The organism is Streptomyces sp. NPDC102270 (assembly GCF_044766405.1).
Taxonomy (GTDB): domain Bacteria; phylum Actinomycetota; class Actinomycetes; order Streptomycetales; family Streptomycetaceae; genus Streptomyces.
The window spans coordinates 286,612-344,282 of the sequence record NZ_JBIWLX010000011.1; the positions used below are offsets into that span (position 1 = coordinate 286,612).

The following is a 57,671-nucleotide window of genomic DNA, read 5'->3' on the forward strand; positions in this document are numbered from 1 at the left end:
CGCGACCTGCTCTGAGCCGGTCGCAGCCCGGCGTCCGCACATGGCTCGTATCTGTTCGTGTCATGGCGTGTTCAGTGCGTCACTTGATCGGCACTGTTTCAGCACCTGCCCCGCCGTACGCTCGACCGCCCGTCAAGTGACCGTCGAAAGGCAAGAGCCCCCGGCATGGCGTACACAGCTCAAGAGCAACAAACCGCGTCCCTGGCAGATCTGTCGTTCGAGGCTTTCGGTGTGATGACGGCTCGGCGCGGGGCCGAGCAGGTGCCTCTCGGTCCACCACGGCACCGGGCCGTGCTGGGACTGCTGCTGATCCGGCTGGGCCAGGTGGTGCCCGCCGATCAGCTCGTCGACGAACTGTGGGGCGACAGCCTCCCCAGACGCCCGCAGGCCACCCTGCAGACGTACCTGTCCCACCTGCGGCGGGTGCTTACGGGGCGGCACGGGCCGATCGCCCCGCTGCGCTACCAGGCCCCCGGGTACGTCCTGACGGTGGAGCCGGGCACGTTCGACCTGTCCCGGTTCGAGAGCCTCGTCTCCCAGGGGCAGCGCCATGTGGCCGACAGCCGGCTCCAGGACGCCCGCGCCGTGTTCGACAAGGCGCTGCGGTTATGGCGGGCCGATCCCTTCCTGGACCTCGCGGCCTACACCCCGCTCGCGGAGGAGGCCGCCCGCCTGAGCCTCCTGCGGACCACCGCCGTCGCGGCCCACGCCGATACCCTCCTCGCGCTCGGCGAGGCCGGTGACGCCGTCGCGCTGCTGCGCCGCGAGGTGTCCCTCCAGCCCACCGACGAACGCCTGGTCGGCAGCCTCATGACGGGTCTGTACCGCCTGGGCCGGCAGGCCGAGGCGCTCCAGCTGTACGACCGGACGCGCGCCTACCTCTCCGAGGAACTCGGGGTCGCCCCGGCCCGCGAGCTCCAGCGCGTCCACCTCGCCCTGCTGCGCCACGAACTCGACGACCAGACGCCCGCCCCGGCCGCCGTCGAGGTACGCGTCCGGCCCGGCACCGTGGCCGAGCGGGAGGCGGAGGGGCCCGCGCCGGCGGACGGTCAGGCGGCCGTCCCCGAGGCCGGACAGCGGGGTACGGCACCGGCGGCCTGGTTCGCCTTCCCCTGCCGCGACGACGCCCTCGACGCTCTGCGGTCGTCCATCACCGGCGCCCTGCGCGGCAGCGGGCACATCACCGCCGTCGTCGGCGAGGCGGGCGTCGGCAAGACCGAACTGGTGGCGCGAGCCACGGATCAGGCGCAGCCGCCGTACCCGCAGGCGGAGGTGATCCGCGTCAACTGCCGCGGCAGCGAGGGGATGCCCGTCGGATGGGTGTGGCAGCAGGTGTTGCGCCGGCTCGAAATCCTGTACGGGGTGTCCGTGGACGACCTGCGCCAGCAGTGCGCCGAACGGCATCCGATGACAACGCTGTCGGGACACCCCTCGGACCAGATGGACTTCCTCGCCCAGGACGTGCTGTGCGAGGCGATCCTCCAGTGCGTCGACGACAGCCCGCTCCTGCTCGTCCTCGAAGACGTGCACCGGGCGGACCGGCTCACGCTCGACGTGCTGGGACTGTTCAGCAGCCGTACACAGGGTCGGCCCGTCAGCGTGGTGATCACGGTCCGCGAACCCGGTCTCGGGGCCGGGCCCGACGCCGACGGCCCCCTCGTCGACCTCCTGGCCGACTCCCGCACCAAGGTCGTGCACCTGGACAACCTCACCGAGGACGACGTCCGGGCCGCGGTCACGGCCCAGGCCGGACCCGGCGTCGACGCGTCCGTCGTACGGGCGCTGTACGAGCGCAGCGCCGGCAACCCCTACCTCCTCGACCAGTTGCTCGCCGACGCCGGCGGGGCGCGGCGCCTGCGCGACCCCCGTGCCGCCGACGTCGTCCGCGCCGGGATCCCGACGGGCGTGCGCAGCATGCTGCGCCGGCGGTTCGCCGAGCTGCTCCCGCGCGTCCTGCACCTCCTCCAGTGCTGCGCCGTGCTCGGCGGCGAGGCGGCGCTGGCCTCGCTGACCGCCATGCTGGACGACGGCGGGGCCGGCCACGACGTCCTGGAAGAGGTCCTGGGGACCGGGCTCATGCGCAGCGACCCCGACGACCCGCACCGGCTCGTCTTCCGCTACGGCCTCATCCGCGATGTCCTCCTGGCGGAGCTGCGCTGCCAGGAGCGGGCGGCCCTGCACGCGCGCGCCGTCGGCGTGCTCGGTGCCCGTCACGGCGGTTCCTCCGAGGCGAGCGAGCAAATGGCCGAGCACGCCTGGCAGGCCGTGCTGGCCCTGCCGGCCGAGGACGTGCTGCCGCACCTCAGGCGCGCCGGCGAACAGGCCATCGGCGACGGCGACTACCGGCGTGCGCAGACCTGGTTCGAACACGCGCGCACCTTGCTCCGCGCCTCGCCCCGGGACGGTGACGCGGCATCCGAGCAGACGCTGGACCTGCGCACCACGCTTCTCTACACAGCGAGCATCACCCGCGGTTACGGCGACCGGCAGGTGGAGGCGGAGGCCGGGCGCATCCGGAAGCTGTCCGCCGCCACGGCGGGCCGGACCACCGAGGAGGGCGCCATGCTGCTGCAGCAGTTCACGGCCGAACTGGTCACCGGCCGGCACGCCGAGGGCGCCCGGCACGTGGAGCAGCTGCGCGCCCTCGCCGAGCGGTCCGGCGCCCCGGAGATCCGGTTCTACGAGCGGTTCGCGCGCGGGCTGCTCCAGCTGCCCAGCGAGACCGCCGACGCGCTCACCTCCCTGACCGAGGCGGAGCGAATGGCCGAGAAGCTGACCCCCGAACAGCGGGAGGTCATGATCCGCCGGTCCCAGCACGACCCCCGGTTCCTGGCCAGGAACCATCGCGTCCTCACCCTGTGGCTGCTCGGCGCCATCGACGAGGCGGGGGCGCTGTGCGAGGAGGTGCTCGTGGCCACCGGCCGGGACGGCACGCCGGTCGACCAGGCGAGCGCGTACTACTTCCACTCCCTGATAGCGGCCCTGGGCGAGGACCCCCACGGGGCGGCGGCCTCCAGTGGCCGGGGCCTGGACATCGCCCGCGCCCACGGGCTGAGCCACTGGACCGCCATGCTCCAGGTGTGCCGGAGCTGGGCGCTCCAGCAGACCGGCGAGGCCGCCGCGCTCGACAGCCTGGAGTCGGCGGTCGCCGAGCTGCGCGAGCGGCGGCTGCTCATCCGGCTGCCGCTCCACCTGGGCCTGCTGGCCCACGCCCAGCACAGCAGCGGGGCGGTCGAGGACGCCAGGCGGACGCTGCGGTCGTCGGCCGCGGAGGTCAGGTCCCGCGGGGAGTTCGCCTATGTGAGCCGCGCTCTGCCGTTCACCCGGCTGTGTCCCCTGACGTCCGTTTCGTAGCGGCAGGGTCGTCGGCTCCCTCGCCTCTCAGCCGGGCGCGGGCCTGTCCGGCCTCGGGGTGGCCGAGTCCGTCGAGGATCCGCACCGCCTCCCGCCACAGGGGCAGGGCGGCGGCGCGGTTTCCCCGGGCCTCGTGGGTGTCTCCCATGTGCAGGAGGGTGTCGGCCTCCAGGTAGCGGTCGTTCATGAGCTGGTAGAGCTTCAGGGCGCGCTCGTAACAGCGGAGGGCTTCCTCGTGGTGGCCCAGGTGGTGGTGGGCGTAGCCGAGGCTGTCCCAGGCCGCGGCCTCGCCGGTGGTGTCGCCACTCCCCTGGTGCAGGGCCACCGCCTGGGCGCACACGGCCACGGCCTGCTGGTGGGCGCCGTTCAGGATGTGGGTCCAACCCGTCTCGTTGAGGACGAGCGCCTGTCCGGTGAGGTCGCCGACCGCCCGGTACAGGTCGAGGGCCTGCGCGTAGTGGCGCAGGGCCGCGCCGTGGTCGTCGCGGCAGTTGACCAGGAAGGCCAGCGACCGGTGCGTGCGGGCCTGGCCGCCCTGATCACCGAGTCCGGTGAAGAGGGCCATCGCTTCCTGGAGTTCGGTGTGGGCCCGGTCGTCCTGGGCGAGGCGCCCGTACGCGAATCCCAGGGCCCGGCGGGCCTTCGCCTCGCGGCGCCGGTCCTGGAGCGCGAGGGCGGCGTCCACGGCGATGGACTGGATGTCGATCTGGTCCTGCCAGCGGCCCCTGCGGTCCAGGTACAGCTCCAGGGTCTGGGCCAGCAGCCAGGCGCGGTCCGGGTAGCCCGTGCTCCCGGCCCGCTCCACGGTGGCCAGCAGCACGGGCAGTTCCCGCTCCAGCCAGGCGGCGGCCGAGGCCGGGTCGGTGAGGGGCTCCAGTTCGGCGCCCGGTTCGGCGGGGGAGTCGGGGGCGGCGTCGATGCGGTCGGGGGTCAGCGCGGTCGTGGCGGCGTGGGCGCCGTGGACGTAGTGGTCGAGCAGCCGCCGTACGGCTGCTGCGCGTGTGTCGGCGTCGTCGTGGTCCTGGAGCTGCTCGGACGCATAGATCTTGAGCATGTCGTGGAAGACGAAACGGTTCGGCAGCGGCCGGATCAGCAGGTGGGCGTCGGCGAGCCTGGCCAGCAGCGTCGTGGTCCGGCGCGGCGGCAGCGCGGCAAGGCTCGCCGCGGCCGAGGCGGACAGGTCGGGTCCGGGGTGCAGGGACAGCAGCCGCAAGAGCCTGGCCGCCTCGGGGCCGAGGCCGTCGAGGGACCAGGAGAAGACGGTGCGCAGGTCGGTGTAGGGATCGTCGTCGGCGAAGGCGTCGAGGCTGTCGTGGTCGGCCCGGAGTTCGGCGGCGATGGAGGCGAGGGAGAAGCCGGGCAGGGTGGCCGCGCGCGCCGCGATGACCGCGAGGGCGAGGGGCAGGCGGTGGCAGAACTCCAGGATCGTGTCGACGGCCTCGGGTTCGGCGGCGGTGCGGTCCTGGCCCAGGTGGCGCGCGAGGACCTCACGGGACTCCGCCTCGCTGAGCGGGCCGAGGATCAGGGGGGCGGCTCCGTGGGTGGCGACGAGGCCGCGCAGCTGGGTGCGGCTGGTGATGACGACGAGGCACGTACAGCTGCCCGGCAGCAGGGGGCGTACGTGCTGCGAGTCGCGCGCGTTGTCGAGGACGATCAAAACCTGGCGGTCCGCGAGGATGCTCCGGTAGAGGGCCGTCTGGGAGTCCAGGTCGGCGGGCAGGTGGTGGGCGGAGACGCCGAGGGCGATGAGGAACGAGCGCAGGGCCTCGGCGGCGGTGACGCAGGGTCCGCTCGCGTCGAAGCCGCGGAGGTTGACGTAGAGCTGGCCGTCGGGGAACCGGGGCGCGAGGCGGTGGGCGAGGTGCACGGCGAGGGCCGTCTTGCCCACGCCTGCCATTCCCTCGATGGTGTTGATCACCGCCGAGCTGGTAGCGGAGGCTTCGTCGAGCCTGTCGAGGGCGCTGGTGATCCGGGCCAGTTCGTCCCGGCGGCCGACGAAGGTGCGTAGGTCCAGCGGGAGTTGGGTGGGACGGACCGTAGCCGGCGCGTTCGGCGGCACGGGGTTCTCCGCCGGCGGGGCTTCCCGGCGCTCGTCCTTGGGTGTCGCGGCCTGTGCCGAGCTGCGCAGTAGGCTCGCGTGGGCGAGGCGGAGCTCGCGGCCCGGCTCGATGCCGAGCTCGTTCTGCAGTCGCAGGCTCATCTCCTGGAACAGGCCGAACGCCTCCGCCTGACGCCCCGTCCGGGCGAGCGCCTGGATCAGCCGGGCGTGCACCGCCTCGTCCAGCGGGTACTGCGCGATCGCCCGGTGCAGCAGGGGCAGGACCGGGGCGGGTGAGCCCAGCGCCAGCATCAGGTCGGCGCCCTCGCGCAGGGCCGCCAGGTGTTCGCTGTCGACGGCGGAGAACAGGGGGTGCACCCGGATGTCCGGGGAGACTCCCTGCGCTGCTTCTCCGCGCCAGAGGGAGAGGGCCTGGGTGTAGAGCTCGGCGGCGGCGCCCACCTCGCCGTCGTCGGCGGCGTCGCGGGCGCGGGCGCGAAGTTCACGGAAGCGCACCAGGTCGAGGGTGGTGGCGTCGGCGTCGATGCCGTACCCCCCGGCGCGGCGCACCAGCACGGCACCCGGGGCGCGGGGCGGGAGGTCGGGCTCCAGCAGTTTCCGTAAGGAGCCGATGTGGCGGTGGACGACGTTCACGGCGCTGTTCGGAGGGTCGCCGTGCCACAGGACGTCGACGATCTGGCTCAGGCCGACGGTCTCTCCGGCGTGCAGCAGGAGCAACGCCAGTAAGGCGCGCTGCTTCGGTGGCCCGAGGGGTAACTCGGCGCCTCTCCGCCACACTTTGACCGACCCCAGGACCGCGAACCGCACGTGATGATCCTGGTCTTCTCTCATCTTCACTGGTCCCGGTAGGAGGATCTTGAACGCTCCAACCCTAGTTCGTGATCTTCCTCGCCGTGCGGCCCGTCAACGAGGGTGGCTGGTCCGGGACGGGTGGTCGTAGCGCCGTTCGTTGTAACTGAGCATGTCGAGGAGGCCCCGGGCGGTGAGCCGCTGCCGGTTCCTGGCCAGATCGCGCGCCCGGGGAATCGGCACCCCTGCGGGGTCGGCCCAGGTGAGCCGGCCACGGTCGTCGATGCGGGCCCGGCAGCGGTTCGCGTTGTCCTGGTGCAGGCAGTACGGGATGTCGAGGTGCCCGAGGGCGAACGCGCGGACGAGCGCCCTTCCGACATCGCTGCCGAGGGTCAGCGTGTGCGTGATGATCGCCTGGGCCTCCTCGTAGATCCCGGAGTCCGGAATTCCGGCCGGTTCGGCCACCGCCTCCCGCTCGGCCGCCCTCGCGGCGCGTTCCAGGGCTTCGACGTTCTCCGTGATCGACGGGATTCTGCTGGCCTCCACCGCGGTCTTGACGATCAGCCGCTCGGTCCCGGATCTGGCGGCGAGCCTCGCACTCGCTTCGAGCAGCCCGTACGCCCCCTGTCGGCTGCGGGGATAAACGCCCATGTAGGTGTACAGGACGGCGTGCCAGTCGGTGTCGCCGAGCCATTCCTTCGCCAGGGCGCGCAGGGCGTGGATCGCCTCCATGTCCTGTTGCTGATTCGTCTGCTGGGCGTAGCTGACGGAAATGTCCCGCAGTCCGTGTTCGCGGAAGAACAAGCCTTCCAGAATGCTCAGGGAGATCAGCAGGCTCGGCGGGCACAACTGTCCCAGCATGCAGCCGCCGAAACTCTCCAGATGCACCGGTTCGCTGATTCCCGCGAGCATCTCGCAGCATTCCGCCCAGGCGTCGACGGCTTGTGCCAGAGGGACGCGGCTGTACGGCAGACAGTAGGAGACGGGGCCGCCTTCGGTGGCGTCGGCGCCGGCCGCCACCAGTGACTCGAACAACTCGCGGGGCAACGCCGAGCCGTGCCTCACCTGCACCGGGAAGTCGTCGCCCGCGATGCCGGCGAGCACCTCGCCGGTCACCGCCGCGCCGTGGGCCACCAGCGGGAACCCGTTGAGGTCCGCGCCGTTCTCCAGAGCGAGAAGGGCCGAGGCGTGATCGTTGACCCGTGTGTAGCTGTCGACGGTGATGGTGCCCACCGTGGCCGCGTCGACGTTCCTGACCGCATCGAGTCCCGCGCGCATCTGCTCGACCGTGCCGAACCCCATGCGCGGCTGGACGACCAGTTTCCCTTCGCTCGACGCCCGCCGGACGAACCGGGTGAAGCGTCCGGGTCCGGTAGGAGGTGCCATCAGGTACTCCGGATTTCCGTAGAGGCGACGCGTTTCGGCGCGGGCGTGCCCAGTCCGAGGCAGTCGAGGAACCGGTCGAGATCGGCGTCCGCCTCGAACACCGCGTCGAAGCCGTTCGCGACCAGTTCCGCCCGGGACCCCGCGTGCCCGGAACCGTGGACGCCGAGCTTCCCCCCGATGACGACTTTCATGGAGGCGAGCCCCGAATGCCCGCGAATTTTTCTGATCAGCCGTAGGCCGTCGATATGGCCGTGCCCGTTGACCGTGCTGATCACCAAGGCGTCCGGACGAATTCTGAGGCATTCGGACATGACCAGTTCGTCCGGAGTGCACGCGCCGAGGTTGACCACCTGTCCGCCGTTCTCCTCAAGCAGTAACTGGAGAAAAACGAGGTTCCACATGTGGGAATCCGACGAAACGCTGGTCACGACGAATGTCGTTCCGTTTCCACGGGAAACAGAATTCACGGGCGGTTCATCTCGGCCGCTGCCAGGAACGCGTCATTGTCCTCCGCGGTTCCTGTCGTCACGCGCACGCCGTCACCCGGATAGAGCCGTACGTCGACTCCGGCCGAGGCGCACGCGGCGGCGAACTCCTGGGCACGAGCGCCGAGCGGCAGCCAGAGGAAGTTCGCCTCCGAGGGCGGCACGTCGAATCCCAGGGAGAGCAGCGCGGCGCGGACGCGGTCCCGTTCGGCGGCCGTGTCCTGGACCCGGCCGAGGAGCTCCTTCTCCGCCGCCAGCGACGCGACGGCGGCGGCCTGGGCGATGTCGCTGACGCTCAACGGCATGACCATGCGCTGGACGCGGGAGATCAGGCCGGGCTCCGCGAGCAGGTAGCCGACGCGCAGGCCGGCGAGACCGTACGCCTTGGAGAAGGTGCGGGCGACGATCAAGTTCGGCCACGAGGGGATCAGGCGGGCGCCGAGGCCGGGGTCCCGCGCGTATTCGCAGTACGCCTCGTCGAGCACGACCAGGCACGTGCGCGGGACGGCGTCGCGGAACCGCAGGAGCTCGGCCTCGCCCGACGCGGTGCCGGTGGGGTTGTTGGGGTTGCAGAGCAGCACCAGGCGGGTGTGCTCGTCGACCGCCGCGGCCAGGGCGTCGAGGTCGTGCCCGTCCTCGGCCAGCGGGACGCGTGCCGTGCGGAATCCGGCGAGGTCCGCGAGCACCTCGTAGCCGTCGAAGGACGGCCACGAGTAGGCGACGGCTGCTCCCGGTTCGGCGGTCACCGTGAGCAGTGCCTGGAGGAGCGTGATCGATCCGGCGCCCACCGCGACGCGGTCCCGGGAGAGGCCGTAGTGCCGGGCGAGTGCGGCGCGCAGCGCTCCGCAGGCCGGGTCCGGGTATCGGTTGGCCTCAGCGGCGGCGCGGGTGATCGCGTCCAGCACGGACTCGGGAGGCTGGAACGGGGTTTCGTTGCGGGCGAGTTGGTGGGCGGGGGCGGGGTGGTCGGGGTGGAAGCCGTCCTCGCCGCCGAGCAGCCGGGCGAGCCCGGCGTCCTGGGGAGCTTCCCCTCCGGTGCGCTTCTCCAGGAACTCGGCGATGTCCGCCAGCGTCTTGAGGCCGAACAGGTCCTCGTCGGCGATGGTGACGCCGAGGCGCTGGCTGAGCGCCAGGGAGAGTTCGAAGGTGGCGAGGGAGTCCAGGCCCGCGTCCTCGCGGCTCGCGTCCGGGGACACATGGTCGGCCTCCACCTCCAGCTCCTCGATCATGATCGTCTTCAGCAGTTCGTACACGGGTCCTCCGGTCCGATCGCCGGGCCGCTACGCGTCGGCCGGCTTCCTTCGGGGCGTCTTCCAGCGCTCGGGCACCGCGTTGGTCCGGTGCTCCCAGACGACGTTGTCGTCCCACCACTCCTCGATCCGCCGCAGCTCCGCCCCGGTGTCCGGCTCGGTGAGCCGGAAGACCATCTCGGCGACGGGCCGGCCGAGTCCGGGGGAGCTGCCGTAGAGGCGTCCGACGTCGCCGCAGGGCCGGTAGCTCACCGTCCCCGGCAGCGGGCACGTGTCGGGCAGCGCACGCAGGACTCCCTTCGCCGGTGGGAACCAGACGAAGCCGAGTCGTTCGCCGGTCGGGCGGATCTCGACATGATCACCACGTCCGGCCTGGCCGAGCAGGCTCGCGCCGTAGAAGTTCATACCCAGCACGGCTTCGTGGACGTCGGTGACGAGGGCCGCGCCCGCCCGGCAGGCGATCTCGCAGACGACCACGCGGTCGTCCGCGGTGTGGAACAGTTCGAGGTGGAAGGCGCACAGGTCGGGTACGGCGGGCAGTGCGGCCACGACCTGCCGCGCGGTGCTGCGCAGCCGCTCGGACAGGGGGTGCTCGTCGGGCATCATCCCCGTCATGGTCGGGGCGTCGTAGGCGACCGAGAACCAGTCGGAGTACAGGTTGCGGGAGGGCACCGCCAGCACCACCTCGCCGTCCTTCATGAGGCCGTTGACGTGGTAGAAGTCGCCCTCGACCCAGGCTTCGGCCAGCCGGGGGGTTCCGGTGGCACGCTCCGGGAGGGCGCGCAGGTCCTCTTCGTCCATCAGGACCACGGTGCCGTTCGACGCGCCGGAGTCGAGTTCCTTGACGACGATCGGGAAGCCGACCTTCCACGTGAACTCGGCGAGTTCGTCCTTGGACCGGAACTTGCGCATGGGGGCGACGTCGATGCCCGCCGCCGCCAGGGTCGACTTCATGACGTGCTTGTCCCGGTACGCCGTGGCCGAGGCGAGGCTCTGGCCGGGCAGGCCGAGTTCGGCCCGCATGCGCGCCGCGCGCAGCACCTCGCGCTCGCCGAGCGACAGGATCCGGCGTACGCCGAACCGCCGGGCGAGGTCCAGGAGTTCGTCGTCCGGCAGCTCCCAGAGATTGGGCACCACCTCCAGGTGGAGGAAGCGCTGTGCGTACGCGGCGATGTCGGCGGAGGGGATGTCCGCTCTCGTGGTCACCACGACCAGCTCCCGCGCGGCGTCGGGGAACCACTCGTGCAGGCGCGAGACGATCTCCTTGGTGTTCAGCAGGAGAAACGGCCCCTGTTCGGCCTTCATGTGCATCCTTCGATCAGTCGTCGTGTCACGGTCTTCCAGGCCGGTCGGGGAAGCCGGCCGCGTACGCGTCAGGCGTCCGTGCCGAAGTAGCGGTCCCCGAAGTCCCCGATGCCGGGCAGCATCCACGCGTCCTCGGTCAGCCGCTCCTCGATGGCGGAGGTCACGATCCGCACCCGCGGGTACTGCTCGCTGACGGCGCTGATGCCCTCGGGGACGGTGATGAAGTTGACGAAGACGATGTTCTCCTCGGGCACGCCGAGGTCCGTCAGCACCCGCAGCGCCGCCAGCGCGGTCCCGCCGGTCGCCATGACCGGGTCGAGCAGCAGGACGTGCCGCCGGGCGATGTCGGCGGGGAGGGCGGTGTAGTAGAGGCGGGCCTCTTTGGTCGTCTCGTCCCGCTGGATGAGGATCTTCCCGATCCTGATCCCCGGGCAGACGTCCCGCAGTTCGCCCTCCATGCTCTCCCCGGCGCGCACCACGGTGACCCCGCACAGCCCGGTGGCGAAGCGCAGCCCCTGGTAGGCGGCGCCGGTCGGGGTGCGGATCTCGTGCGGTTCGAAGGGCAGCAGGTCCATGCCCGCCTCGATCAGCAGGCGGATGATCCGGCGCGCGTAGCGGACGAAGTCCTCGCGAGGAGCGTCCCGGTCGCGGATCGCGGTGTGCAGGGCGCGCAGTTGGTCGGTCTGGGGCAGCACACGGACGTTGGTGCCGGGGTACTTGTCGATCGAGGGGGCGGTCGGCGCGGTCATGGGGCAGCTCTCCTCAGGCCCTCGGAACGAATTTCACGGGAAGCGAGTCGAACCCCCACAGCAGGTTCGAGCGCAGACGGCGGACCTGGCCGGCGAGTTCGGCGACCTCGACCCGCGCCAGGAGTTCCTCGAACATCACCGTGAGTTCGAGCTTGGCGAGTGAGGAGCCGATGCAGTAGTGGTTGCCCTGGATGAAGCTCAGATGGCGGTTGGGTTCGCGCTCGATGTCGAAGCGGTCGGGGTCGTCGAAGACCTTCTCGTCGCGGTTGGCCGAGGGCAGCCACGCGACGACGTGGTCCCCGGCGCTGATCAGTTCGCCGCCGAACTCGACGTCCTCGGTCGCGGTGCGCAGCGCGTGCATGACGGGCGAGGTGTAGCGCACGATCTCCTGGATCGCAGAGGGCATGAGGGCGGGCTCGTCGCGCAGGCGGTGCCACTGGTCCGGGTTGTCGATGAGGGCGAGCAGTCCGCCGACAGTGGCGTGCCGGGTCGTCTCGTTGCCGCCGGAGACCAGGGCGTCGCAGTTGTAGAGGATCTCCTGGTCGGTCAGCGGGGCGCCGTCGATCTCGCCGCACACCAGGGCGCTCATGAGGTCGTCCTTCGGCTCCCGCCTGCGCTGCGCGGCGAGGTCCTGGAAGTGGAGCAGGATCTCGGTGTGGGCCTGGATCTTGCGCGCCTCCTCGGCCTCGTCGAGGGCGGTGGAGCTCCAGGCGAAGCGGGTGCGCTCGACCATGAAGTCCCAGTCGGCGGGCGCGACGCCGAGCATGTCGCAGATGACCGAGACCGGCAGTTTCTGGGCGACGCGCGTGAACTCGCACTCTCCTGCGGCCAGCGCATCGTCGATGGCCTTGGCGGCCGTCTTGCGCATGGTGGCCTCCAGCCGGCTCACCATGCGCGGGGTGAACGCCGAGCTGACGACCTTGCGGATCTTGTCGTGCCGGGGCGGGTCGGTGATGTTGAGCATCTTGCCGGCCGCGGCGGCGAGGACCTGCGGGTCGGAGTCGAGGCGCATCCCGTTCTGGGAGCTGAACACGCCGGGGTCGGTCAGCATGTCCGTGCACAGGCCGTGGGTCATCACCGCCCAGAAGTGCTCCCCGTTGGCCCGCTCGTTGCGGTAGACGGGGTGTTCGGCGCGCAACCGCGACCAGACCGGTCCGGGGTCGGAGTCCCGATACAGGAGCGGATCGGACAGGTCAACGTTCATCAGCTCTCCCGGTGTCGATCGTGGTGGCGGGACGGAGGACCTCGCGCAGGGCGTGCAGGACGTCGTCCGGGTGTTCTCCCAGGTAGAAGTGGCCTCCGGGGAAGGTGCGGAGCGTGAAGCGGCCCCGGGTCGCGCCGGCCCAGGCGCCCGCGTCACCGAGGCCGACCGCCTCGTCCTGGCGGCCCACGAACGCGGTGACGTCGGTCCGCAGGGGCTGGCCGCCGGCGCGCGGGACGTAGGACTGGACGATGCGGTAGTCGTCGCGGACCGCCGGCAGGAAGGCCGAGCGCATGTCCGGGTCGTCCAGCAGGCCCGCGTTGCCGGAGCCCAGCTCCTTGAGGAGGGCCACGAGCCGGTCGTCGTCCAGGAGGTGGGCGCCTTCCTGTCCGGCGAAGGGGCGCACCCGGTGGGGGGCGCCGCACCCCGAGACCACGAGGTGGCGTACGGCGCCCCCCCGGCCGCCGGACGTGAGGCGGCGCAGGACCTCGTAGCCGACGACGGCGCCCATGCTGTGCCCGAAGAAGACGGCGGGGCGGTCGAGGAGTCCGCGCAGCTCCTCGGTGAGCTGGTCGGCGAGGGTGTGCAGGTCGGGCGGGAACTCCTCCCGGATCCGGTTCTCGCGGCCCGGGTACTGGACGGCCCACACCTCGGCCCCGGCGAGGTCCCGGCCGCCCCAGTTCCGGAAGTAGCTGGCCGCGCCCCCGGCGTGCGGGAAGCACACGAGCCGGGCCGGGGCCGAAGACTCCGGCGGCCCGAAGGTGCGCAGCCAGGGGCTGTCGGGCCGCGCGGCGGCGATCTGTCGCGGTGCCACCGCCGGTCAGCTCCGCCCGGCGCGGTCCGCCGCGCCGTCGCCGGTCGCCCGGGTGACGGCTTCGGCGAGCCCGGCGATGGTCGGGGACTCGAACAGCACGCGGGCCGTCATGGCGATGTCGAACCGGGCGCGGATGCGGGCGATGAGGCTCGCGGCGAGCAGGGAGTGTCCGCCCACCTGGAAGAAGTCGGCGTCGACGCTGATGCCGCGGCGGCCGAGGATGTCGTCCCAGATGTCCGCCAGGGCCGCTTCCACGGGGGTGCGCGGCGCGATGTGGTCGGCCTCGCCGTTGTCGTCGGGTTCGAGGGCGAGCAGGGCGGTCCGGTCGATCTTCCCGTTGGGGGTCATGGGGAAGGCGTCCAGGACGCGGATGGCCGTCGGGATCATGTACCAGGGCAGCCGGCTCCGCAGGTGGGCGATCAGTTCGGCGGCCTGCAGTGCGGTCCGCTCGTCGGCGGTCACGAAGCACACGAGGGTGCTGTCGGGGCCGTCGCCGGTCACCTGGGCGACGCACGACCGGACGTCCTGGTGCTCGGCGAGCACGGTCTCGATCTCGCCGAGTTCGATGCGGTAGCCGCGCAGTTTCACCTGGTGGTCCCGGCGGCCGAGGAACTCCAGTAGGCCGTCGGCGTCCGCGCGCACCAGGTCCCCGGTGCGGTAGAGCCGGCTGCCGGGCACGCCGGAGAAGGGGTCGGGCAGGAACCGCTCGGCGGTGGTCTGCGGCGCGTTGAGGTAGCCGACGGCCACTCCCGCCCCGCCGATGAACAGCTCGCCCGGCGTTCCCGCCGGGACCGGCCGCAGGGCGTCGTCGAGGACGTACGTGCGGACGTTGTCGATGGGGCGGCCGATCGGGACGGAGCCGTGCTCGCCGGCCTCCCAGGCGGCGCCCGGCTCGTGGACCGTCGTGGTGATGGTGCCCTCGGTGGGGCCGTAGACGTTGAGCCAGCGGATGTCCTCGCCGACCCGTTTCTTCCAGGTCAGCAGCGCCTGGCGGGCCGCCTTCTCGCCGGCCACGATCATTGTGCGCAGCGCGGACTCGGTGGCCAGCCGCAGCAGACAGTCCTCCTCCGCGACCCAGCTGTGCCAGAAGGCCGTGGGCACGCTCAGGAAGGTCGTGCCGGTGTCGATGACTTGCTGGGTCAGGGCCCGGAACGTCTGGCGCAGGGGGTCGCTGCCGAGGACGAGGGCCGCGCCGTGCAGGAGCGGCGGGAAGATTTCCTCGGCGGCGGCGTCGAAGCTCAGCGGCCTGCACTGCAGGACGCGGTCGCCGGGGGCGAACGCGAAGTGCCGGTTCACGGCGGAGCTGTGGTTCGCCAGGGAGCGGTGCGTCACCAGGACGCCCTTGGGGCGGCCCGTGGAGCCGGAGGTGTGGATGACGTAGGCGGCGTCCGCAGGAACGGGGACGGGGCTGTCCGGCGCGGGCGCGGTGGGCAGGGCGTCGATGTCCTGCCGGTGCTGGTCGAGGCAGACGATCTCGCCGTCGTAGTCCGGGAAGAGATGGCGAAGCGGCTCCTGGGTCAGGAGCAGGCGTGCGCCCGTGTCGGACAGGACGTACCGCAGCCGCTCGACCGGGTACTCGGGGTCGAGGGGCACGTAGGCGGCGCCGGTCTTCAGGACTCCGAGCAGGGCCGTGATCATCTGCGGCGACCGCTCGACGCACAGGCCCACGAACGCGCCGGGCCCTACGCCGCGCTGCCGCAGGTGTGCGGCCAACCTGCTGGAAGAGTCGTCGAGTTGACGGTACGTCAGTTCCTGGTCCCGCCAGATCAGGGCCGGCGCCTCGGGGGTGCGCGCGGCCTGGGCGGCGAACAGGTCGTGCAGGCAGGCGCCCGCGTCCTTCCCGGCGTCCGGGAGTCTCGCGGGCCGGATGTCCGGCCAGTGGGCGCCGATGTACTCCAGGCACTCCTGGCGGCTCGCCGCCCGGTGCGCGACGCGCCAGCCCGGCGGTACGTCGAGGCCGCCGGCCCACAGAGCGTGCCGGTTCTCGCTGTTCACCAGGACCAGAGAGACACCGTTGTCGTCATGAATCGGGTTGACCACGGCTCGCAGTCCCCTTCGGATGCTAAAGGTGCGGCGTACGGACTGGCGTTGTAGCGGGGGAAGCCCCCCGGGGTGGTGCCCGCACAGCATGTCCATGCGTCCCTGCAAGGACCTCGCCGCCTCGCTTGCCCCGCCCGCGGCGGCGACCGGTCAGCGCGACGGCGAGCCGTCGGCAAGGCCCCGGTTCCAGGCTGGGCCGCGTAGGGACCACCGCGGCCGGCCTCCGCGGGCGGTCCCAGGGCGGATCACGCCGCACCTTGAGGGAAAGGCGACCGTACATGCAAGCAACTGGACGGCTGTCCGTATCGGTCCTCGGCGCCGGACTCATCGGTATGGACCTGGCGACCAAGATCATGCGCTCAGACTGTCTCGACCTGCGGCTCGTCGCGGGGCGGCACGACGCCGCCGAGCTGCGGCGGGCGGCCCGGCGCGGACTGCCGGTGGCGACCGGGGGCATCCAGTCCCTCGTCGACGCCGAGGAGGACTTCGACGTGGTGTTCGACGCCACCAACGCGTCGTTCCACGCCGAGCACGCGGAGAAGCTCGCGGCGTCCGGGGCGATGATCGTCGACCTGACGCCCAGCAGAGTCGGGCAGATGATCGTCCCGACCGTCAACCGGAAGGACATCGGCTCCCACCGCGACATCAGCATGGTGACCTGCGGCGGGCAGGCGTGCGTACCGATCCTGCACGCGATCGCGAGAGTGCACGAGATCGACTGCGTCGAGGTCGTGACCACGGCCGCCACCCTGAGCGTGGGCCGCGCCTCGCGCCTGAACCTCGACGAGTACGTGCAGACCACGCAGGACGCGATCCGCTGGTTCACCGGCGTCGAGGACGTGAAGGCGCTCGTCAACATCAGTCCCGCCCGGCCCGCGGCCACCTTCAGGGTCGCCATGTACCTGCGGGGCCGGGACCTCACCACCGACTCGGTGCGCGCGCTGGTGACGAGAGCGGCTGACGAGATCCGTACGTACGTCAAGGGATTCGGCGTCAGCGTGTGCACCGTCAACGACTCCACGGCCTTCGTCTCCGTGGAGGTCACCGCGTCCGGCGACCGGCTGCCGCACTACGCCGGGAATCTCGACATCATCAATTCCGCCGCGATCCAGGCCGCCGAGTGTTACGCGGCGGACCGGCTCGCACGGGCAGGCAGGGAGACGGCATGAGCCAGGAAGCGGGCAGGCCGGTCCAGATCCACGACCCGACGCTGCGCGACGGCCAGCACGCCGTACGGCACAGCCTCGGCGCGGAGCAGTTCCGCTCCTATCTGAAGGCCGCGGACGCCGCGGCAGTCCCGGTCGTCGAGGTCGGCCACGGCAACGGGCTGGCCGCCTCGTCCCTCCAGGTCGGCCGGGCCCGGCTGAGCGACGACGAGATGATGTCGATCGCCCGGGAGACCCTGACGACCAGCAAGCTCGGGGTCCTCATGTTCCCGGGCTGGGCCACCACCCAGGACATCAAGAACGCCCTCGCGTACGAGGTCGACCTGGTGCGCATCGCGACGCACTGCACCGAGGCCAGCGTCGCCGAGCGGCACCTCGGCTTCCTGCGCGACGAGGGCGTGGAGGCGCACGGCATCCTCCTGATGACGCACATGGCGAGCCCCGACCAGCTCGCCGAGGAGTGCGCGCGCCTGGTCGGGTACGGCGCCACCGGCGTGGGCATCCTCGACTCCTCGGGGCACTTCCTGCCCTCGGACGTCACGGCCCGCATCGGGGCCATCTGCGCCGCCGTCGACGTGCCGGTGATGTTCCACGGGCACAACAACCTCGGCATGGCCGTGGCGAACTCGATCGCGGCGGCTCAGGCAGGGGCCGGCATCCTCGACGCGTGTGCCCGGGGCTTCGGCGCCGGCGCCGGCAACACCCAGCTGGAGGTCCTGGTGCCGGTGCTGGAACGGCTGGGGTTCCGGACGGGCATCGACCTGTACCGGCTCCTGGACGCCGCGGACATCGCCGGGCGGGAGCTGATGCCGGCGCCGCCCACCATCGACTCCGTCTCCATCGTCAGCGGGCTGGCCGGCGTGTTCTCCGGGTTCAAGAAACCGGTGCTCGACATCGCAGCGCGGGAAGGGGTCGACCCGCGCGACGTCTTCTTCGAACTCGGCAGGCGTCAGGTGGTCGCGGGCCAGGAGGACCTGATCGTGGAGGTGGCGCTGGCCCTGCGCGCCGCCCGGGACGGGGGAAGCCCGGCGGGGCGTGGGACCGGCTCATGCTGACCGTGAACGAGAACTCCCGGTACTTCGTGCCGGCCCCCGCTGTGGGAAGCATCCTCGGGGAGGCCGAGCTGGCCGCGCTCGGCGAGCTCGTCCGCTCCGGCGAGAGCCTCTCGCAAGGGCGGTGGCGGGACGCGTTCGAGCAGGCGATGCGCGAGCACGTCGGCAGCCGGTACGCGATGACCGTCACCAGCGGAACCGTCGCCGTCGCGCTCGCCGTACACCTGCTGGACCTCGTCCCCGGTGACGAGGTGATCGTGACCCCGCAGACCTTCAAGGCCACCGCCGACCCCTTGCTGGCGCACGACGTGACGGTCCGCTTCTGCGACGTGGAGCCGGACACCCTGAACGTGGACGTCGACTCGTTCGAGTCGCTGATCACCCCGCGGACCCGGGCCCTGATCCTGGTCCACTACGGCGGCCGGCCGGCCCGCATGGACGAGATCATGCGGGTGGCCCGCCGGCACGGCGTCCGGGTGATCGAGGACTGCGCACACGCGCTGGGCGCCCTCTACCGCGGCCGGCGGCCGGGCGTGCTCGGCGACATCGGGTGCTTCAGCTTCCACTCCAGCAAGAACATCACGACGCTCGGCGAGGGCGGCATGCTCACCTTCGACGACCCCGAGTGGGCCGAGCGCGTCGACCGCATCCGGTCCAACGCCGCCGACGGGGTCCTCGTGCCGTCACCGCTGCTGGCCGGGCCGTACGACCGTTCGGAGCCCTGGATGATGTGGGCGGGGGACTCGTACGAGAAGGAGTGCCCGCGTATCCGGCACCCCGGGAGCAACGCCACGCTGAGCGAGGCCGGGGCGGCCGTGGGTCTCGTCCAGCTGGAGCGTCTCGGGGAGCTGGCCGGGCGGCGGCGGTGGATCGCCGGGCGCCTGGCCCAGACGCTGGCGGAGTTCCCGCAGGTGCGGCTGGCCGACGTGCCCGAGGACATCCACCACCCCTACCACCTGTTCACCTTCTTCGTCCGGCCGGGGCAAGGGGTGAGCCGCGACGAGGTGATCCACGCCCTCGAAGACGCCGGGGTCCAGGTGCAGGTGCGCTATTTCCCCCTGCACCTGCGCCCCGAGTGGCGGGGCCGGGGCCACCGGCTCGGCGAGTGTCCGGTCACCGAGCGGCTCTGGTTCCACGAGCAGGTCAACCTGCCCTGCTACCCGTCGATGACCGACGGCCAGGTCGAGCACTTGGTGCTGGCCCTGAAGTCCGCGCTCACCGGACGGCGGGACACCGGCAAGGGCGGCACGTCGAGTTACGAGGAGGCCCGGGCATGACGGAGTCCTATGACGTGGTGGTCGTGGGAGGCGGGCCCGTGGGCCTGGCCACCGCCTGGCAGGTCGCCGAGCGCGGCCACCGGGTGCTGGTCCTGGAGCGGCACACGTTCTTCAACGAGAGCGGGGGCACCAGCGGCGCCGAGCGGCACTGGCGGCTCCAGTACACCGAGGAGGACCTGTTCCGCCTGACGCTGGAGACCCTTCCGCTGTGGCGCACGCTGGAGAGCCGCTGCGAGCGCCGCCTCATCCACGAGATCGGCAGCCTCTGGTTCGGGGACACCGACGTGGTCACCAACGAGGGCCAGATCTCGGGGACCGCCGCGATGATGGACAAGCTCTCGGTGCGCTACGAGTGGCTCAAAGCCACCGACATCGAGCGGCGGTTCGGGTTCCGCGGCCTGCCCCGGGACTACGAGGGGTTCCTCCAGCCCGACGGCGGGACGATCGACGTCAGGGGGACGCTGGCGGCGCTCTTCACCCTCGCCCAGGCGGCCGGCAGCACCCTGCGCGCCGGTGAGACGGTGACGGAACTCGTGCCGGACACGGACGGGGTGAGTGTCACCACCGACCGGGGCACCTACCGGGCCGGCAAGGTGGTGCTGGCCTGCGGCCCCTACACCAACGACCTGCTGGAACCGCTGGGCGCGCGCCTCGCGTACTCGGTGTACGAGATGGCCATCGCGGCCTACCGGCAGGCCCAGCCGGTGGACGAGGCGCCGTTCTGGTTCGCCTTCCAGCAGCCGACGCGGGAGGACACCAACCTGTTCTACGGGTTCGGCCACAACCCGTGGGCGCCCGGGGAGTTCGTGCGCTGCGGGCCGATCTTCGAGGTGGACCCGCTCGACCACCCGTCGGCGGCCACCGGCGTCGCCGACCGGCGCCAGATGGACCGGCTCTCGGGCTGGCTGAGGAACCACCTGCCCACGGTCGACCCCGACCCGGTGCGGACCTCGACCTGCCTGGCCGTACTGCCCACTGACCCCGAACGGCAGTTCTTCCTCGGCACCGCGCGGGACCTGATGACGCACGGGGAGAAGCTCGTCGTCTACGGGGCGGGCTGGGCCTTCAAGTTCGTCCCGCTGTTCGGCCGGATCTGCGCCGACCTGGCCGTGGAGGACTCCACCGCGTACGACATCTCACGGCTCGCCCCGCAGTCGGCTCTCTGACGTGGCCGCGAGAAAGGAAGGTGACAGGACGTGAGTTCATTCCGTCCCGAGGATCCCGGCCTCCCGAGGATTCCGCCGGATCGCGCGCGGGAGTACCGCGACCGCGGGTGGTGGCGTCCCGAGCGGGTCGACCGGCTGGTGCTGCGGCACATGGACGAGGATCCCGAGAAGGAGGCCGTCCGCGGTCCCGGCGGCCGGCTGACCCGGCGCGAGCTGGCGGACGCGGTCGCCGGCGCCGCCGCCCGGCTGGCAGGGCTCGGGATCGCGCGCGGGGACCGGGTCCTGGTCCAGCTCCCGAACGACCTGGAGCTCATCGTCCTGCCGCTGGCGCTGATGCGGCTGGGCGCCCACCCGGTGATGGCGGTGCCCACGCTGCGCCGCCGCGAGCTGCTGGCGGTCGTGGCGGCCACCCGGCCCACGGCCGTGGCCGTACCGGGCCGCTGGCAGCGCTTCGACCATGTCGCGCTGGCGAGGGAACTGCGGGAGAGCTGCCCGAGTATCCGGCGCATCCTGGTCGCCGACCGCACGTCGGACGCCGTTCCCGAAGGCACCGAGGACCTGGTCGAGCTGTGCCGTCCCGATCCCGGGGCGAGGCCCCTGCCCGATCTGGGGCCGCCGCTGGCCGACGAACCCGCCGTCTTCCTGCTGTCCAGCGGGACCACCGGCCCACCGAAGGCGATCGCGCGCGCCCACGAGGGCTACGGCTACATGATCCGGACGGCCGCCCGGTGGGCCGGGCTGTCGCCGGACACGGTGTACCTCGCCGTCATGTCGGGGGCGCACGGGTTCGTCCTCAACTGCCCCGGCATGTTCGGCGTCCTGGCCTTCGGCGGCCGGGTGGTCCTGGGCTCGCCGGGAGATCCCGGGGCGGCGCTCGACCTCATCGACCAGGAGGGGGTGACGCACACGACGCTGGTGCCCGCGCTGGTCACCCAGTGGCTCAGCGAGGTCGGGCAGCGGGGCCGCGGGCCGACGTCGCTGCGCGTGCTCCAGGCCGGCGGCGCCCGTCTGGAGCCCGCCCCGGCGGCCGAGGCGCACAAGCTGCTCGGCTGCACGGTGCAGCAGTGCTACGGCATGAGCGAAGGGCTGCTGACCTACACCGCGCTGGACGACCCCGGTGACGTCATCGCCCACACCCAGGGGCGGCCGGCCTCACCCGGCGACGAGATCCGCATCGTGAACGAGGACGGCACCGTGGTGGCACCCGGCGCGACGGGAGAGCTGCTGACCAGGGGCCCGTACACGGTCGCCGGGTACTACGCGGCCCCGGAGGCCGACGCGCGCGCCTTCACCGACGACGGCTTCTACCGCACCGGCGACCTGGCACGCCTCCACCCGTCGGGCGGGCTGGTGGTGGAGGGCCGGACCGGCGACGTCATCAACCGCGGCGGGGAGAAGATCTCCGCCGGGGAGATCGAATCGCTGCTCGCCGAGCACCCCTTGCTGCGGGCGGTCGCGGCGGTCGCGATGCCGCACCCGGTGTGGGGGCAGACGGTCTGCGTCTTCGCCGTCCCCTGCGATCCGGAGAAGCGGCCGACGCTGCTCGGCCTGCGCCGCTTCCTTACCGAGCACGGAGTCGCCACGTACAAACTGCCCGAGGAATTAAGGGTGGTGGACGCCCTCCCGATGATCGGCGTCGGCAAGATCGACCGGGTCGCCCTCCGCGCGGCGGCAGCGGACCGGCAGGCCCGAGAGGAACGGAAACCCATCCCATGACCGAGACGCTCGACCACGACATTCCGTCGTTCCCGATGGCCCGCGCGTGCCCCATGCACCCGCCCGCCGAGTACCGGGAGCTGCGCGGGCGGGAGCCGGTCAGCCGGGTCCGGATGCCCGACGGCCAGGTGGCCTGGCTGGTCACCAAGCACGAGCTGGCCCGCAAGCTGCTCGCCGACCCGCGGGTCAGCGCCGACCGCCTGCACCCGGCGTTCCCGGGACGGCTGACCGCCGAGCAGCGCGCGGCAACCGAGCGCGTCCGCCGGCTCAGCACCCGGCGGTCCATGATCCACCTGGACGGGGCCGAGCACGGGGCCCACCGCAAGATCCTGACCGGCGAGTTCTCGCTGCGCCGGATCGCCGCGCTGCGCCCGCGTGTCCAGGAGATCGTCGACCGGAGCATCGACGAGATGCTGGCCGCGCCACAGCCGGCCGACCTCGTCGAGCACGTGTCGCAGGCGGTGCCGTCGCTGGTGATCTGCGAGCTGCTGGGCGTGCCCCACGAGCAGCGCCGCGACTTCCACGAGTGGGCGGGCATGCTGGTCAGCCGGTCCGTCTCGATACGGGAGCGCGCCGCGGCCTCCGACGCGCTCAACGACTTCCTGGAGGACCTCGTCACCGAGAAGGAGCGGGGCGAGCCCACCGACGACCTGATCGGCCGGCTCATCGCGCGCAACCGGCAGACGCCGGTGATGACGCACGACGAGATCGTCGGCACCGCCGTCATGCTGCTGATCGCCGGGCACCAGACCACCGCGAACATGATCTCGCTGGGCGTGGTCGCGCTGCTGGAGAACCCGGAGCACAAGGCGCGGATCGCAGCCGACCCCGCGCTGCTGTCCCCGGCGATCGAGGAGATGCTTCGCTACTTCAGCGTCGTGGAGAACGCGCCCGCCCGGGTCGCCACCGAGGACATCGAGATCGGCGGCGTCACGATCCGCAAGGACGAGGGCATCGTCGTGTCCGGGCTCGCCGCCGACTGGGACGAAGAGGTCTTCGAGCACCCCGACCGGCTCGACTTCGAGCGCGGCGCGCGCCACCACGTCGCCTTCGGGTACGGGGTCCACCAGTGCCTCGGGCAGAACCTGGCCCGGGTGGAACTGGAGGTCGTGTTCGAGACGCTGCTGCGCCGGGTGCCGGGCCTGTCGCTGGCCGTGCCGGCCGAGGAGCTGCCGTACAAGGACGACGCCGGGATCTACGGCATCTACCGGGTGCCGGTGAACGGCTGAGGAGAGGGGCACGCCCGTGCACATCACCGCGGACAGGGAGCGGTGCGTCGGCGCCGCCCAGTGCGTCCTGGCGGCGCCCGCCGTCTTCGACCAGGACGAGGAGGGGCTGGTCGCGCCGCTGACGGTGGATCCGGCCGGGGCGGACGGGCCGGCCGTCCGTCAGGCGGTCCACCTGTGCCCGTCGTCGGCCCTCCGGATCGACGAGGAGTGACCGGGAGGAGCGAGGGGCTCCACCGACGGAAGCCGCCGTCCGAGACAGCTCGGGCGGCGGCTTCCGTCGGTGTTCGGCTGTCGGTGTACGGCCGGGGTTCGTCGGCTACTCGAAGAAGCTCATGGTGACCGACTGCCGCACCAGGCCCCGCCCCGCGGTGACCGGCGCCATCTGGTGCCAGGACGAGGGCGACGCCGAGTAGAACCAGGCGGTGCCTCCCGTCGGGGCCATCGTCGAGGCGGGGCCGGCCGACCTGTCCGGGCCGGACCAGTACTCCTGTTCTCCGCCGCCGTCGGCCGGCCAGTGCTCGTTGGTGTGCAGTTCGAAGGCGAGTCTCTTGTGCTGTTTGCCGGTGTTGAGGTCCTCGAAGTCGCCGTCGACGTGGCGGTACATCTCGGCCCGGCGGTGGAGCCCGATGGTGTCCACCCCGGTCTCGCGGCGGAGCCAGTCGGCGAACTCCTCGGACAGCAGGTCGGTGACCAGTTCGCGCCACGGCGCCGCCAGGGGGATGTCATCGGGGGTGAGGCCGGTCTTGTTGTCGGAGAACGGCAGGACGGACGAGCGGTAGCGGCGCCGTACGTCACCCGTCGAGGTGTCGATCCGCTGGAACAGGCCCGCGTCCGGCGCGGTGGCGCCGAGGTCGGCCAGGTCGCGCGCGGAGAGCAGACCGGCGCCGCGGAAGTGCCGGAAGGGGCGGTCCCACGTTTCGAGCCGGACGTCCAGGTTGATCAAGACTCGCACCTCTCAGCGGCCGGCGTGTGCACCGGCGGTTCGGGTATCAGGGCTGCCCCGCCAGTGTCACCGTCCCGCTTGCCGTGCGATGGCGTGCCGGTTTGCGAAGACCTTGCCGATCCCCGGCAACGGCCGGGCAGCGAACCGACAAGGGGTCGGCAGGGGTCCGCGGACAGGCTGTGACCAGGTCGGGTCCCGGCCGTCCGGGGACCCCCGCATCGACCCCAAGGAGGCACCGTGGTGCTGACGTTCGACTCGGCGCTGGAGGAACGTACCCAGCCGTTCCAGCTCTTCCGCGGCCGTGACCTGCTCGACGACGGGCAACTGAAGGAGTTGCTCGCCACCATGCCGACCGCCGACGTCGCGAAGATCGCGGTCGAGGACCCGAAGCACGAGAAGCAGTACCGGATGAACCTCGTGGACCTCGTCGTCCTCGAAGAGGAAGCCCCGGTCTTCCCTCGGCTGCCCGCGATCTGGCGCGACCTCGTGGAGGACCTGCGCGGCACCGAGTTCACCGCCTGGCTGGAGAAGTCGACCGGGATCGAACTGGCCGGCCTGCAGCGCAGCATCGGCCTCTACACCCACCGCAACGGCGACTACCTGTCGGTGCACAAGGACAAGCCGACCAAGGCGATCACCGTGATCCTCTACCTGAACCGTGACTGGCCCATCGAGGCGGGCGGGCAGTTCCAGATCTTCGCGTCCCCCAAGGCGGGCCCGACGGAGGAGATCAGCCCGGTCGGCGGCCAGCTGCTTGCCTTCCCGCCCACCGACAAGTCGTGGCACGCGGTCTCGAAGATCGAGCACCCGGAGGGGACCGAGCGGATCACGGTCCAGATCGAGTACTGGCTGACCACCGGGCTCGCCGGCTCCGCGTACCGGCCGCAGAACTGACCGTCCGGCGCCCGGCGCCCACCGTGCCGGTACCGAAAGGACCCCCCATGGGAAAGATCGTGGACGAACCCGGGAAGATCCTCGTGATCTGGCCCCCGCAGGTGCTCAGCTACTTCAACGCGGGGCACCACCTCGCGCTCTACCAGGTCGCCGGTCACCTGCGCGCCGCCTACCCGGGTGCCCAGGTCACCGCGATCGACGCCAGCGTCGAGCGGCTGACGTGGAAGGACCTCGGCAGCAGGCTCTTCCAGGAGCGGTACGACGTGATCGCCGTGATGAACGAGTTCGACGGCATCGACGGATTCCGCCGGTTCGTCTCCTACGCGCGGGCGCTGGACCCGGACGCCCCGATCGTCACGTTCGGCCGCCTGTCCGGGGTCAACCCCCGTTTCTTCGAGCGCTTCGACATCGACGCGATCGTGGAGAACGGCGACTTCGAGACCGGCGTCGGCGCCGCGATCGAGACCTTCCGCGGTCGTGCGGCCGACGCGGCGGGGGTGCACCTGCGACGCGACGGCTCCTGGGCCGCCCCGAAGCGCCGCGGTGATCTGCTCCCGGCGGAGGACTGGTACCTGCCGACGCCCGACGAGATCCCGTACGCGCACTACGACGCCCTCTACTTCGACGACGCGAACAAGTTCTGCGGCATCCCGCGCCGCCGCGAACTGGTCGTACCGGCGGCTCGCGGGTGCCCGGTCGGCTGCTCCTACTGCGAGGTGCCGCTGATCTACACGCGGAAGGAACGGCGGCTCACGGTCGAGCGGACGCTCCAGTACATCGATGAGTCGTTCGCCGCGGCGCCGTTCGAGTACGTGGCGTTCTACGCACCGACCTTCACGCTGGACAAGAAGTGGATGGAGGAGCTCTGCCGGGAGCTGACCGGCCGGGGGTCCCCGTACCCGTGGAAGTGCGCGACGACGATCCACCACCTCAGCGAGGGGATGATCCGGTCGATGGGGGCGGCCGGCTGCGTCCGGATCAGCGTCGGTCTGGAGACGCTCGACCCAGAGGAAGGCGCGTTGCTGCCCCGGCCGAAGCAGAAGACCGCGATGGATCTCGACCGGCTCTCGGCCTGGTGCAAGGAATCGGGCATCGAGCTGAACTGCTTCGTCATCGTCGGGCTGCCCGGCACCACGATCGAGGGTGCCGAGCGGACCATCGAGGCCGTCCAGGAGCGCGGCGGCCGGGCCCGGCCGACCGTGTACGCCCCCTGGGAGCTCGCGGGCCCCGACCTCCTCGACCACGAGATGGCCGCGTTCAACCGGCAGTTGTTCGTGCCGGGCACCCACGCGCTGACCGACGACGAGCTGGCCCGCGGCTACGACATCGTCTTCGGCGGCCAGCCGGACGTCACGCAGGTGTTCGAGAACATCCCCGCCCGCGCCGCCGGCCCGGCCCTGCGCCCGGTATGAGGGACGAGACGCTCGTGACGGGGCGGGAAGGGACGGGCTCCCCCTTCCTGCGGGAGAGCGCCGGCCGGTTCCGCAACCGGCGTGTCCGGGTCCCCGACGAGATCAACCTCAAGAACTGCGGGCTGCTCGACAGCCGGGCGGCGGCGGTGCACCGGGCCACGCTGGCCGAGTTCGACCCGGACGACGTGCTGACCTACCCCGTCCTGGGGCCGGTCTACGGGATGCTGGCCGACCGGTTCGGCGTCGACGTCGACTCCCTCGTCCTCACCGCGGGCAGCGATCCCGGGCTGAACCTGCTGACCCGGGCGTTCCCTGAGGTGTCGCGGATCGTCCTGCACCAGCCGAACTTCGACGGCTGGGCGAAGTTCGCGGCGATCTCGGGCTGTGTCCTCGACCCGGTCGCCCCGGACCCGGGGACGGGGCTGTTCGACCTCCGTGACCTGGCGCGGCGGCTGCGGGCGGGAGCGCCGGCATTCGTCGTCGTCACCACCCCGCACAGCTTCACCGGGCAGGTGCACGGGGCACAGGAGCTGGCCGAGCTGGCGGACGCCGTGGCGGAGCACGGCAGTCTCCTGGTCGTGGACACCGCCTACCTGGCGTTCACCGAGGGCGGCGAGGAGCTGGTACGTGGGCTCGCCGGTCTGCGGCACGTCGTCCGCGTCAACACGTTCTCCAAGTGCTACGGCCTGTCGGGCGCCCGGATCGCGGTGACGGTCGCGCACCCGGCGACCGCCCGCCACCTGTTCGACCTGGACCCGGAGGGCTCGGTCTCCGCTCTGGCGATCGCGCTGTTGCGGCGGTCGTTGGAGGAGCAGGCCGTCTTCACCGGGATCTGGGCCGATGTCCGGCGGCTGCGGGAGCGGTTCGCGGCCGAGGTCGAGCGCGCGGTGCCCGGCTGGCACCCCCGGCCGAGCGGCGGGAACTTCGTGACCTGGGACGTCCCCGGCCCGGCTGCCGCCGAGGCCGCGAGCCGGCACCTCCTGGAGCGGGGGATCGTCGTACGAGACCTGTCGGGTGCGCCGGGGCTGCCGGCCGCCGTCCGTATCGCGGTCGCGAACGAGGCCGTCGTCCGTCAGGTCGTCGCCGCCCTGAGCGACCGGTACCGCGAAGGGGTGGCATGAACACCCGGAGGATCATGGTCCCGGGCCTGCCCAACGTGCGCGACCTGGGCGGGCTGCGCGGTCCCGGCGGGGGGTACCTGCGGCGGGGACTCCTCGTCCGGGGGCCGGCGCCGTCACCGGATACGGCGCCGGCGCTCGGCGGCCTGGGCATCCGGACCATCGTCGACCTGCGCCTGGAGGACGAACGCCGGCAGTACCGGGGGCCCGAGTGCACCGGCGCGAGGGTGCTGCCCCGGCCCGTGGCCGGCGACATGAGCCGCATCCGGGGCAACGTGCGGCCCCTGCCCAGCGACTACCTCGCGAACTACCGCGACATGCTGGCCAGGGCGGCGCCGGTCGCAGCGGAGATCGTGGACCTGCTCGCCGACGGGGCGGAGGTCCCCGTCTACATCTGCTGCGCGATGGGCAAGGACCGCACCGGCGTCGTCAGCGCCTTGGTCCTGCGGGCGCTAGGGGTGCGGACGGCGGACGTCGCCCGGGACTACGCCCTGACCGCCCGCGCCTACCGCGCCCTGCGCAGCGGTGACGCCCGCCCGGGCTGGACCCGCGAGGACACCCTCGCGCAGCTGCGGCTGCGGACCTCCACGCCGGCGGCGACCATGCGCTCACTGATCGCCGGGATCGAAGCCGAACACGGCAGCGTCGCCCGGCTGCTCACGCTCCACGGCCTCCGGGAGGAGACCCGGCTGCGCACGGTCGCCGGCGCGTTCACCCACCCCGTCCACCTGTGAGGAAGAAGACGTGTCCCTCGTCGACATCGAGACCATCAGCCGGGCCGAGCTGGAACAGGACCCGTTCGGCCACGCCGTGATCCCCCGCTCGTTCGTCACGGACGCCGTCGCCGAGAACCTGCGCGGCGAGTTCAGTGACGCCGGCTTCGAGGAGTCCGAGCGCACGGACCTGAACCGGTCCGACAAGCAGTACCGGATGTTCAACCGCAACCTCGTCACCGCCGGTGCGGTCGACGAGGACCAGGTGCGCACGCTCCCCGCGAACTGGCAGCAGCTCGTCGCGGACGTCGTCTCCCAGCCCTACCGCGAGGCACTGTCCGCGCTCACCGGCGTGGACCTGGAGCGGAGCCTGGTCGAGGCCCGCATGACCCGCTACGCCCGGGGCTGCTGGATCGAGCCGCACACCGACCGCCCGGACAAGGCGGTGACCCACCTCTTCTACTTCAACGACGGGTGGGACCCGGAGTGGAGCGGTGACCTGCGGCTGCTGCGCAGCGCCGACATGGACGACTGCGCGAAGCGGGTGGCGCCGACCACCGGGACGTCCGTCGTGCTCGTCCGCTCGGACCGGTCCTGGCACGGCGTCCCGCCGGTCGCCGACACCTGCCCCGTGGACCGGCGGGCGCTGCTCGTGCACTTCGTCCGCCCGTGACCCCGTTCCGGATCGGCCGGGGACGGGAGACGCCCGGGAAGCGCACCTACCTGGTGGCGCTGACCGTCGACTGCGTGGGCAACGGCCTGTGGACGCCGGTCGCGCTGATCTTCTTCACCCGGGGGCAGCACCTCCCCCTGGCGCACGTCGGTGCCGCGCTGACGGTCGGCGGGCTCCTCGGCCTCCTGGCGGGACCGGTGAACGGCCTGCTGGTGGACCGGTGGGGTCCGGCGAACGGGGCGGCCCTGAGCTACGCCGTGCGCACCGGGGTGTTCGCACTGTTCCCCTTCGTCTCCGCCACGTGGCAGGTCGGCGCGCTCGCCGTCGTCGCGGCCGCCGCGGACCGGCTGTTCTGGACGGCCAGCACACCGCTGCTGGCCCGGCTGGTCCCGGCCGAGGCGCTCATCGGCGTGCTGAGCACGGCGAGCGTGCTGAAAGTCAGCGGGTGGGCGGCGGGCGGCGCGATCGGCGCGACCGCCGGGGGCCTGCTGATCGACAGCGGTACGGGACTGCACCTGGTCGCCTACGCCAACGGCCTCACCTACGCCGCGGCCATGGTCCTGGTGCTCACGGTGCGTCGGCACGTCCGGACCTCCCCCGCGGCCGAGCCTCCGGCCGACGGACGGGCGTGGCGGTGGCGCGACCTGCGTGACGACCCCGGCTTCCTGCGGCTGTGCCTGCTGACGCTGTTGCTGGCGTTCGTCGCCGACTGCCTGACGGCGATGCTCCCGGTGGTCGCCATCGTGGTGCTCGGGCAGCCGTCGTGGGTGCCCGGGGTGGTGATCGCCGTCGCCTGCGTGTCGATGGCCGTGGCCCGGCGCCCCGCGGTCGCCTACGCGCGGCGTGTCCCCGCCCCGCGGGTGCTGCGCCTGGCGTGCTGCTTCTTCACCCTGGCGGTCCTCGTCATGGCGCCGTCCGGCTGGGCGGGGCCGGCCACCACCGCGGTCGTCCTGTGCGCGGCGCTGATCGGCACGCTCGGCGACGCGCTGTTCGCCCCGGTCGTCACCACCACGGCGAACGCCGCCGCGCCGCCCGGTCTGGAGGGCCGCTACAACGCGACCTTCCAGACGGCCTTCGGGATCGCGGGCGCCGTCGCCCCGGCGGCCGGGACGGCGCTGCTGGCCCACGGGAACACCGTCCTGTGGCTCGGCCTGGCCGTCGTCTGCGCCGGGACGGTCCTGTCGGTCGGGTTCCTCACGCGGCCCACCCGGCCGGTAGCGGCGCCCGCACCCACGCCGCTGCGGCGGGTCGTCGTCGGCGGGATCTCCGGCGCGGGCAAGACCACGCTGGCCGCCGCCCTCGCCGGGGCGCTGGACATCCGGCACATCGAGATGGACGCGCTCTACCACGGGCCCGGGTGGACCCACCGGGCCGAGTTCGCGGACGACGTGGAGCGCGCCACGCGAACACCCGCGTGGATCTGCGACGCCCAGTACCACTGGGTCGTCGGCGACCTGCTCGCCGAGCGCGCCGACACGTTCGTCTGGCTCGACCTGCCCCGCCACACCGTCATGAGCCGCGTGCTGCGGCGCTCGGTGGTCCGGGCCGCCACCGGCCGCGAGCTGTGGCACGGCAACCGGGAGACCTGGCGGTCGATGCTGCGCAACCCGCGCCACCCGCTGCGCTGGGCCTGGTCCCAGCACGCCACCCGGCGGGCCGAGACGGCCGCTTTCCTCGGCCTGCACCCCGGCCTCGCCGTCGTCCACCTGACCAGTGCGAGTCAAGCGCGGCAGTGGCTGCGTTCGATCGAACACCGGCCCCTTTCACCCGCCCCGTCACCACTCAGCGCAGGAGGTACCCCCATGCAGGACCGTCGGCGAGAACCCGTTCCCCCGGGCGAGCCGCTACTGGAGATCCACGGCGGGAACCGGCTCTCCGGGTCCGTCCGCACCTCCGGGTTCAAGCACTCCCTGGTCACCACGGTGGCCGCCGCGGCCACCGCGAGCGCGCCGGTGCGCATCGGAAACTGCCCGGACATCGTCGAGACGACGGTGCTGGGCGAGATCTTCCGCGCGGCGGGCGCGCACGCGCACTACGACGGGCCGGCCGAGACGTTCACCGTCGACGCGTCCGCCTGGGACCGTGCGGAGCTGCCGGCCGATCTCGTCGGCCGCATCCACGGCTCGCTCTACTTGCTGCCCGCCCTCGTCTCGCGCAACGGCGTGGCCCGGCTGCCCGCGAGCGGCGGCTGCACGATCGGCGAAGGCCCGCGCGGCAGGCCGGTCGAGCACATGCTGGACGTGATGGGGCGGTTCGGGGTCACCACCCGGCTGACGGCGGACGGCTCCGTGGACCTCACCGCGCAGCGGCTCACGCCGTGCACCATCGACATGCTCGACTACACGCGCAACAAGGCGCTCATGAGCGGGCCCTGCTACAGCGGTGCGGTCAAGACCGCGCTGCTGATGGGTGCGGTCACGCAGGGGACGACCACGCTGCACCACCCGTATCTCAAGCCCGACGTGACCGACATGGTCACCGTGCTCCGTGACCTCGGCGCCGACATCGAGTTCGCAGGGCCCGAGACGTGGGTGATCCGCGGGCGGGGCCCTCAGGCACTGGACCGGCCCGCCGACGTCACACTGATCCCCGACCTGATCGAGGTGGTCACCTGGATCTGCGCCGGCGTCCTGCTGGCGGACGAGCCGCTGCGGATCACCGGCCCGGGCATCGACCGCGCGGTCCACGCGCTCGCGCCCGAGTTCGACCTGCTGGACCGCATGGGGGTGCGCGTCGACGTCGGCGCCGACGAGGTGACCGCGCATCCGCTGGCGAAGCCGTTGCGGCCGGTGGAGTTCACCGCCATGTCGCGCGGCGTGTTCAGCGACAGCCAGCCCTTCTTCGCCCTGCTGGCGGCGTACGCCGAAGGCCCCACCCACATCAGGGAGGCCGTCTGGGAGCACCGCTTCGGCTTCGCCCCGGAGTTGGAGGCGCTCGGCATGCGGACGGCGGTCGACGACACGGTCCTGCGCGTCGACGGCCCCTGCCCGCCGTACCGGCCCGGCACCGACCTCCACGCCACCGACCTGCGCGCCGCCGCGGTCCTGCTGCTCGCCGCGCTCGCGGTACCGGGCCGGACCACGCTGCGCAACCACCACCACCTGGCCCGCGGTTACCGCGACCTGGTCGAGGACCTGGTGAAGCTGGGCGCCGACATCCGGCACACGACGGCGCCCGACGTCCGGCCGAAGCTCACGGCGGGGGCCGGTGCGGACCCGGCCTGACGTCCTGAGCCTCGACCGCGACGGGGCCCTGCTGGAGTAAGGAGGCCCTGGGCGCGCTCGCCATCACCGCCCGTCCGGGCGGGCGCGTCCCAGCCTCATGAGTGCAGGAACCGCTTCCCCACGCACTCGCCGGGCGCCGGGGTCGGGGGACGTACGCGAGCGCCGACGCACGGTGTTCCGTGGACGGGTGCAGGTCGTCCCTCGTCGCGAGGGAGAAGACCCCACGTCGTCGTGTTCGTGCCGGCGTCCGATGGGCGCACCGGAGTCCCGGTGCCGGCCGATCGTCTGTTCCGACACTGGAATCCGTTACCGCCGCCCTGCCCGGGCATGCATGGGCCTCCCCGGCATTCCTGTCGGCTGACTGGACCGAACGGCGGCCGGCTCGGCGCCGCGTGTACGGCCGACGCCCTCGCGCATCCGGACTACATGCTCGGGACAAGTTCCCTCAGGAACGTAGCGAAACCAACAAGGGCGGCGACGGCGGACGTCTCCGGGGGCCAGGACCTGGAGTTCACATCCTGTCGTCCCGACGGTGACGAGCGGCGGGTCTGCCAGAAAGGGCGGGCCCGCCGCTCGCGTTGGTCAGCCCTCCTCGCGGACCAGCCCGCCGTAGGCGTCGCCGAGCCTGCTCGCGAGCTGTTCGACGCCGAGAATGTCGAGACCCCGCTGTCCGGACACCGCGTGCCTGGCGGCCTTGCGTGCGGAGGCGAACAGGGCCCAGGAGTCGGCCGTGTAGTCGCTCCGGTCCGGGGAGCCCACCGCCTCCAGGGCACTGCGGACCGGTGTCGTGTCGACCCGGCCGTCCACGTCGCCGGAGAGCGCGGTGAACGCGTCGAGGACGATCTTCCCGGACTTCAGGGTGAAGGTCACCGAGTGCCTGCCGTCGGGCAGGCCGCGGAGCGAGTACGTCGCCTGGCGCTTGTCGGTGGCGGTGGTCCTCGCGTCCCGGGCGACGGGCCGGCCGTCCACGGAGACGTCGAGGACGGCGCTTCCGTCGTTGCCGCCGATGACGTCGATGCCCGTGCCGCGGAACGGGACGGTGACCGTCGCGCCGGCGGTCGCGCTCGTCGACATGGACCGGTACCAGTTCATCGCGTCGCCGAGGGCGGCGTTCCGGCTCCAGGTGCCGGCGTAGGCGACCGAGCTGTCCATGTTGTCGGTCAGCGTGGTGGCGTACGGGGTGTAGCCGGCGACCTTCTCGACCCTCAGGTCGTCGAACGCGGTGCGGTGGAAGTCGGTGCCGAGCTTGACGCGGCCCTCGGTCACGGGCGTCGGGTCCAGGTAGGTGGCGACGGCCTGTCCGTCGACGTACGCGGTGACGGTCGCGCCCCTGGCCTCGACGGCGAGGCGGTAGCCGTCGGACGCGGCGACCGAACCGGTGCGGATCACCGTGCCGTACCTGTAGAGCGTCCAGCTCCCGCTCGGGCCGATCCCGACGCTGTACGCCGCGTCGGTCGCCGCCATGCCCTTCTGCTGGCGTACGCCCAGGGTGGCGAGGCCGCCCTGCGGGTCCGGGAAGGAGACGTCGACCGAGGCCCGGTAGTTCTCCCAACGGAAGTCGCCGACCGTGGTGTTGGGGGTGTTCCGGTTCCAGGCCCCGGTGTCCTTCATGGACTGGTCCAGGTACTGGTACAGGACGTTGTCGCCGTCCGGGTCCTTGCCGACCTCCCACGCGCCGGTCTGGTCGACCAGGTAACGCGGTTGGTTGCCACGGGACTCGAGGTACGGCTGGGAGACCTTGCGGGCCCCGTCGTCCGTGCCGACCCGGACCCGGCCCTCCTCCTCGTACCCGAAGTCGTCGGCGTACAGGACGGTGTCACGGGTCTCGTGCCGCTTGCCGGTCGCGTCGGTGTCGAGCACGGTGCGGGCCGCGGACTCGGGCAGGCGCTGCAACGTCGCCTTGTCGTGGCCGCGGTCGAGCGTGGTGAACGTGACGATCGAGCGCGGCCGCACGGTGTAGGTGTAGAAGCCGTCGCCGTCGGGGCGGAGTTCGGCGGCGAGGTGCTTGAAGTTCGCGTCGTAGGCCTGGCCGGGGTCCGCAGCGCGGGTCTCCCAGACCTCCATGGTGGGATCGCCGCCCAGGTCCATGTTCTCGGCCTTGATCCGGTAGGTCGTCGTGCGGTCGCTGTCGTTGACGGCGATCGTGGAGAAGTCCCTCTTCTTCGGGTCGGCGAGCGTCATGTAGCTGGGCGCGCCGTTCGAGCCGTCGACGTTCTCGGTGCCGCTCACCCCGCTGTAGCTCGCCTCCGGCACGGTGCGCCAGATGCCGGCCGTGTTGGTGTCGTTCTCCCAGCCGGTCTTCGCGAACTGGGTGAAGTGCTGCATCACGTACACGGCGGCGTCGTAGTGGATGCTCCCGGACCACGGGTCGCGGGCGCTGACCAGCTCCTTGTGGCTGTACTGGGCGCCCTCGTAGAAGGCCCCGATCGCGGGCTGGAAGATGTAGTGCGTCCGCTTGGAGTTGGCGTAGCTCTTCACGGAGCGGTTGGCGATGTCGAGGGCGCTCTGCACACCGCCGATCCCGGTGCTCGCGCCGCCCGGCCCCTCGGTGTTGGCCACCCGGTAGTCCGTCCAGCCGAAGGAGCCGACGCCCTCGCTGTACCAGACCTCCTTGTCCTGGCCGGAGGCGTTGTCACCGGTCGCCAGCTTCGAGTAGGGCCGGTAGGTGGCGCTGTCCGGCGTGCCGTCGAGACGGTCGTCGGTGGTGTAGTGGTAGCCCACCGCGTCGACCGCGCCGAAGAGTTCGGTGTCCGTGAGCATCGCCGGGCCGATGTTCTTCGTGGTGTTCTCGTCCGAGGCGACGATCTTGATGGCGTGATACGCCTTCGCGGCCGCCTGCTGCTGACGAGGCGTCAAGCCATAGCGGAAGTCGGCGAATTCGGTGTCGTTCGCCACGGCGTTCTTGTACCACTTGACGAAGGAGAGGTCGGGTCTCGTGGTCTCGTTGGTGTCCGGATCGACGTAGTCGACCATGTACCCGTACTTCTGGTACGCGTCGAGGATCGTCTCCTTGTACCACTTGTACATCTCGTCGGTGCCGGTGCCCTTGTTCCACTCGGTCTGGACCCACTGGGGCATGACCCAGCGCAGGATCGAGACCTTGAGCTTCGGGTTCACCGTCTTGGCGTCGGCGGCCAGCTGGAAGCCGGGAGAGCGGGACGCGTCGGCGAGTTCGTCCGCCGTGCGCATGGTCGCGGGGTCGGAACCGGTCGACGTGTTCGTGTCCGAACCCATCTCGATCTTGACGTGGTTTATGAGCGGGTTCCGGCCGCCGAACAGCACTCTGACGAGCTGCCAGTAACGGTCGGGGTGCTCCGCCTTGTAGTCCATCAGCAGATTGCTCGTGCTGTTGCAGCTGAGCAGACCGAGACCCTTGTAGGTCAGGCCGTTCACGTTGCCGGCGCGTACGTCGTTCCCGTCGACCACGATCCGCACGGGATCGTCCGCGGAGTGCGCGGCCGGTGCCGCGGTCACTCCGGCCGCCAGTGCCATGGTGGTCGCCGCGGCGAGCGAGGCCCATCCGAATCTTCGCTGCATACCCATTCGGGGGACCGTAGGTGGCAAGCGCTTTCTGCGTCAATCCCCTTGCGGCACTTGAGATTTCGCCCGTCACCGTGGGCCTGACCTGCCGAAAAACGCGTGGACCGCGAAGGTGCCGCCGCGGGACACTGCCGAACTCGGACCGCTACTCCCCATACACACAGGGTTAGGATGCAGACGCCTGAGCTGGAGAAGATCACCCCGCGCAGGGGCGCGGTGCGCCTCGCACTTCGTTACTACGGACGGGAGTTGGCCCGGCTCCGCCGGCTGACGGCTCCCGCCATGCTGCTGTTCGCGCTGGGCGGCATCGGCCTCAACTACATCGCCCCGCTGATCGTCGCGAAACTCGCCGGAGACATCGCCGACGGCGGCGGACTCACCCCCGGGTCGGCACTGCCGTACATCCTGGGTTTCGCCGGTGTCCTGCTGCTCGCGGAAGGGCTGTGGCGGGTCGCCCTGCACTGCATGAACCGTCTCGACGCCCTCGGCATCGAGCAGCTGTACGTCATCGGGATGGACGAACTGTTCGCCAAGGACGCGACGTTCTTCCACGACAACTTCGCCGGTTCGCTCACCAAGCGCGTCCTGAGCTTCGCCACCCGTTTCGAGCCGTTCGTCGACACCCTGGCCTTCCAGGTCGTGGGCAATGTCGTGCCGCTGCTGTTCGGCTCGGTGGTGCTCTGGCGCTACGAACCGCTGCTCGTCGTCGGCCTGTTGACGATGATCGCGGTGACGGCGCTGTGCGCGGCGCCCCTCATCCGGCGCCGCCAGGCACTGGTCGCCGAGCGCGAGGCGGCGGTCGCCCGGGTCTCCGGGCACGTCGCCGACAGCCTGATGAACATGGACACCGTCCGGGCGTTCGGCGCCGAGGAACGCGAGGCAGCCGAACACCGCTCCCGCGTCGCGGTCTCACGCCGGCTCATGCTCCGGTCGTGGGACTACGGCAATCTGCGCATCGACACCTTCGTCGCGCCGATGTCGGTGCTGACCAACGCGCTGGGCCTGCTGCTCGCGGTCACCCTCGGTGGGGGCGAGCACGGTGTGGAGGCGGTCGTGGTCGCCTTCACCTACTACTCCAACGCGACCCGGATCATGTTCGAGTTCAACCAGATCTACCGTCGCCTGGAGAGCTCGATGACGGAGGCCGCGCAGTTCACCGAACTGCTGCTGACCCCGCCGACCGTGCTCGACCCGCCGTCGCCCGAGCCGCTGCTGCCCGGGCCCGCCGAGGTCCGCTTCGAGGGGGTGAGCTTCGCCCATGCGGGCGCCGGGCGGCTCTTCGAGGGGCTCGATCTGGTCGTGCCCGGCGGGACCAAGGTGGGGCTCGTCGGCCGCTCCGGTGGCGGCAAGACCACGCTCACCCGGCTGCTGCTGCGGATGCAGGACATCGACGGCGGCCGGATCCTGGTCGGCGGACAGGACATCAGCAGACTGCGCCAGACCGACCTGCGCGGTCTGATGGCCTACGTCCCGCAGGACCCGGCGATGTTCCACCGGAGCCTGCGCGACAACATCGCCTTCGCCCGGCCCGAGGCCACCGACGCCGAGATCCGCCGTGCCGCCGAGGCGGCCCACGTCACGGAGTTCGCCGACGCGCTGCCGGAGGGCTTCGACACCCTCGTGGGCGAGCGCGGCGTCAAGCTGTCCGGCGGACAGCGCCAGCGCGTCGCCCTCGCCCGGGCGATCCTGCGCGACGCGCCGATCCTGCTGCTCGACGAGGCGACCAGCGCCCTGGACTCGGAGAGCGAGATCCTGGTCCAGGAGGCGCTGTGGCGGCTCATGGAGGGGCGGACGGCACTCGTGGTGGCCCACCGGCTGAGCACGGTCGCCGGCATGGACCAGCTCGTCGTCCTCGACCGCGGGCGGATCGTGGAGCAGGGCAGCCACCAGGAACTGCTCGCCCTGGACGGCCCGTACGCGAAGCTGTGGCGCCACCAGTCGGGCGGGTTCCTCGAAGACGACCCCGTGGAGGCCGAGTTGCACTGACCGCGATCTGCTACAGGGGTGCCGGGGAGGAGGCGCCCGCGATCAGCAGACGGGGCGTGCCCGTGCCGTTCGCCGGGACGCTCCACAGGTCGCTGGTGCCCACCTTGCCCTCGGCGGGCAGGGCGTAGGCGACGGTCCTGTCGTCGAGCCAGGTGGCCTGGTCGTCGACGCTGTGGCGTTCGGCGAGCGGGGTCTGCTTGAGGGTGCGCAGGTCCAGGACGTACTCGTGCCACAGGTCGGTCCGGGACAACACCCGCTTCTTGAAGGCCACCCGGGTTCCGTCGGGGGAGAGCGAGGGGCACTCCACGTTCTCGACCAGAGTGGTGACCTCGCGGCCGGACAGCGAACCCCGCACCAGGTAGGTCTTGTTGGCGGAGTTGAGGGTGGCGTAGAAGGTGTCGTCGTCCGAAGCGAAGGTGACGCCCCAGAAGTTGACGTCCGCGGCCCGGTAGGACCTGCCGTCCAGGGTGATGGCGAAGGACTCCAGACTGGGCGTCAGTTTCATGGTCCGGGTGTCCAGGACCGAGGTCCGGGTGGCGAAGAAGGCCGACGCGTACGACTCGCCGGAGACGAAGACGGTCCAGGCGACGAAGCGTCCGCTGGGGGAGACCCGGGCCCGGCTGGGGGTGCCCGCGAGCGCGTAGGTGTGGCGGGTGCGCAGGTCGGCGTCCAGGAGCAGGGCGCGGTTGCTCTGCTTGAGGACGCCGGGGTTGGACTGGAGGCAGATACCGGTACCGGCGGCCGCGTAGAAGCGTGCGCACTTGAGGTCAGAGGCGGTCCGTCCGGCCTTCGGATCGGCGGACGGGACCGAGGCGACCGCGGTGCGGTGCGGGCCCGCGGCCGCGTTGATGAAGGTCAGGCGGTTCTTCTGGTCGAGCGTCAGCTTGCCCGTGCCGACGGCGGGGCCGCCCGACTGGGGCCGGTTCGCCCGGTTCGCGCGGTCGGCGGCGTGCAGCACCAGGCCCGTGCCCACGCCCGCGAGCAGCAGGACCGCCGTGAGCAGAACGAGCAGGCGGCGGCGTAGCGGTGTCATGTGGTTCCTCGATGTGGCGGTGGTGGTCGTCGGGGCCCCCTCGGTGGCGCGGGGGCTCGGAGGCGAACGGAGCGCGGCATGGCCCGGAGCTTCTCGCGGGCGTCGGGGCTGTCGGTCCCGGTGGTCGCGCGGGAGGACCGGAGCAGCCGTACGGTCCGCTCCAGCATGCGGGCGCGCGGGCCGGCTGGAGCTCGGCCGGGGGGCCCGTGCGGCTGTGGTGGTCGTCGGGGCCCCTGGACCGTCGGGGCCCTGGTGGTCATCGGTTGCCGCCCGTCGGCCGCAGCACCCTGCTCGCGACGGCCGCGCAGCACAGCAGGCCGACCGCCGACGCGGCCAGCGCCGGGCCGTCCCCCCACACCGTCCAGGCCGCGCCGAAGGCCAGCGAGCAGCAGAACCGGGCCAGCGCCTGGCTGGTGCCGACGATGGCGAGGCCGCTGGCGCGCAGCCGCGCCGGCACGATGTCCGCGAGGGCGGCCGGGAGCACGCCGTCGGTGGCCGCGTAGAACACCCCGTGCAGGGCGAGCACGAGGAAGGGCAGCACCGGTGTGGCCGGCGCCCACAGCAGGAGGGCGTAACCCGTCAGCAGTGCTCCGTGCCCCGCGAGGAACACGGTGTACCGTCCGACCCGGTCTGCCAGCGCCCCGACGGGCACGGCCAGCAGCAGGAACACGACGGCGGTGCCCAGCGGGAGCAGCGTGAACCACTGTTCGGCGATGCCCGCGCGGCGTTGCAGGAGCAGGTAGACGAAGGCGTCGCTGACGGTGGTCAGACCGAGGAGGGCGGCGCAGCCGGTGAGGGCGCGCAGCCGGGGCAGCCGCAGGAGCGCGAGCGCTTCACGGACGCGGACCGGGGGCCTGTCGTCGGTGGCACCGGGCTCGTCCGCGCCGGTGACCTGCCGCCCGCCGGGTGCGACCAGGCCCGTGCCGGGCGCCTGCTCGGTGGGCGCGCCGTGCCGTGCGCCGGGCACGAACGCCTGCGGGGCATCGCCCGGGTTCTGCCGCCCGGTGGGTGACGGCTCCGCGCCGGCCGCCGGCCCTCCCTGCCGTCGTCCCGGCACGAACAGCACCAGGACGACCACGCCGAGCACCGCCACACACGCGCTCACGCCGAACACCGCGTCATAACCGTCGGCCGCCGCGCTCAGGATGAGGAAGGCGGCGAGCGGGCCGAGCATCGCGCCCGTGGTGTCCATCGCCCGGTGCACACCGAAGGCCCGGCCCTGTTTCCCGGACGGTGTGGACAGGGAGATCATCGCGTCGCGCGGGGCGGTGCGCAGGCCCTTGCCGGTGCGGTCCAGGGCGAGGACCGTGCCGAGCGCGCCGATGCTGCTCACGAGCAGGAGCAGCGGCTTGCACAGCGCGGACAGGCCGTACCCGAGGCCGGCGAGGAGTTTGTGGTTGCGAATGCGGTCGGCGAGGTGGCCGCCGGTCAGCTGGACCAGCGCGCTGACCCCGTTGTAGACGCCGTCGAGGGTGCCGAAGGCCAGCGGGCTGAAGCCGAGCGTGCTGACGAGGTAGAGCGGCAGGACCGCGGTGACCATCTCCGAGGAGATGTCGGTGATCAGGCTGACCGTGCCCAGCACGAGCACGACCGGGGCGACCCCGGGCCGCAGACCGCGTCTTCGGCCCTGTCCGGTGTCCGCCTCCGCGGGCGCGGAGCGGTCGGTGAGGTACATGTCGGTACTCCGGATCTGCTGCGCTTCAGTGCTGTCTGCTGCTCTCGTCCCGCAGCCAGGTGCCGAAGTCCTGGGCCCGGATGGCCTTCGCGGCCCCGCGCCGGGCGACGACCGCCGCCGCGAGGAAGACTACGACACCCGTGAGCAGCCTCGGTTCGGCGCGGACCAGGGCGATCAGGTCCGCCTTGCTCGTGCGCGCCGAGGTCTCTTCCGGGCCCTGGTGCTGCTGTTCGACCTGGGCCGTGGACACCGCCGCCCGGATCCGCCGTTTGATCAGATCCGGCCATGTTCGCGGCGGCTGGACCACGACCAGGGCCGCGTCGACCACGAGCCGCTCCTCGGGCGTGAAGGCCAGGGAAGCGGCCAGGTCGTCGGCCATCAGCGGCGGCAGGGCCGCGATCCGGGCGTGCCCCGCCTTGGAGACCGCGATGACGCCCCGGCCGAACAGCCCCTCGCGGACGGCGGGCAGCCGCTGCCACACCCGGTAGTAGGCGCGCACCCGCCAGGCGCAGCCGGCCAGCGGAATGCGCCGCTCCGGCGCGGTGGCGAGGATGCCCGAGGTGTCGTCGTCGAGGGGCGCGGTCAACGCCCGTACGTCGGCGCCGCCGAGCACGACGTCGGCGTCCACGTAGAGGCGGGGAAAGCCCCGCGCGTGGTCGTCACCCGCCCGCAGAGCGGCGTGTTTGGACGGCACGGGGATCTCGACCACCCGCACGCGCGGACCGCGAGCGGCCGCGGTCCGCGCGGTGTCGTCCGTGCAGCCGTTGCACACGACCACGATGTCTGTCTCGTCCTCCGAGGAATCGGCCAGAAGTGAGTCGAGGAGCCGGCCGATGACTTGCGCCTCGTTGTGGGCCGGGATCACGATGCTCGTCACCTGGGCAGTATGCAGGCGATGTCACTATTGCGATGTGTGTTTCGTCCAGCTGTTCCCGTGACTGCGTTCGGTGGTCTAGATTGAGGGCCGCCGAACCGGTTTGGGTGGGGAACGTGAGGCGCTAGCCGACATGTATGGGGACATGCGGCGGTTGGGGAACCGCTGAGGCTTCCTTTGTTTTTCAGCTGCCGCTGTGTTGGGGACGCATCGGTGTTCGGTCAGGGGTAACCGTGCACGTGTGGGGGGCGCATGACCATTGAGGTCACGCATGAGCAATTGCTTGTGGAACACAGGACTCCGCAAGGTCGCCGAAGACCTTGGGAGCAGAGGTACCGGATCGTCCTGCTGGTCGCGGACAGCCTCGCGGCTGTTGCCGCGGCCTTCGTGATCCACGCGGTGTACGGCCGCTGGGCGGTGGCCCTGGTGCTGCCCCCGACGTGGATCGTGGCCATGGTGGCCCACCGCTCCTACGACCGCAGCGCCCTGGGACTGGGCACCGAGGAGTACCGACGGGTGCTCCGGGGCGCCGTCGCCCTGCCGGCGCTCGCCGCGGTCGCGCACTGGTCGTTCACCCACGATGCGGGCCTCCTTCATGACATGATCATGGCCGCGTTGCCCGCCGGCCTCCTCGCCGTGCTGGTCCGGTACGCGCTCCGGCGCAGGCTGCACCGCAGGTGGGCGAGGGACCGGGGCCGCAGCGCCACGCTCCTGGTCGGGCCGGCGCACGGCATCGCGGAGCTGGTCGCCGTGCTGCGGCGCGACGGTGTCCAGGAACTCCGGGCCGCGGGCGTGTGCCTGAGCGATCCGGAGAACGCTTCGGCGGTCCGCAAGTTGGGGCTCCCGGTCCTCGGTGGTGTGGACACCATGGACGACGTCATCCGGGCCATGGGCATCGGCACCCTGGTGGTGCTGCCCGCGCCCGAGTTCGACGCCTCCGTCCTGCGCCGGATGTCCTGGACCGCGGCCGCGCGGGGCGTCGACTTCCTGCTGGCCCCCGTCCTGGCCGACGTGTCCGCGGCCCGGCTCGCGGTACGGCCCACCAACGGGGTGCCGCTGGTGCGCGTCCAGGCGCCGAACCTCTCCCGGACCTCCCGGCTGCCGAAGGAACTGCTGGATCGTTCCTTCGCCGCCGGCCTGCTGCTCCTGCTCGCGCTGCCCATGCTGCTGATCGCCCTGATCATCCGCCTGGACAGCTCAGGACCGGCACTCTTCCGGCAGCAGCGGGTGGGCCGGTACGGAGACCACTTCACCATGTTCAAGTTCCGCACCATGCGCCCCGACTCGGAGGCGCTGCGCGCGGAACTGGAGCACCTCAACGAGAACAGCGACGGTCTGCTGTTCAAGGTGAAGGGCGACCCGAGGATCACCCGGGTCGGCTCCTTCCTGCGCCGCAGTTCCCTCGACGAACTGCCGCAACTGATCAACGTGGTCAAGGGCGACATGTCGCTCGTCGGCCCGCGCCCGCCCTTGCCCGAGGAGGTGGAGGAGTATCCGGCGGAGGTCAGACGCCGGCTGCTCGTGAAGCCCGGCCTCACCGGGCTGTGGCAGGTCAGCGGCCGCTCGGACCTGCCGTGGGAGGAAGCGGTCCGGCTCGATCTCGCATATGTGGACAACTGGTCGACCAGCCTCGACCTGTCCATCCTGGCGCGCACCACGACAGCGGTGGTGCGCGGAACGGGGGCCTACTGATGGACCGAAGGAAGAGGGACCACGTGACGCAGAGCAGCGAGCCGCTGGGGGTGGCGGTCGTCGGGGCCGGCTATTGGGGACCCAACCTCGTCCGCAACTTCCAGGCGAGCGAGCAGTTCCGGCTGCGTTCGCTGGTCGACCTCGACGTCGACCGGGCCCGGCGGGTCCTCGGCGGCTACTCGACCGTCGAGGCCACCTCGGACTACGCGGCCGTACTCGCCGATCCCGAGGTGGCCGCCGTCGCGGTGGCCACGCCCGCCGGAACCCACCTCGACATCGCCCTGGCCGCCCTGCGCGCCGGCAAGCACGTCCTCGTGGAGAAGCCGCTCGCAGCGACCTACGCCGACGGGATGCGGCTGGTCGCCGAGGCCGAGGAGCGCGGGCTCACGCTGATGTGCGACCACACCTACTGCTACACGCCCGCCGTGGGCCGCATCCGGGAACTGGTCCACTCCGGCGAGCTCGGCGAGGTCCACTTCGTCGACTCGGTCCGCATCAATCTCGGGCTCGTCCAGAAGGACATCGACGTCCTGTGGGACCTCGCCCCGCACGACCTGTCCATCCTGGACTTCATCCTGCCCGCGGGCGTCGAGCCGGTCGCCGTCGCCGCCCACGGGGCCGACCCGATCGGCGCCGGACAGGCCTGTATCGCCTATCTGACGCTCACGCTCAGCACCGGGGCCATCGCCCACGTGCACGTCAACTGGCTGTCGCCGACGAAGGTGCGCACCACCATGGTGGGCGGCTCCAAGCGCACCCTGCTCTGGGACGACCTCAACCCCCTCCAGCGGGTGTCCGTCTACGACCGCGGTGTGGACATGGCCGCGCCGCAGGAGATCGGCGCCGACGAGCGCCGGGACATGCTCATCTCGTACCGCTCGGGAGACATGGTCGCGCCCGCGATCGGCGAGAAGGAAGCGCTGCGCAGCATGGTCGACGAGTTCGCCGACGCCATCGGGACGGGCCGGGCGCCGCTGACCGACGGCCGGGCGGGCCTGAGGGTGCTGGACATCCTCGAAGCGGCCTCCCGGAGCCTGCAGTTCAAGGGCGCGGTCGTCGGCCTGCGCGCCGGGCGTTGACAGATCCCATCACCTGAGAGGCAACCGCAGTTGAGCACCGTACGTGGCAAGAAGATCCTGGTCACCGGGGGAGCGGGCACCATCGGCTCCAACCTGGTCGACCTGCTGGCCGAGGGCGGCGCCCGCGAGATCGTCGTACTCGACAACTTCGTGCGCGGGCGCCGGGCCAACCTCGGCAAGGCCCTGCCCAGCGGTGTGGTGGAGGTCGTAGAGGGTGACGTCCGGGACGTCGACACCGTCAAGAAGGTCACCGAGGGCGCCGACCTGGTGTTCCACCTCGCCGCGATCCGCATCACCCAGTGCGCGGAGGAGCCGAGGCTCGCCAACGAGGTCCTCGTCGACGGCACCTTCAACGTGCTGGAGGCGGCGGCCGCGGCCGGCGTCGGCAAGGTGATCGCCTCCTCCTCGGCGTCCGTCTACGGCATGGCCGAGGTCTTCCCGACGACCGAGCGCCACCACGCCTACAACAACGACACGTTCTACGGCGCGGCGAAGGCCTTCAACGAGGGCATGCTGCGCAGCTTCCATGCCATGTACGGGCTCGACTACGTGGCGCTGCGCTACTTCAACGTGTACGGACCCCGGATGGACATCCACGGCCTGTACACCGAGGTGCTCATCCGCTGGATGGAGCGCATCGAGTCGGGCGAGCCGCCGCTGATCCTCGGCGACGGCACCCAGACCATGGACTTCGTCGACGTCCGCGACATCGCCAGGGCCAACATCCTGGCCGCCGAATCGGACGTCACCGACGAGGTGTTCAACATCGCCAGCGGCAGCGAGACCTCGCTGCGCGAGCTCGCCGACGGGCTGCTGGAGGCGATGGGCGCCGAGGGGCTGGAGCCGGTGCACGGTCCCGCCCGGTCCGTGAACTCGGTGGTGCGCCGGCTCGCGGACACCACCCGGGCCGCCGAACGGCTCGGGTTCACCGCCGAGATCGACCTGCGCACGGGCCTGAAGGACCTGGTCCAGTGGTGGCGCGCGGAGCGCTCCGCCGAGGGGGCCGCCGAGTGAGCACCGACCGCATCCCCGTGATGATCCCCTGGCTCGGCGAGGAGGAGGCCCGCGCCGCCTCCGACGCCGTGCTGTCCGGGTGGGTCGCCCAGGGCCCCCGGGTCGCCGCCTTCGAGCGGGCCTTCGCCGAGCGGGTGGGCGCCGAGCACGCCGTCGCGGTCAGCTCCTGCACCACCGCGCTGCACCTCTCTCTGGTCGCCCTCGGCATCGGGCCCGGCGACGAAGTGGTGGTGCCCTCGCTGTCGTTCATCGCCACCGCCAACGCCGTACGGTACGTCGGCGCCGAGCCGGTGTTCGCCGACGTCGACCCCGTCACCGGCAACCTGACCCCGGCCACCGTGGAGCAGGTCCGCACCGCCCGCACCGAGGCCGTCCTCGCCGTCCACCAGGGCGGCGTACCTGCCGATGTGCACGCCCTGCGCGCGGCCTGCGCCGACTGGGACCTGCCGCTGGTCGAGGACGCGGCCTGCGCCATCGGCTCGACCGTCGGCGGCAAGCCCGTCGGCCATGGCGCGCTGCTCGCCGCCTGGTCCTTCCACCCCCGCAAGCTCGTCACCACCGGCGAGGGCGGGATGATCACCACCGACGACGCCGACTGGGCGGCCCGGCTGCGCCGGCTGCGCGAGCACGGCATGAACGCCTCGGCGGCACAGCGCCACGCGAGCAACAAGCCGGTCCTGGAAAGCTATCTGGAAGTCGGCTTCAACTACCGGATGACCGACGTGCAGGCCGCGATCGGTCTGGTCCAGCTCGGCAAGCTCGACGCGATGATCGCCCGCCGCCGCGAACTGGCCGCACGCTACGACGCGTTGCTGCGCGACGTCCCCGGCCTCACGCCCGTACGCGACCCCGCGCACGGACAGAGCAACTTCCAGTCCTACTGGGTGCTGCTCGCCGAGGACTTCCCCGTGGGCCGCGACGACCTGCTCGAAGCGCTCGCCGACGCCGGAGTCTCCGCCCGGCGCGGGATCATGGCCGCACACCTCGAACCGGCCTACGCGGAGCACCCGAGCGTGCCGCTGCCGGTCACCGAGCGGATCAGCCGCGACTCGCTGATCCTGCCGCTGTTCCACACGATGACCGAGGCCCAGCAGGACCGAGTCGTCGCGGCACTGCGCGAACAGGCCCGCGGATGACCGCACTCGTGATCGTCGGCGCGGGCGGCTTCGCCCGGGAGACCGCCCAGGCCGTGGCGGACACGGGCGCCTTCGAGCTGCTCGGACACCTCGACGACAACGCGGGCCTGCACGGCACCGATGTCGCCGGCGTGCCCGTCCTCGGCAGCTGCGAGCTGGTCCACGAACTGCCCGAGGCGCGGGTGGTGATCTGCGTGGGCAATCCGCGCGACTACGCGGCCCGCGCCCGGCTGGTCCGGCGGCTCGCACTGCCCGAGGAGCGCTACGCCACCGTGGTCCACCCGACCGCGGTCGTCTCGGCGGACTCCGGGATCGGTCCCGGCTCGGTCCTGCTCGCGCACTGCGTCCTGACCGCCGCCGTACGGGTGGGCGCCCATGTGGCAGTGATGCCGCAGGTGGTCCTCACCCATGACGACGTGGTCGAGGACTACGCGACACTCACCTCCGGGGTCCGCCTGGGCGGGGGAGTGCGGCTGGAGCGCGGCGCCTACGTGGGCTCCGGCGCCCTGGTCAGGGAGGGCGCGACCGTCGGCGCCTGGTCACAGATCGGCATGGGCAGTGCCGTGCTCGACGACGTACCGCCGGGTGAGGTCTGGGTGGGGAGCCCGGCCCGACGGCTGCGCGCGGCGGGCGCGCCCGCGCTGGACGAACTCGCAACGCCGACAGTGGGGGGACCACTGACATGAACCAGATTCCGCTCGTGGACCTCAAGGCGGCCCACGAAGAAGTCGCCGACGAGGTCCGGGCCGGTTTCGACCGGGTACTGGCGAACACCGCGTTCGTCGGCGGCGACGAGGTCCGCCAGTTCGAGCGCGAGTACGCCGAGTTCGGCTCGGTCGCGCACTGCGTGGGGGTCGCCAACGGCACCGACGCCGTCGAACTCGCCCTGCGCGCGAGCGGTGTGGGGCCCGGCGACGAGGTCGTCGTGCCCGCCAACACCTTCATCGCCACCGCGGGGGCCGTGGCCCGGATCGGCGCCCGCCCGGTCCTCGCCGACTGTCTGCCGGACAGCCATCTCCTCGACCCCCAGGCCGCCGTGGAGGCCGTCGGACCGGCGACCCGCGCGGTCGTACCGGTCCACCTGTACGGACAGATGGCCGAGGTGACCGACCTGGCCGCCCGGCTTCCCGAGCGGGTACGGGTCGTGGAGGACGCCGCCCAGTGCCAGGGCGCCACCCGCGACGGCCGCTCACCGGGCAGCGGCACCGTCGCGGCCACCAGCTTCTACCCGGGCAAGAACCTCGGCGCCTACGGCGACGCGGGCGCGGTGCTCACCGACGACGAGGAACTCACCGGCCTGGTAAGGGCGATGGCCAACCACGGCGGTGTCGCCAAGTACCGCCATGACGTCCCCGGCTTCAACAGCCGCCTGGACGGACTCCAGGCCGTCGTCCTGCGGGCCAAGCTCAAGCGGCTGGCGGACGGCAACGCGGCCCGCCGGGCGGCCGCCGCCCGCTACGACGAACTGCTCGCCGACCTCGCGTCCGCCGGCCGGGTCGTCCTCCCGGTGACGGCCCCCGGCAACGTCCACGTCTGGCACCTGTACGTCGTCCAGGTCGCCGGAGCCGACCGCGACGACCTCGTCGGCAAGCTCAACGCCGAGGGCATCGGCGCCGGGGTGCACTATCCCGCCCCGGTCCACCTCACCCCGGCCTACCGCCACCTCGGCCACGAGCGGGGCGACTTCCCCAACGCCGAGAGGGCCGCGGAGCGGATCCTCTCGCTCCCGCTGTACCCCCAGATCACCCCCGACCAGCAGCAGCAGGTCGTGGCCGCGCTCGCCGAAGCGCTCCGAGGCTGATCGGTCCCCTCACCGCACGCCTCACCCCCGACTTCAGGGTCGGTCCTGCACAGCACCGCTGAGAGGTACACATGAACAGATGGAGCAGACGGTTCCGGGGCGGGCGCCTCGCCGTCATAGCCGCTTTGGTATGGGCTGTGCTCCCGCAGGCGGGGTCCGCACAGGCGGCTTCCGATCCCTGCGGTACGGGCTCGAACCCTGTCGTATGCGAGAACTCCAAGGCGGGCAGCCCCATGTCCGACTGGTACTCGCCCAACGCCTACGGTGACATCAAGGGGTTCTCCACCAAGGAGAGCGTCCAGGCCGGTGACAACGTCCAGTTCAAGGTCCAGTCGCCGGTTTCGTACCGTGTGGAGATCTACCGCCTCGGCTGGTACGGCGGCGACGGGGCGCGGCTGATCTCGACCGCCGCCCAGGCGGCGACGACCTACCCGGCCAACTACACGACGAAGCCGGCCAACTGCACCACCAAGGCCGCCACCGGCCTGGTCGACTGCGGCAACTGGCCCGTGACCGTGAACTGGACGGTGCCCAGCGACGCCGTCTCCGGCCTGTACATCGCGAACCTCACGCAGACCGACGGCGACGGCCTGATGCCGTACCCGTTCGTCGTCCGCAAGGACTCCAGCACCTCCGACGTCGTCGTGCAGACCAGTGACCAGACCTGGCAGGCGTACAACGACTACGGCGGCCAGGACCTCTACGGCGGCACGGGCCCGGCGCCCGACGGCCGTGCCTACGAGGTCAGCTACAACCGGCCGCTGGACATCGGCGGCGACAACGGCATCTACGGCTCCGAGTTCATGATGCTGTCCTGGCTGGAGCGCAACGGCTACGACGTCAGCTATCTGTCCGGCGTGGACGTGTCCACCAACGGCGCCACCCTGCTGAAGAAGCACAAGGTGTACCTGTCCTCGGGCCATGACGAGTACTGGACGCAGAGCCAGTACTCCAACGTCCTGGCGGCCCGCAAGGCAGGCGTCAGACAGGCCTTCTTCAGCGGCAACGAGGTGTTCTGGAAGACCCGGCTCGCCCCGAGCATCGACGGCGCGAGCACGGCCAACCGCACCCTGGTCTGCTACAAGATGACCAAGATGGCGCAGAACAACGGCATCGCCGACCCCAGCGGTGAGTGGACCGGCACCTGGATGGACCCGGCCAGCACGAACTACGGTCAGAGCTACCAGCCGCCGAACATCCTCACCGGCTCCATGTTCACGGTGAACGGCTACCGCTCCGACGCCATCACGGTCCCCGGCTCGTACGGCAAGAACCGGCTGTGGCGGGGCACGTCCATCGCGAACCTCACGGCGAGCCAGACGGCAACCTTCCCGACCGGGACGCTCGGCTACGAGTGGGACAGCGACATCTCCAACAGCACCAGACCGGCCGGCGCCATCGACCTGTCGTCCACGACGGTGGACATCAACGACGGGAAGTACCGCCTCGACTGGGGCAACATGTACGGCAACGGCACCGCGACGCACAACCTCGTCGAGTTCCGCGACCAGGACTCCGGAGCCCTGGTGTTCGGGGCCGGAACCGTGCAGTGGTCGTGGGGCCTGACCAACCTGCCGACGTACGACCCGGCGGACACGGTGGTCACCGAGGACGCCCGCATGCAGCAGGCGACCGTGAACATCCTCGCCGACATGGGCGTCCAGCCGCTCACCCGGCAGAGCAACCTCGTCGCCGCCACGGCCACCACCGACACCACCGGCCCGGCCGTCACCGTCACCAGCCCGGCCTCCGGGGCCACGGTCCCGGCGCTGAAGCCGGTCACCGTCAAGGGCACCGCCTCCGACTCCGGCGGCGTCGTCGCCCGCGTCGAGGTGTCCACCGACGGCGGATCGACCTGGAACGCCGCCACCGGCCTCACCTCCTGGAGCTACACCTGGACCCCGACGACCCCGGGCGCGGCGTCGATCAAGGTCCGCGCGGTGGACGACAGCGTCAACATCGGCGCCACCACCACCCTCGCTCTGACCGTCGGCCCCCAGGCCTGCCCCTGCACCATCTGGCCGGCCTCCGCCGTCCCCGGCACCGTCAACGCGGGTGACGGCAGCTCCCTGGAGCTCGGCGTCAAGTTCCGTACCACGGTGGCCGGTTCCATCACCGGTGTCCGCTTCTACAAGTCGCCGGCCAACACCGGCACCCACACCGGCAGTCTGTGGAGCGCCTCCGGCACCCGCCTGGCCACCGGCACCTTCACCAGCGAGTCGGCCTCCGGCTGGCAGCAGCTGAACTTCTCCACCCCGGTGACCGTCAAGGCCAACACCACCTACGTCGCCTCGTACTTCGCCCCCAACGGCGGATACTCCTACGACGGCGGCTACTTCTCCGACAAGGCCGCAGGCCTCGCCCCGCTCACCGGACTCCAGTCCGGCACCGACGGCGGCAACGGCGTCTACCGCTACAGCTCCACCAGCGCCTTCCCGTCCTCGGCGTCCTCCGGCAGCAACTACTGGGTCGACGTGGTGCTGGACACCTCGACGGCCAGCACGACCCCGCCGGCGGTCACCTCCACCTCGCCGACGTCCGGCGCGACCGGTACGTCGATCACGGCACCGGTGTCGGCCGTCTTCGACCACGCCGTCGACGCCGACAGCCTGACGTTCACCGTGAAGGACCCGGACGGCAACACCGTGCCGGGCACCAAGACGCTTCCCGCGTCGAACAAGGCGACCTTCACCCCGTCGACCGAGCTGTCGCTGCACACCACGTACACCGCGTCCGTCCAGGCCTCCGACCTGTGGGGCAACGCCATGGCGGACCCGGTCACGTGGAGCTTCACCACCAGTTCCCAGCCGCCGGCGGTCACCTGCCCCTGCACGCTGTGGAACTCCTCCGCCACCCCGGCCACGGCCGCGGTGACCGGTGACGGCAACTCGGTGGAGCTGGGCACCCGGTTCACGTCCTCGGCGAACGGCTGGATCACCGGCGTCACGTTCTACAAGGGCGCGACCAACACGGGCACCCACACCGGCAGCCTGTGGTCCGACGACGGCACGCTGCTCGCCACCGGCACCTTCACCACCGAGTCGGCCTCCGGCTGGCAGACGATGACCTTCGCCACCCCGGTGGCCGTCACCGCCGACACCGCCTACGTCGCCTCCTACCACGCGCCCAACGGCAACTACGCGGTGGACGGCGGCTACTTCTCGGCGGCCCACCAGTCCTATCCGCTCACGGCCACGGCCGACACCGGCGCCCACCACAACGGGCTCTACCGGTACGGCAGTTCGGCGGCCTTCCCGAACGGCTCCTACGGATCCGCGAACTACTGGGTCGGCCCGGTCTTCACCGCCGACAACCCGAGCGCGTCCCTGGCGACGGCCAACGCCGCGGAGGTGACCGCGTCCTCGCTGGCGCACACCGCCGACGCGACGAGCCCGCTCGTCACCACCCTGCCCGCCTCGGCCAAGCTGTCGTCCGTCAAGGCGACCGTGACCGTCCTGAGCGGCTCCAAGGCCGCCAAGAAGCTCCACGTCACGGCCGTCACCTCCTACAACAGGGCCACCCACAAGGTGTCCGTCCACCTGTCGTCGCCCCTGCCGGACGGCACCCGGTTCAAGGTCGGCGTCAAGGCCCTGGACAGGAAGGGACACACGGTGAAGTCCCAGACCTGGACCCTGACCAGCAAGACGACCGTCCGCAAGAAGAAGAACTGACCGACCAGAACCCACCGGTGGTGGTCCGCGCCGAGTCCGGCGCGGGCCGTCACCGGGGATTGGCTTCCCCACAGATGAGCACCGTCAGTGTTGTCATCCCCTGCTACAAGTACGGCCATTTCCTGGCCGACTGTGTGAGCAGCGTCCTGGACGAGCAGGACGGCGTCGACGTCCGGGTGCTCATCATCGACGACGCCTCGCCCGACGACTCGGCGGAGGTGGCGCAGAAACTGGCCGCCTCCGACCCGCGGATCGAGGTCCACGTCCACGAGACCAACAAGGGCCACATCGCCACGTACAACGAAGGCCTGCTGGAGTGGGCCGACGGCGACTACGTGGCCCTGCTGTCCGCAGACGACCGGCTGGTCCCCGGCGCGCTGGTAAGGGCCGCGGCCCTCCTGGACGCCCACCCCGAGGCCGGCTTCGCCTACGGACGGCCGCTGCGCTTCCAGCACGGCGGTCCGTTGCCCGAGGCCCGTACCCGGAGCACCGGTTCGGTCGTCTACCCCGGCCACTGGTGGCTCGACCGGCGTTTCCGTGAGGGCACCGGATGCATCACCTCGCCGGAGGTCGTCGTGCGTACGAGCCTCCAGCGCAAGGTCGGCGGCTACGATCCGGCACTGCCCCACGCCGGCGACATCGAGATGTGGATGCGGCTCGCCGCGCACGCCGACGTCGGCTACATCCGCGGCGCCGACCAGGCCTTCTACCGCGTCCACGGCAAGAACATGTCCACCGTCGACTTCGGCGGCCAGCTCGACGACCTGCGCCAGCGGCTCGTGGCCTTCGACTCGGTGCTCACCAAGTGCGCCGACCGGCTGCCCGAGGCCGACCGCCTGGCCGACCAGGTCCACACCCGGCTCGCCCGCTTCGCGCTGCGCCGCGCCTACCGCGCCTACGACCGGGGACGTACGGCAGTCGTCCCGGTCGAGGAGTGCGTCGCGTTCGCCGAGGAGTGCCTGCCCGGCTACCGGAGCCTGCCCGAGTACCGCGCGCTGCGGCTCAGACGGCGGATCGGGCCGAAGGCCATGCCCTACCTCCAGCCGCTGGTGTGGTCGGCCGTGGCCGAACGCGGGCGGGAGTGGCTGTGGTGGGAGTCCTGGAAGCGTCGCGGAATCTGATGAACGACCCGTTCCCCTCAGCTCACCACGGGCACCGGATCGGTGCGACGGCGGCGCCCCGGGGCGTCCTTGCGGCGGCTCAGCAGAAGCCGGTCGAGCCACAACGCGCCGACGATCCCGCCCGCCGCGCCCAGCAACGCCGTACCCGCGAGGCCCCGCATCCTGTCGCCCTGCACCTGGGCGGCGCTCGGGGAGGTCAGGACCGTCGCCGTGATCCGCGCCCCGGCGGGAACTCCCTGGGCCTTCTGCAGCGCGTCGACATGCCGGGTGTAGACGTCGATGATGCGGCTCACCGCCGTCACCGCGGCCTTCGCGCCGGACGCCTGCGACTGCACCTGCAAGGAGGGGATCAGATAGCGGGGCGTCGCGCTGGTGCCGCTGTTGCGGGGGACGAGATGGTAGGTCCCGTGCACGCCCGCCGCCTTCAGCTCCTTGGTCCCGGCGGGGGATTCCAGCTGCCGTATGACGCCGTAGGAGAGCACGGCGAGCGGCGGCTGGAGGTTGGTGAGCTGGTTGGGCTGGTTCTGGGTGACCGGCGGCTTGAGCACCACCACCGCGGAACCGACGTACTGGGGGGCGGGGCGCACCACGTGGTAGGCCCCGGCAGCCGTCAACAGCAGCGCCACCACCAGGACGTACCAGCGGCGGAGCAGGGCGTCGGCGACGTTCCCGGGCGACATGTGAGTTCCTTCCGTCGCCCCCGATACTGGCAGGACATGTGGCCGGATGCCACCGAAAGGAGGAATGGTTCGTGAGCATTGGTGAGATATGGGCCATTCTGTGCCGACGGTGGTACTTCATGGTGCCGTTCACCGTCCTGAGCCTGCTCGGCGGCGCGTATCTGTACGAGACGGTCCCGGTCTCCTACGAGTCGCAGAGCTCGGTCGCGCTGCTGGACTCCTCGGCCGTCGCCCGGCTGGCCCCCACCTTCGGCAACCCCATCTCGAACGCGGGCGGTTCGCTGATCGTCACGGCCGACGTGCTGATCAGAACCCTCGAATCGAGCGACGCGGCCAAGGAGTTGCACGGCAGAGGCGTCACGGACCCCTACGCGACCGGGTTCGCCCCGGACAGCGAGAGCCCGCTGCTCGTCCTCAGCGTCACCGGGACCGACCGGGAGAAGGTGCTGAAGGAGACCGACATCCTGACCGCCTTCGCGGGCGAGCAGCTCGACGCCCTCCAGGCCGCCGCCAAGGTGCCGCCCGCCTATCTCGTGCAGACGGCCCCCGTGGTGCTGCCGCAGACCCCGGTGGCGGAGTCGAAGAACCGCTACCAGGGCATCGCGGCCGTCGTCATCGTCGGCGTCGTCAGCGCGTTCCTGCTGTCGATCCTGGTGGAGGGCATCACGGTGGTCCGCCGCCGGCGCAACGCCGCCGCCCGGCCGCGCCAGGCCCGCGCCCCCGCCCGCGAACGCGAACGGGTGGGCTGGCTGAACCGCCGCGTCGACGCCACCGCGATCCTCACCGTCTACCTGGCACTGGCCTTCTACATCCCCTCCAACCTCGCCCTGCCCGCGCTCGGCGGGGTCGGCACCCCGGCCAACGTCTTCGCCCTGCTCGGTCTGTTGTGGTACCTCGCGACCTGGCTGGGCGGCCGCATTCTGCCCGCGCCGGGAACCAGGTTCGTGCGGGTCTCGATGTGCGTGCTCGGCACGGCCGTCCTCATGGCCTACATCGCGGACGCGATGCGCGAGAGCTCGCACCAGGAGGTCCTCGGGGCCGACCGCGGGCTCATCGGATACCTGGTGTGGGTCTCGCTCGTCGTCCTGACCTCGGCGGCCATGCAGGAACGCGGCCGCCTTGACGTCCTGATGCGCCGGGTGGTCGTCCTGGCGTCCGTCGTCGCCGCGATCGGCTTCTACGACTTCTTCGCGGCCACCAACATCGCCGACTCCATCCACATCCCCGGCCTGCAGACCAGCGTCGCCCAGGTGAGCGCCATGGACCGCGGTGCCTTCACCCGGCCCCGGGCCACCACGGCCCAGCCGCTGGAGTTCGCCGGCATGCTGGCCATCCTGCTGCCCTTCGCGCTCCAGCAGGCCTTCGATCCGGTACGACGCCACCGCCACGTCCTGCGCCGCTGGGCCCCGGTGGTGCTCATGGGCGGTGCACTGCCGCTGTCGGTGTCGCGGACCTCGATCATCGGGCTGCTGCTGGTGGCCCTGGTGATGGTGCCGCGCTGGAAGCCGGCCCGGCGCTGGGCCGCGATCGGCGTGATGACGGCCTCCGTGGCCGTCTTCAAGGTGCTCGTCCCCGGACTGATCGGCACGATCACGGGTCTGTTCGCGTCGTTCCTGTCCAACTCCGACAGCAGCACCCAGGCCCGCACGGTCAAGTACAGCGCGATCGTGCCCTATCTGAAGGAGCACCCGCTGTTCGGGCGGGGCTTCGGCACCTTCACGCCGGACCTGTACTTCTTCACCGACAACCAGTACATGCTGACCCTGGCCGAGATGGGGGCGCTCGGACTCCTCGCCCTGCTCGTCCTGTTCATCACCGGCATCCACCACGGCGGCGCCGTCCGGCGGCTCGCCCGCACCGAGTCCGACCGTGAACTCGGGCAGGCGTTCTTCGCCTCGTCGCTGGTCGCCCTGGTCAGCAGCGCGACCTTCGACTCGCTCAGCTTCCCCATGTTCGCCGGCATGTTCTTCCTGGTGCTCGGGGCGGGGGGCAGCTACCTCGGTTTCATCCGGCGCGAGGCGGCCGCCGCCGCTCTCCCGGCCGTCCCCCGCAATGCCTCCGAAGACCGGCTTCCCCAACTCGTGGAGTCCCGTTGAGCCCCGTCGCCGTCATCGTCGTCACCTGGAACAGCGCCAAGGTGCTCCCCGGGTTCCTCGCCGCCCTCCCGGACGGCATGGCCGGCCTGGACTGGCGGCTGGTCGTCGCCGACAACGACTCCGCCGACGACACCGTCGAGCTCCTCGGGAAACTGGCCCCCGACGCGACCGTCGTGCAGACCGGCCGCAACGCCGGGTACGCGGCCGGCGTCAACGCGGCGCTGAAGGCCGTCGACCACGGGGACGTGGCCCTGATCTGCAACCCCGACATCCGGATGCGTCAGGGCTGCGCCAAGCGTCTCGTCGACAGCCTCGGCGACGGCGTCGGGATCGCCGTACCCCTGCTGTACGAGGAGGGCCGGGACACGCCCCACTACTCGCTGCGGCGGGAGTCGAGCGTGCTGCGGGCCCTCGGCGAGGCCGTCATCGGCAACCGGCGGGCCGGGCGCTTCCCGCGGCTGAGCGAACTGGTCACCGACCCCGGCGCCTACCGGCGCCCCACGCGCGCGGACTGGGCGACCGGCGCGCTCATGGCGATCTCGGCCGAGTGCCGGGCCGCCTGCGGTCCCTGGGACGAGTCCTTCTTCCTCTACTCGGAGGAGACCGAGTACTGCCTGCGGGCCCGGGATCTGGGCTGTGCCACGCAACTGGAGCCGTCGGCCGAGGCCGTTCACCTCGGGGGCGACTCCCAGGTGTCGCCCCGGCTGTGGGCCCTGCTCACCCTCAACCGGGTGCGGCTGTACCGGCGGCGCCACGGAGTGGTCCCGACGGCCTGTTTCCGGGCCGCCGTACTGCTGCGTGAGACGTCACGGGCGGTCCTGGGCCGGCGGGCCAGCAGGGCAGCGGTCGCCGCGCTGCTCCGACCGGGCGCCGCTCAGCCGGACCACGTGGTGTAGAAGCTCCCGGGGTTCACCAGATACCGCACGGTGGCGTGCGGCACATGGCGTACGGCGTGATGGCGGCTGTAGCGGTACACGAGCTCCCAGTCCTCGCGCGGCAGCACCCGAGGCGTCCGGCGCAGACGGCTGAAGTGCAGGGAGCCGTCGCGCCGGGCGACGAACGCGTTGGTGTCCAGGAAGGACTCCCGGGCGGCCCTTCGGCGGTCGAACTCCACGGACAGCACGTCCCGTTCGGTCCCGTCCGGCAGGACGCGGCGCAGCGCGGTATAGACGCCGTCGGGCCCGCCGGGGGCCTCCAGAACCGCCAACGCCCTCTCCAGGTGGTCGGGTTCCCACAGGTTGTCGTCGTCCAGGAACGCCACGTACGGCGAGCGGGTGAGGCGGATGCCGACATTGCGCACGACGCCCGCCACGGCGGTGTTGCGTGCCAGCGAGACGGCGAACAGGCGGGGGTCGTTGGGGAGTTCGGGGAGCCCGGCGCCGTCGTCGACGACGATGACGACCTGGTCGCGCACCGTCTGGGCCAGCGCCGAGGCGACTGCGGCCCGCAGTGCGTCGGGGCGTCGGTGGGTGGCGATGACCGTGGCGACGAGGGCCTGCGGCACGGGCCCGACGACAGCCGTGAGGCGGCGGGTCTCGGCGTCCTCGAGACGACGCAGCCGCACCGCCGAGGGCAGCAGCAGCACCTTGTTGCGCAGCTCGAAGAGGACGAGCCAGCCGAAGGCGCGCTTGAGGAGCTCCCAGGGGGCGCGGGCGATGCGTCGCATGATCGTCTTCCTCAGCCTGCCGGTTCGGGGGTGACGGGAGTGCCGTCGTCGAACCGGTTGCCGCGCCACACGTTGTCCGCGCCGCCCGCGTTCCAGGCGGTGACGGCACCGTAGACGCCGGAGTAGCGGTGGTACCGGGTGGAGAACACGTTGTTGGTGACGGTGATCCCGGTGGCGCCGTCGCCGCCGCCGTACAGGGCGTAGGCCCCGCCGGCCAGCAGGTTGCCGTCGATGACGGTGTTGGAGACGTGCCCGGTGTCCGCGAACAGGCCGACGGCTGCGGACGCCCCCTGGTCGACGGGGACCGGGTTGAGCAGGGTGTTGTGCCGGACGACCAGTGTGCCCCTGCTGCCGCCGCCGCTGATCACCGCGTCGGTGTGCTGCCATTCGCCGCCGTTGTTGCGGAAGGGGACCAGGCCGTGGACGTAGTTGTCGTGGAGGTTGCCCTGGCCCATGGAGAGGGCGTTGCCGAACACGGAGATGTCGCACCAGCCGACCTCGATGGCGCTGCTGCCCATGTTGGAGACGGCGTAGTCGACCCCGCCGTTGTCGGGCCCCTTGCCGGGCACGGCGGTGATGGTGGTGTGCAGGA

42 protein-coding genes (1 of these 42 running past the window's edge) are annotated in these 57,671 nt (G+C 71.6%); 25 read left to right on the forward strand and 17 right to left on the reverse strand.

What is annotated here, in order from left to right; genetic code table 11:
* Positions 1–234 precede the first annotated feature (234 nt).
* The gene (locus ACIRP7_RS24665) at positions 235–3,354 is read left to right on the forward strand and encodes a BTAD domain-containing putative transcriptional regulator (RefSeq protein ID WP_403663360.1); all 3,120 of its coding nucleotides are present in this window, start codon (positions 235–237) and stop codon (positions 3,352–3,354) included.
* Here ACIRP7_RS24665 and ACIRP7_RS24670 read toward each other — a convergent pair.
* From ACIRP7_RS24670 to ACIRP7_RS24710, 9 genes are all read right to left on the reverse strand, one after another.
* A complete protein-coding gene (locus tag ACIRP7_RS24670) occupies positions 3,320–6,244 on the reverse strand; it encodes a BTAD domain-containing putative transcriptional regulator (protein ID WP_403663363.1) in 2,925 nt (974 codons plus the stop codon). The two genes, ACIRP7_RS24665 and ACIRP7_RS24670, sit on opposite strands and share 35 nt — an antisense overlap.
* A gap of 72 nt (positions 6,245–6,316) precedes the next feature.
* Complete coding sequence (locus ACIRP7_RS24675; protein ID WP_403663366.1) at positions 6,317–7,588, reverse strand: methylaspartate mutase; 1,272 nt, start codon at positions 7,586–7,588, stop codon at positions 6,317–6,319.
* Positions 7,588–8,016: a cobalamin B12-binding domain-containing protein gene (locus ACIRP7_RS24680; RefSeq protein ID WP_403663369.1), complete on the reverse strand. Its 429-nt coding sequence runs from the start codon at positions 8,014–8,016 to the stop codon at positions 7,588–7,590. Before ACIRP7_RS24680 ends, ACIRP7_RS24675 begins: the two co-directional genes overlap by 1 nt.
* 35 nt (positions 8,017–8,051) lie before the next feature.
* Positions 8,052–9,326: a histidinol-phosphate transaminase gene (locus ACIRP7_RS24685; protein WP_403663371.1), complete on the reverse strand. Its 1,275-nt coding sequence runs from the start codon at positions 9,324–9,326 to the stop codon at positions 8,052–8,054.
* 27 nt (positions 9,327–9,353) lie between these two features.
* Positions 9,354–10,628, reverse strand: a complete 1,275-nt coding sequence (locus ACIRP7_RS24690) for an ATP-grasp domain-containing protein (RefSeq protein ID WP_403663374.1) — start codon at positions 10,626–10,628, stop codon at positions 9,354–9,356.
* 68 nt (positions 10,629–10,696) lie between these two features.
* Positions 10,697–11,377, reverse strand: coding sequence for a uracil phosphoribosyltransferase (upp, locus tag ACIRP7_RS24695; protein ID WP_403663376.1), 681 nt, complete (start codon positions 11,375–11,377; stop codon positions 10,697–10,699).
* Positions 11,378–11,390: 13 nt separating this feature from the next.
* Entirely contained in the window at positions 11,391–12,581 is a 1,191-nt protein-coding gene (locus ACIRP7_RS24700; RefSeq protein ID WP_403663379.1) for a cytochrome P450, read from the reverse strand.
* Positions 12,571–13,392 carry a thioesterase II family protein gene (locus ACIRP7_RS24705; RefSeq protein ID WP_403663382.1) on the reverse strand — a complete coding sequence of 274 codons (822 nt, stop codon included), beginning with the start codon at positions 13,390–13,392 and terminating at the stop codon, positions 12,571–12,573. The genes ACIRP7_RS24700 and ACIRP7_RS24705 overlap by 11 nt, the downstream gene beginning before the upstream one ends.
* Positions 13,393–13,398: 6 nt before the next feature.
* A complete protein-coding gene (locus ACIRP7_RS24710) occupies positions 13,399–15,432 on the reverse strand; it encodes an amino acid adenylation domain-containing protein (protein ID WP_403663384.1) in 2,034 nt (677 codons plus the stop codon).
* Positions 15,433–15,710: 278 nt separating this feature from the next.
* Between ACIRP7_RS24710 and ACIRP7_RS24715 the strand changes: the two genes are divergently transcribed.
* From ACIRP7_RS24715 to ACIRP7_RS24745, 7 genes are read left to right on the forward strand one after another with little or no spacing between them, the layout of a single operon-like run.
* Entirely contained in the window at positions 15,711–16,601 is an 891-nt protein-coding gene (locus tag ACIRP7_RS24715; RefSeq protein WP_403663387.1) for an acetaldehyde dehydrogenase (acetylating), read from the forward strand.
* Positions 16,598–17,653, forward strand: a complete 1,056-nt coding sequence (gene dmpG / locus ACIRP7_RS24720; RefSeq protein WP_403663390.1) for a 4-hydroxy-2-oxovalerate aldolase — start codon at positions 16,598–16,600, stop codon at positions 17,651–17,653. The genes ACIRP7_RS24715 and dmpG overlap by 4 nt, the downstream gene beginning before the upstream one ends.
* Positions 17,647–18,927, forward strand: a complete 1,281-nt coding sequence (locus ACIRP7_RS24725) for a DegT/DnrJ/EryC1/StrS family aminotransferase (protein WP_403663393.1) — start codon at positions 17,647–17,649, stop codon at positions 18,925–18,927. Before dmpG ends, ACIRP7_RS24725 begins: the two co-directional genes overlap by 7 nt.
* Positions 18,924–20,093 carry an FAD-dependent oxidoreductase gene (locus tag ACIRP7_RS24730; RefSeq protein WP_403663396.1) on the forward strand — a complete coding sequence of 390 codons (1,170 nt, stop codon included), beginning with the start codon at positions 18,924–18,926 and terminating at the stop codon, positions 20,091–20,093. The genes ACIRP7_RS24725 and ACIRP7_RS24730 overlap by 4 nt, the downstream gene beginning before the upstream one ends.
* Before the next feature lie 30 nt (positions 20,094–20,123).
* Positions 20,124–21,809, forward strand: a complete 1,686-nt coding sequence (locus tag ACIRP7_RS24735; protein ID WP_403663399.1) for an AMP-binding protein — start codon at positions 20,124–20,126, stop codon at positions 21,807–21,809.
* Positions 21,806–23,038, forward strand: a complete 1,233-nt coding sequence (locus tag ACIRP7_RS24740; RefSeq protein ID WP_403663402.1) for a cytochrome P450 — start codon at positions 21,806–21,808, stop codon at positions 23,036–23,038. Before ACIRP7_RS24735 ends, ACIRP7_RS24740 begins: the two co-directional genes overlap by 4 nt.
* Positions 23,039–23,054: 16 nt before the next feature.
* On the forward strand, positions 23,055–23,249 hold the full coding sequence (locus ACIRP7_RS24745; RefSeq protein ID WP_030313923.1) for a ferredoxin: 195 nt from the start codon (positions 23,055–23,057) through the stop codon (positions 23,247–23,249).
* Positions 23,250–23,354: 105 nt separating this feature from the next.
* On the opposite strand, the gene ACIRP7_RS24750 is transcribed toward ACIRP7_RS24745, so the two are convergent.
* Complete coding sequence (locus ACIRP7_RS24750) at positions 23,355–23,981, reverse strand: 2OG-Fe(II) oxygenase (RefSeq protein WP_403663406.1); 627 nt, start codon at positions 23,979–23,981, stop codon at positions 23,355–23,357.
* Between the two features lie 237 nt (positions 23,982–24,218).
* Here ACIRP7_RS24750 and ACIRP7_RS24755 point away from each other — a divergent pair, with 237 nt between their 5' ends.
* The 6 genes from ACIRP7_RS24755 to ACIRP7_RS24780 are packed head-to-tail and all read left to right on the forward strand — an operon-like array spanning position 24,219 to position 32,015.
* Entirely contained in the window at positions 24,219–24,875 is a 657-nt protein-coding gene (locus ACIRP7_RS24755) for a 2OG-Fe(II) oxygenase (protein WP_328642193.1), read from the forward strand.
* A gap of 47 nt (positions 24,876–24,922) precedes the next feature.
* The gene (locus ACIRP7_RS24760) at positions 24,923–26,287 is read left to right on the forward strand and encodes a B12-binding domain-containing radical SAM protein (RefSeq protein ID WP_403663409.1); all 1,365 of its coding nucleotides are present in this window, start codon (positions 24,923–24,925) and stop codon (positions 26,285–26,287) included.
* Positions 26,284–27,408 (forward strand): aminotransferase class I/II-fold pyridoxal phosphate-dependent enzyme, encoded by a 1,125-nt coding sequence (locus tag ACIRP7_RS24765; RefSeq protein WP_403663412.1) that lies wholly within the window; start codon positions 26,284–26,286, stop codon positions 27,406–27,408. Before ACIRP7_RS24760 ends, ACIRP7_RS24765 begins: the two co-directional genes overlap by 4 nt.
* A complete protein-coding gene (locus tag ACIRP7_RS24770; RefSeq protein WP_403663415.1) occupies positions 27,405–28,139 on the forward strand; it encodes a tyrosine-protein phosphatase in 735 nt (244 codons plus the stop codon). The genes ACIRP7_RS24765 and ACIRP7_RS24770 overlap by 4 nt, the downstream gene beginning before the upstream one ends.
* 10 nt (positions 28,140–28,149) lie before the next feature.
* Positions 28,150–28,791: a prolyl hydroxylase family protein gene (locus ACIRP7_RS24775; RefSeq protein ID WP_403663418.1), complete on the forward strand. Its 642-nt coding sequence runs from the start codon at positions 28,150–28,152 to the stop codon at positions 28,789–28,791.
* Positions 28,788–32,015, forward strand: coding sequence for an MFS transporter (locus ACIRP7_RS24780; protein WP_403663421.1), 3,228 nt, complete (start codon positions 28,788–28,790; stop codon positions 32,013–32,015). Before ACIRP7_RS24775 ends, ACIRP7_RS24780 begins: the two co-directional genes overlap by 4 nt.
* A 582-nt stretch (positions 32,016–32,597) precedes the next feature.
* Here ACIRP7_RS24780 and ACIRP7_RS24785 read toward each other — a convergent pair.
* On the reverse strand, positions 32,598–35,558 hold the full coding sequence (locus ACIRP7_RS24785) for a GH59 galactosidase (protein ID WP_403663424.1): 2,961 nt from the start codon (positions 35,556–35,558) through the stop codon (positions 32,598–32,600).
* A gap of 168 nt (positions 35,559–35,726) precedes the next feature.
* Here ACIRP7_RS24785 and ACIRP7_RS24790 point away from each other — a divergent pair, with 168 nt between their 5' ends.
* On the forward strand, positions 35,727–37,541 hold the full coding sequence (locus ACIRP7_RS24790; protein WP_403663427.1) for an ABC transporter ATP-binding protein: 1,815 nt from the start codon (positions 35,727–35,729) through the stop codon (positions 37,539–37,541).
* 10 nt (positions 37,542–37,551) lie between these two features.
* Here the strand turns inward: ACIRP7_RS24790 and ACIRP7_RS24795 are convergent, their stop codons facing one another.
* From ACIRP7_RS24795 to ACIRP7_RS24805, 3 genes are all read right to left on the reverse strand, one after another.
* Positions 37,552–38,574, reverse strand: coding sequence for a TolB-like translocation protein (locus ACIRP7_RS24795; protein WP_403663430.1), 1,023 nt, complete (start codon positions 38,572–38,574; stop codon positions 37,552–37,554).
* A gap of 256 nt (positions 38,575–38,830) precedes the next feature.
* Positions 38,831–40,249 (reverse strand): MFS transporter, encoded by a 1,419-nt coding sequence (locus ACIRP7_RS24800; protein WP_403663433.1) that lies wholly within the window; start codon positions 40,247–40,249, stop codon positions 38,831–38,833.
* A 25-nt stretch (positions 40,250–40,274) separates the two neighbouring features.
* Entirely contained in the window at positions 40,275–41,126 is an 852-nt protein-coding gene (locus tag ACIRP7_RS24805) for a glycosyltransferase (RefSeq protein ID WP_403663436.1), read from the reverse strand.
* A 249-nt stretch (positions 41,127–41,375) separates the two neighbouring features.
* Here ACIRP7_RS24805 and ACIRP7_RS24810 point away from each other — a divergent pair, with 249 nt between their 5' ends.
* From ACIRP7_RS24810 to ACIRP7_RS24845, 8 genes are all read left to right on the forward strand, one after another.
* Positions 41,376–42,815 (forward strand): sugar transferase, encoded by a 1,440-nt coding sequence (locus ACIRP7_RS24810; RefSeq protein ID WP_403663439.1) that lies wholly within the window; start codon positions 41,376–41,378, stop codon positions 42,813–42,815.
* Between the two features lie 23 nt (positions 42,816–42,838).
* Entirely contained in the window at positions 42,839–43,894 is a 1,056-nt protein-coding gene (locus ACIRP7_RS24815) for a Gfo/Idh/MocA family protein (protein WP_403663442.1), read from the forward strand.
* A gap of 30 nt (positions 43,895–43,924) precedes the next feature.
* Complete coding sequence (locus ACIRP7_RS24820; protein ID WP_403663445.1) at positions 43,925–44,908, forward strand: NAD-dependent epimerase/dehydratase family protein; 984 nt, start codon at positions 43,925–43,927, stop codon at positions 44,906–44,908.
* A complete protein-coding gene (locus ACIRP7_RS24825; RefSeq protein WP_403663448.1) occupies positions 44,905–46,044 on the forward strand; it encodes a DegT/DnrJ/EryC1/StrS family aminotransferase in 1,140 nt (379 codons plus the stop codon). The genes ACIRP7_RS24820 and ACIRP7_RS24825 overlap by 4 nt, the downstream gene beginning before the upstream one ends.
* Positions 46,041–46,730 carry an acetyltransferase gene (locus ACIRP7_RS24830; RefSeq protein WP_403663450.1) on the forward strand — a complete coding sequence of 230 codons (690 nt, stop codon included), beginning with the start codon at positions 46,041–46,043 and terminating at the stop codon, positions 46,728–46,730. The genes ACIRP7_RS24825 and ACIRP7_RS24830 overlap by 4 nt, the downstream gene beginning before the upstream one ends.
* Positions 46,727–47,845 (forward strand): DegT/DnrJ/EryC1/StrS family aminotransferase, encoded by a 1,119-nt coding sequence (locus ACIRP7_RS24835; RefSeq protein ID WP_403663453.1) that lies wholly within the window; start codon positions 46,727–46,729, stop codon positions 47,843–47,845. Before ACIRP7_RS24830 ends, ACIRP7_RS24835 begins: the two co-directional genes overlap by 4 nt.
* A gap of 233 nt (positions 47,846–48,078) precedes the next feature.
* Positions 48,079–51,516: a DUF4082 domain-containing protein gene (locus ACIRP7_RS24840; RefSeq protein WP_403663456.1), complete on the forward strand. Its 3,438-nt coding sequence runs from the start codon at positions 48,079–48,081 to the stop codon at positions 51,514–51,516.
* A 74-nt stretch (positions 51,517–51,590) separates the two neighbouring features.
* On the forward strand, positions 51,591–52,637 hold the full coding sequence (locus ACIRP7_RS24845; RefSeq protein WP_403663459.1) for a glycosyltransferase family 2 protein: 1,047 nt from the start codon (positions 51,591–51,593) through the stop codon (positions 52,635–52,637).
* A gap of 17 nt (positions 52,638–52,654) precedes the next feature.
* On the opposite strand, the gene ACIRP7_RS24850 is transcribed toward ACIRP7_RS24845, so the two are convergent.
* Positions 52,655–53,317 (reverse strand): hypothetical protein, encoded by a 663-nt coding sequence (locus ACIRP7_RS24850; protein ID WP_403663462.1) that lies wholly within the window; start codon positions 53,315–53,317, stop codon positions 52,655–52,657.
* 71 nt (positions 53,318–53,388) lie between these two features.
* On the opposite strand from ACIRP7_RS24850, the gene ACIRP7_RS24855 reads away from it, so the two are divergent.
* Complete coding sequence (locus ACIRP7_RS24855; RefSeq protein ID WP_403663465.1) at positions 53,389–55,413, forward strand: O-antigen ligase family protein; 2,025 nt, start codon at positions 53,389–53,391, stop codon at positions 55,411–55,413.
* Positions 55,410–56,309, forward strand: a complete 900-nt coding sequence (locus tag ACIRP7_RS24860) for a glycosyltransferase family 2 protein (protein WP_403663467.1) — start codon at positions 55,410–55,412, stop codon at positions 56,307–56,309. Before ACIRP7_RS24855 ends, ACIRP7_RS24860 begins: the two co-directional genes overlap by 4 nt.
* On the opposite strand, the gene ACIRP7_RS24865 is transcribed toward ACIRP7_RS24860, so the two are convergent.
* On the reverse strand, positions 56,288–57,079 hold the full coding sequence (locus tag ACIRP7_RS24865) for a glycosyltransferase family 2 protein (protein ID WP_403663470.1): 792 nt from the start codon (positions 57,077–57,079) through the stop codon (positions 56,288–56,290). The two genes, ACIRP7_RS24860 and ACIRP7_RS24865, sit on opposite strands and share 22 nt — an antisense overlap.
* 11 nt (positions 57,080–57,090) lie before the next feature.
* A protein-coding gene (locus tag ACIRP7_RS24870; RefSeq protein ID WP_403663473.1) for a hypothetical protein crosses the window boundary here: on the reverse strand, positions 57,091–57,671 show its 3' portion. The gene runs 475 nt beyond the window's last position; only the last 581 of its 1,056 coding nucleotides appear in the window; its start codon lies beyond the right edge, outside the window; its stop codon occupies positions 57,091–57,093.

Coding starts and splice junctions, on each gene's coding strand:
- ACIRP7_RS24740 (WP_403663402.1), top strand. CDS start 21,806: ATGACCGAGACGCTCGACCACGACATTCCGTCGTTCCCGATGGCCCGC.
- ACIRP7_RS24865 (WP_403663470.1), bottom strand. CDS start 57,079: ATGCGACGCATCGCCCGCGCCCCCTGGGAGCTCCTCAAGCGCGCCTTC.
- ACIRP7_RS24810 (WP_403663439.1), top strand. CDS start 41,376: ATGACCATTGAGGTCACGCATGAGCAATTGCTTGTGGAACACAGGACT.
- ACIRP7_RS24760 (WP_403663409.1), top strand. CDS start 24,923: ATGGGAAAGATCGTGGACGAACCCGGGAAGATCCTCGTGATCTGGCCC.
- upp (WP_403663376.1), bottom strand. CDS start 11,377: ATGACCGCGCCGACCGCCCCCTCGATCGACAAGTACCCCGGCACCAAC.
- ACIRP7_RS24675 (WP_403663366.1), bottom strand. CDS start 7,588: ATGGCACCTCCTACCGGACCCGGACGCTTCACCCGGTTCGTCCGGCGG.
- ACIRP7_RS24730 (WP_403663396.1), top strand. CDS start 18,924: ATGACGGAGTCCTATGACGTGGTGGTCGTGGGAGGCGGGCCCGTGGGC.
- ACIRP7_RS24800 (WP_403663433.1), bottom strand. CDS start 40,249: ATGTACCTCACCGACCGCTCCGCGCCCGCGGAGGCGGACACCGGACAG.
- ACIRP7_RS24770 (WP_403663415.1), top strand. CDS start 27,405: ATGAACACCCGGAGGATCATGGTCCCGGGCCTGCCCAACGTGCGCGAC.
- dmpG (WP_403663390.1), top strand. CDS start 16,598: ATGAGCCAGGAAGCGGGCAGGCCGGTCCAGATCCACGACCCGACGCTG.
- ACIRP7_RS24670 (WP_403663363.1), bottom strand. CDS start 6,244: ATGAGAGAAGACCAGGATCATCACGTGCGGTTCGCGGTCCTGGGGTCG.
- ACIRP7_RS24835 (WP_403663453.1), top strand. CDS start 46,727: ATGAACCAGATTCCGCTCGTGGACCTCAAGGCGGCCCACGAAGAAGTC.
- ACIRP7_RS24715 (WP_403663387.1), top strand. CDS start 15,711: ATGCAAGCAACTGGACGGCTGTCCGTATCGGTCCTCGGCGCCGGACTC.
- ACIRP7_RS24765 (WP_403663412.1), top strand. CDS start 26,284: ATGAGGGACGAGACGCTCGTGACGGGGCGGGAAGGGACGGGCTCCCCC.
- ACIRP7_RS24840 (WP_403663456.1), top strand. CDS start 48,079: ATGTCCGACTGGTACTCGCCCAACGCCTACGGTGACATCAAGGGGTTC.
- ACIRP7_RS24790 (WP_403663427.1), top strand. CDS start 35,727: ATGCAGACGCCTGAGCTGGAGAAGATCACCCCGCGCAGGGGCGCGGTG.
- ACIRP7_RS24850 (WP_403663462.1), bottom strand. CDS start 53,317: ATGTCGCCCGGGAACGTCGCCGACGCCCTGCTCCGCCGCTGGTACGTC.
- ACIRP7_RS24725 (WP_403663393.1), top strand. CDS start 17,647: ATGCTGACCGTGAACGAGAACTCCCGGTACTTCGTGCCGGCCCCCGCT.
- ACIRP7_RS24665 (WP_403663360.1), top strand. CDS start 235: ATGACGGCTCGGCGCGGGGCCGAGCAGGTGCCTCTCGGTCCACCACGG.
- ACIRP7_RS24845 (WP_403663459.1), top strand. CDS start 51,591: ATGAGCACCGTCAGTGTTGTCATCCCCTGCTACAAGTACGGCCATTTC.
- ACIRP7_RS24785 (WP_403663424.1), bottom strand. CDS start 35,558: ATGGGTATGCAGCGAAGATTCGGATGGGCCTCGCTCGCCGCGGCGACC.
- ACIRP7_RS24795 (WP_403663430.1), bottom strand. CDS start 38,574: ATGACACCGCTACGCCGCCGCCTGCTCGTTCTGCTCACGGCGGTCCTG.
- ACIRP7_RS24830 (WP_403663450.1), top strand. CDS start 46,041: ATGACCGCACTCGTGATCGTCGGCGCGGGCGGCTTCGCCCGGGAGACC.
- ACIRP7_RS24690 (WP_403663374.1), bottom strand. CDS start 10,628: ATGAAGGCCGAACAGGGGCCGTTTCTCCTGCTGAACACCAAGGAGATC.
- ACIRP7_RS24700 (WP_403663379.1), bottom strand. CDS start 12,581: ATGAACGTTGACCTGTCCGATCCGCTCCTGTATCGGGACTCCGACCCC.